Annotated in this window: 49 protein-coding genes and 2 pseudogenes (1 of these 51 only partly in view); 35 read left to right on the forward strand and 16 right to left on the reverse strand. The window is 55.4% G+C overall.

All coding sequences use genetic code 11. From position 1 onward, the window contains the following. Positions 1–448 precede the first annotated feature (448 nt). The 7 genes from IQ265_RS15225 (at position 449) to IQ265_RS15255 (ending at position 9,246) form a co-directional block, all read left to right on the forward strand. A complete protein-coding gene (locus IQ265_RS15225) occupies positions 449–775 on the forward strand; it encodes a GPW/gp25 family protein (protein ID WP_194055056.1) in 327 nt (108 codons plus the stop codon). Positions 776–797: 22 nt separating this feature from the next. After that, complete coding sequence (locus IQ265_RS15230) at positions 798–3,149, forward strand: baseplate J/gp47 family protein (RefSeq protein ID WP_228037932.1); 2,352 nt, start codon at positions 798–800, stop codon at positions 3,147–3,149. Between the two features lie 7 nt (positions 3,150–3,156). Continuing rightward, on the forward strand, positions 3,157–5,664 hold the full coding sequence (locus IQ265_RS15235) for a hypothetical protein (RefSeq protein ID WP_194055058.1): 2,508 nt from the start codon (positions 3,157–3,159) through the stop codon (positions 5,662–5,664). A gap of 45 nt (positions 5,665–5,709) precedes the next feature. After that, the gene (locus IQ265_RS15240) at positions 5,710–6,249 is read left to right on the forward strand and encodes a hypothetical protein (protein ID WP_194055060.1); all 540 of its coding nucleotides are present in this window, start codon (positions 5,710–5,712) and stop codon (positions 6,247–6,249) included. A 52-nt stretch (positions 6,250–6,301) separates the two neighbouring features. Next, positions 6,302–8,287, forward strand: coding sequence for a tail fiber domain-containing protein (locus IQ265_RS15245; protein ID WP_194055062.1), 1,986 nt, complete (start codon positions 6,302–6,304; stop codon positions 8,285–8,287). Between the two features lie 102 nt (positions 8,288–8,389). Then, entirely contained in the window at positions 8,390–8,647 is a 258-nt protein-coding gene (locus tag IQ265_RS15250) for a hypothetical protein (RefSeq protein WP_194055064.1), read from the forward strand. Next, positions 8,644–9,246, forward strand: a complete 603-nt coding sequence (locus IQ265_RS15255) for a hypothetical protein (RefSeq protein ID WP_194055066.1) — start codon at positions 8,644–8,646, stop codon at positions 9,244–9,246. Before IQ265_RS15250 ends, IQ265_RS15255 begins: the two co-directional genes overlap by 4 nt. A gap of 85 nt (positions 9,247–9,331) precedes the next feature. On the opposite strand, the gene IQ265_RS15260 is transcribed toward IQ265_RS15255, so the two are convergent. Beyond that, positions 9,332–10,543, reverse strand: a complete 1,212-nt coding sequence (locus IQ265_RS15260) for a M20 family metallopeptidase (RefSeq protein ID WP_194055068.1) — start codon at positions 10,541–10,543, stop codon at positions 9,332–9,334. A 149-nt stretch (positions 10,544–10,692) separates the two neighbouring features. Between IQ265_RS15260 and IQ265_RS15265 the strand changes: the two genes are divergently transcribed. The 4 genes from IQ265_RS15265 to IQ265_RS15280 all read left to right on the forward strand — a co-directional run bounded on the left by IQ265_RS15265 (position 10,693) and on the right by IQ265_RS15280 (position 12,710). Further along, positions 10,693–11,079, forward strand: a complete 387-nt coding sequence (locus tag IQ265_RS15265) for a DUF433 domain-containing protein (protein WP_228037934.1) — start codon at positions 10,693–10,695, stop codon at positions 11,077–11,079. A 96-nt stretch (positions 11,080–11,175) separates the two neighbouring features. After that, positions 11,176–11,433 carry a hypothetical protein gene (locus IQ265_RS15270; protein WP_194055071.1) on the forward strand — a complete coding sequence of 86 codons (258 nt, stop codon included), beginning with the start codon at positions 11,176–11,178 and terminating at the stop codon, positions 11,431–11,433. Positions 11,434–11,841: 408 nt separating this feature from the next. Beyond that, entirely contained in the window at positions 11,842–12,039 is a 198-nt protein-coding gene (locus IQ265_RS15275) for a DUF2283 domain-containing protein (protein WP_194055073.1), read from the forward strand. A gap of 5 nt (positions 12,040–12,044) precedes the next feature. After that, the gene (locus IQ265_RS15280; RefSeq protein WP_194055075.1) at positions 12,045–12,710 is read left to right on the forward strand and encodes a DUF1295 domain-containing protein; all 666 of its coding nucleotides are present in this window, start codon (positions 12,045–12,047) and stop codon (positions 12,708–12,710) included. Positions 12,711–12,716: 6 nt separating this feature from the next. Here the strand turns inward: IQ265_RS15280 and IQ265_RS15285 are convergent, their stop codons facing one another. Beyond that, entirely contained in the window at positions 12,717–13,034 is a 318-nt protein-coding gene (locus tag IQ265_RS15285) for a DUF2283 domain-containing protein (RefSeq protein WP_194055077.1), read from the reverse strand. A gap of 351 nt (positions 13,035–13,385) precedes the next feature. On the opposite strand from IQ265_RS15285, the gene IQ265_RS15295 reads away from it, so the two are divergent. After that, positions 13,386–15,317, forward strand: coding sequence for an ABC-F family ATP-binding cassette domain-containing protein (locus IQ265_RS15295; RefSeq protein ID WP_194055081.1), 1,932 nt, complete (start codon positions 13,386–13,388; stop codon positions 15,315–15,317). A gap of 172 nt (positions 15,318–15,489) precedes the next feature. On the opposite strand, the gene IQ265_RS15300 is transcribed toward IQ265_RS15295, so the two are convergent. The 5 genes and pseudogenes from IQ265_RS15300 to IQ265_RS15320 form a co-directional block, all read right to left on the reverse strand. Then, entirely contained in the window at positions 15,490–16,311 is an 822-nt protein-coding gene (locus IQ265_RS15300; RefSeq protein ID WP_194055083.1) for a hypothetical protein, read from the reverse strand. Positions 16,312–16,592: 281 nt separating this feature from the next. Beyond that, positions 16,593–17,315: a hypothetical protein gene (locus IQ265_RS15305; RefSeq protein WP_194055085.1), complete on the reverse strand. Its 723-nt coding sequence runs from the start codon at positions 17,313–17,315 to the stop codon at positions 16,593–16,595. Positions 17,316–17,420: 105 nt separating this feature from the next. Then, entirely contained in the window at positions 17,421–18,101 is a 681-nt protein-coding gene (locus IQ265_RS15310; RefSeq protein WP_194055086.1) for an actin-binding WH2 domain-containing protein, read from the reverse strand. Between the two features lie 175 nt (positions 18,102–18,276). Further along, positions 18,277–18,477, reverse strand: a pseudogene (locus tag IQ265_RS15315) (hypothetical protein); the annotation flags it as partial. A gap of 159 nt (positions 18,478–18,636) precedes the next feature. Then, complete coding sequence (locus IQ265_RS15320; protein ID WP_347404970.1) at positions 18,637–19,422, reverse strand: dienelactone hydrolase family protein; 786 nt, start codon at positions 19,420–19,422, stop codon at positions 18,637–18,639. Between the two features lie 232 nt (positions 19,423–19,654). Between IQ265_RS15320 and IQ265_RS15325 the strand changes: the two genes are divergently transcribed. After that, the gene (locus tag IQ265_RS15325) at positions 19,655–19,810 is read left to right on the forward strand and encodes a PCP reductase family protein (RefSeq protein ID WP_194055088.1); all 156 of its coding nucleotides are present in this window, start codon (positions 19,655–19,657) and stop codon (positions 19,808–19,810) included. A 58-nt stretch (positions 19,811–19,868) separates the two neighbouring features. Here IQ265_RS15325 and IQ265_RS15330 read toward each other — a convergent pair whose 3' ends face one another. The 3 genes from IQ265_RS15330 to IQ265_RS15340 are packed head-to-tail and all read right to left on the reverse strand — an operon-like array spanning position 19,869 to position 22,675. Next, on the reverse strand, positions 19,869–21,926 hold the full coding sequence (locus IQ265_RS15330; protein ID WP_194055090.1) for a prolyl oligopeptidase family serine peptidase: 2,058 nt from the start codon (positions 21,924–21,926) through the stop codon (positions 19,869–19,871). Between the two features lie 12 nt (positions 21,927–21,938). Next, a complete protein-coding gene (locus IQ265_RS15335) occupies positions 21,939–22,367 on the reverse strand; it encodes a type II toxin-antitoxin system VapC family toxin (RefSeq protein ID WP_347404971.1) in 429 nt (142 codons plus the stop codon). A 2-nt stretch (positions 22,368–22,369) separates the two neighbouring features. Continuing rightward, complete coding sequence (locus tag IQ265_RS15340; RefSeq protein ID WP_194055092.1) at positions 22,370–22,675, reverse strand: hypothetical protein; 306 nt, start codon at positions 22,673–22,675, stop codon at positions 22,370–22,372. A 139-nt stretch (positions 22,676–22,814) separates the two neighbouring features. Here IQ265_RS15340 and ligA point away from each other — a divergent pair, with 139 nt between their 5' ends. The 6 genes from ligA to IQ265_RS15370 all read left to right on the forward strand — a co-directional run bounded on the left by ligA (position 22,815) and on the right by IQ265_RS15370 (position 31,604). Continuing rightward, positions 22,815–24,899, forward strand: a complete 2,085-nt coding sequence (gene ligA / locus IQ265_RS15345; protein ID WP_194055094.1) for an NAD-dependent DNA ligase LigA — start codon at positions 22,815–22,817, stop codon at positions 24,897–24,899. 524 nt (positions 24,900–25,423) lie between these two features. After that, positions 25,424–26,686 (forward strand): EAL domain-containing protein, encoded by a 1,263-nt coding sequence (locus tag IQ265_RS15350; protein ID WP_194055096.1) that lies wholly within the window; start codon positions 25,424–25,426, stop codon positions 26,684–26,686. Between the two features lie 257 nt (positions 26,687–26,943). Further along, positions 26,944–28,851 carry a glutamine--fructose-6-phosphate transaminase (isomerizing) gene (gene glmS, locus IQ265_RS15355; protein ID WP_194055097.1) on the forward strand — a complete coding sequence of 636 codons (1,908 nt, stop codon included), beginning with the start codon at positions 26,944–26,946 and terminating at the stop codon, positions 28,849–28,851. A 740-nt stretch (positions 28,852–29,591) separates the two neighbouring features. Further along, positions 29,592–31,004: a DEAD/DEAH box helicase family protein gene (locus tag IQ265_RS15360; RefSeq protein ID WP_347404973.1), complete on the forward strand. Its 1,413-nt coding sequence runs from the start codon at positions 29,592–29,594 to the stop codon at positions 31,002–31,004. A 19-nt stretch (positions 31,005–31,023) separates the two neighbouring features. After that, on the forward strand, positions 31,024–31,200 hold the full coding sequence (locus IQ265_RS15365; protein ID WP_194055098.1) for a hypothetical protein: 177 nt from the start codon (positions 31,024–31,026) through the stop codon (positions 31,198–31,200). Continuing rightward, complete coding sequence (locus IQ265_RS15370) at positions 31,197–31,604, forward strand: ATP-binding protein (RefSeq protein ID WP_194055099.1); 408 nt, start codon at positions 31,197–31,199, stop codon at positions 31,602–31,604. The genes IQ265_RS15365 and IQ265_RS15370 overlap by 4 nt, the downstream gene beginning before the upstream one ends. A gap of 1 nt (position 31,605) precedes the next feature. On the opposite strand, the gene IQ265_RS15375 is transcribed toward IQ265_RS15370, so the two are convergent. Next, a protein-coding gene (locus tag IQ265_RS15375) for an IS1 family transposase (protein ID WP_194052070.1) occupies positions 31,606–32,308 on the reverse strand; the annotation gives its coding sequence in 2 pieces (ribosomal slippage) (positions 31,606–31,974 and positions 31,976–32,308; 702 coding nt in all). On the opposite strand from IQ265_RS15375, the gene IQ265_RS15380 reads away from it, so the two are divergent. The 6 genes from IQ265_RS15380 (at position 32,283) to IQ265_RS15405 (ending at position 37,955) form a co-directional block, all read left to right on the forward strand. Continuing rightward, positions 32,283–34,013, forward strand: coding sequence for an ATP-binding protein (locus IQ265_RS15380; RefSeq protein ID WP_194055100.1), 1,731 nt, complete (start codon positions 32,283–32,285; stop codon positions 34,011–34,013). The genes IQ265_RS15375 and IQ265_RS15380 overlap by 26 nt on opposite strands. 45 nt (positions 34,014–34,058) lie before the next feature. Beyond that, positions 34,059–34,736, forward strand: a complete 678-nt coding sequence (locus IQ265_RS15385) for a Uma2 family endonuclease (protein ID WP_228037938.1) — start codon at positions 34,059–34,061, stop codon at positions 34,734–34,736. Positions 34,737–34,833: 97 nt separating this feature from the next. Then, positions 34,834–35,283: a DNA phosphorothioation-associated protein 4 gene (locus tag IQ265_RS15390; protein ID WP_194055101.1), complete on the forward strand. Its 450-nt coding sequence runs from the start codon at positions 34,834–34,836 to the stop codon at positions 35,281–35,283. A 15-nt stretch (positions 35,284–35,298) separates the two neighbouring features. Continuing rightward, positions 35,299–35,862 carry a hypothetical protein gene (locus IQ265_RS15395; RefSeq protein ID WP_194055102.1) on the forward strand — a complete coding sequence of 188 codons (564 nt, stop codon included), beginning with the start codon at positions 35,299–35,301 and terminating at the stop codon, positions 35,860–35,862. A gap of 16 nt (positions 35,863–35,878) precedes the next feature. Continuing rightward, the gene (locus IQ265_RS15400; protein WP_194055103.1) at positions 35,879–36,832 is read left to right on the forward strand and encodes an HNH endonuclease; all 954 of its coding nucleotides are present in this window, start codon (positions 35,879–35,881) and stop codon (positions 36,830–36,832) included. A 145-nt stretch (positions 36,833–36,977) separates the two neighbouring features. Further along, positions 36,978–37,955 (forward strand): hypothetical protein, encoded by a 978-nt coding sequence (locus tag IQ265_RS15405; RefSeq protein ID WP_194055104.1) that lies wholly within the window; start codon positions 36,978–36,980, stop codon positions 37,953–37,955. 207 nt (positions 37,956–38,162) lie between these two features. On the opposite strand, the gene IQ265_RS15410 is transcribed toward IQ265_RS15405, so the two are convergent. Further along, positions 38,163–38,390, reverse strand: coding sequence for a helix-turn-helix transcriptional regulator (locus IQ265_RS15410; protein ID WP_194055106.1), 228 nt, complete (start codon positions 38,388–38,390; stop codon positions 38,163–38,165). Positions 38,391–38,497: 107 nt separating this feature from the next. Between IQ265_RS15410 and IQ265_RS15415 the strand changes: the two genes are divergently transcribed. From IQ265_RS15415 to dndE, 8 genes are all read left to right on the forward strand, one after another. After that, complete coding sequence (locus IQ265_RS15415) at positions 38,498–38,806, forward strand: hypothetical protein (RefSeq protein WP_194055108.1); 309 nt, start codon at positions 38,498–38,500, stop codon at positions 38,804–38,806. Positions 38,807–38,811: 5 nt separating this feature from the next. Then, positions 38,812–39,183: a hypothetical protein gene (locus IQ265_RS15420; RefSeq protein WP_194055110.1), complete on the forward strand. Its 372-nt coding sequence runs from the start codon at positions 38,812–38,814 to the stop codon at positions 39,181–39,183. Between the two features lie 78 nt (positions 39,184–39,261). Then, positions 39,262–39,582 carry a nucleotidyltransferase domain-containing protein gene (locus IQ265_RS15425; protein ID WP_194055112.1) on the forward strand — a complete coding sequence of 107 codons (321 nt, stop codon included), beginning with the start codon at positions 39,262–39,264 and terminating at the stop codon, positions 39,580–39,582. Continuing rightward, complete coding sequence (locus tag IQ265_RS15430; RefSeq protein ID WP_194055114.1) at positions 39,579–39,719, forward strand: hypothetical protein; 141 nt, start codon at positions 39,579–39,581, stop codon at positions 39,717–39,719. The genes IQ265_RS15425 and IQ265_RS15430 overlap by 4 nt, the downstream gene beginning before the upstream one ends. After that, positions 39,716–41,686: a DNA sulfur modification protein DndD gene (dndD, locus tag IQ265_RS15435; protein WP_194055116.1), complete on the forward strand. Its 1,971-nt coding sequence runs from the start codon at positions 39,716–39,718 to the stop codon at positions 41,684–41,686. The genes IQ265_RS15430 and dndD overlap by 4 nt, the downstream gene beginning before the upstream one ends. Further along, the gene (locus IQ265_RS15440; RefSeq protein WP_194055118.1) at positions 41,687–41,992 is read left to right on the forward strand and encodes a nucleotidyltransferase family protein; all 306 of its coding nucleotides are present in this window, start codon (positions 41,687–41,689) and stop codon (positions 41,990–41,992) included. Continuing rightward, entirely contained in the window at positions 41,976–42,314 is a 339-nt protein-coding gene (locus IQ265_RS15445) for a HepT-like ribonuclease domain-containing protein (protein ID WP_194055120.1), read from the forward strand. Before IQ265_RS15440 ends, IQ265_RS15445 begins: the two co-directional genes overlap by 17 nt. A gap of 2 nt (positions 42,315–42,316) precedes the next feature. Continuing rightward, a complete protein-coding gene (gene dndE, locus IQ265_RS15450; protein WP_194055121.1) occupies positions 42,317–42,709 on the forward strand; it encodes a DNA sulfur modification protein DndE in 393 nt (130 codons plus the stop codon). A gap of 9 nt (positions 42,710–42,718) precedes the next feature. Here the strand turns inward: dndE and IQ265_RS15455 are convergent, their stop codons facing one another. Next, positions 42,719–44,113 carry a Uma2 family endonuclease gene (locus IQ265_RS15455; RefSeq protein ID WP_194055123.1) on the reverse strand — a complete coding sequence of 465 codons (1,395 nt, stop codon included), beginning with the start codon at positions 44,111–44,113 and terminating at the stop codon, positions 42,719–42,721. Between the two features lie 10 nt (positions 44,114–44,123). Continuing rightward, on the reverse strand, positions 44,124–45,329 hold the full coding sequence (locus tag IQ265_RS15460) for a phosphoadenosine phosphosulfate reductase family protein (protein ID WP_194055125.1): 1,206 nt from the start codon (positions 45,327–45,329) through the stop codon (positions 44,124–44,126). Between the two features lie 152 nt (positions 45,330–45,481). Here IQ265_RS15460 and IQ265_RS15465 point away from each other — a divergent pair, with 152 nt between their 5' ends. Beyond that, complete coding sequence (locus IQ265_RS15465; RefSeq protein WP_228037942.1) at positions 45,482–47,506, forward strand: DNA phosphorothioation-associated putative methyltransferase; 2,025 nt, start codon at positions 45,482–45,484, stop codon at positions 47,504–47,506. 145 nt (positions 47,507–47,651) lie between these two features. On the opposite strand, the gene IQ265_RS30675 is transcribed toward IQ265_RS15465, so the two are convergent. Continuing rightward, on the reverse strand, positions 47,652–47,894 hold the full coding sequence (locus IQ265_RS30675) for a hypothetical protein (RefSeq protein ID WP_347404972.1): 243 nt from the start codon (positions 47,892–47,894) through the stop codon (positions 47,652–47,654). Between the two features lie 69 nt (positions 47,895–47,963). Here IQ265_RS30675 and IQ265_RS28805 point away from each other — a divergent pair. Beyond that, a pseudogene (locus IQ265_RS28805) lies at positions 47,964–48,500 on the forward strand (transposase family protein). 101 nt (positions 48,501–48,601) lie between these two features. Here IQ265_RS28805 and IQ265_RS15475 read toward each other — a convergent pair. After that, positions 48,602–57,671, reverse strand: partial view of a CARDB domain-containing protein gene (locus tag IQ265_RS15475; RefSeq protein WP_194055127.1) — the 3' portion only. Its footprint extends 4,262 nt past the window's final position; the window shows 9,070 of its 13,332 coding nt (coding positions 4,263–13,332); its start codon lies off the right edge, out of view; its stop codon occupies positions 48,602–48,604.

A 57,671-nucleotide genomic window follows, 5' to 3' on the forward strand; every position in this document is an offset into this window, starting at 1 on the left:
AGSTSSMGYTGCNGATSGNNYGMTGKCSCYRCCCTKMANNSYKMCWKSSCACYSCYGRTKKYTGGNGANGMTRWMGCYGNSWYKGWGGSYSMGNSRTKCASSTNYKCSWKRRYGGCMKCCWCGRWYTYRTYSSYSACGSYSAGSRCSMKKTYWYCGTCKYKGSTGRTCWGGSKGWSRSWGNSCKMKSYGKCRRTCWYGRGSCKCCYCMCSGCCNCYMGCCCKYRCYGCNMKCRMSMAYYSCYTYWCCYRGCTNAGRRSMRKCYSMYCKYSAYCSKTSTANKMSCCSACCNGMYSMYGMTNGSSRCGTYSMSRWTSCCSMCSMCMWMSSTNMTCNASCMCCWKMTCSYCSACSYYRKGSMYSYYRGYSAMSYCCASSTSASSSGYSGCCANGSSCAMCYRGCGCAGCTCCGATCGCGACTCGGTAGACCTGACCTCACCCCTAGGCCCAGTGACAGGGCGCAAAAACCTGGTGCAGGCCGTCCTCAACCGGTTGCACACCCGCCAGGGCGAACTGGCGGAGCTGGGCCATCCCGACTATGGCTCGCGGCTGCACGAGCTGATGGGCGAACTCAACAGCGATCGCACCCGCCGCCTGGCCGAACTCTACCTGCGCCAGTGCCTGGCCCAGGAGTCGCGCATTGCCGAGGTTGTAGAGGTCAGCTTTGAGCCCCCCCAGCGCGACCTGGGCCTGCAAACCACCCTGGCGGCCCAGGTGATTTTGCGCCCGGTAGATGAGCTGGCGACCATCGTTCTCAACGTCACCCTGGCTCTATGAGGCCCCTATTTGTGAGGACACCATGAGTTTTGAGCCCAAAACCTTCGACCAAATCTATGCCGAGCTGGTGCAGTCTACCGCCGCCCGCCTGCCGGGGGAGGTCGACCTGGAGGTGGGCAGCGTGGTGCGCACTCTGTACGAATCGTTTGCCTACGAGATGGCCCTGCTCTACCAGCAGATGGATCAGGTCTACCGTTCGGCGTTTATCGATACCGCCAGCGGCCTGCAGCTGGAGATGGTGGCGGCGATTCTGGGCATTCGCCGGGGGCTGCCAGATTTTGCCGAGGGGGAGGTCACCTTTGAGCGCGATGCCGGTCAAGACGACCTGGAGATTCCGCTGGGCACCCTGGTCACCACCGAAGACAGCGAAAAAGCTCCCCGCAAAGCCTACAAAACCATCGAGACCAAGCTGCTGCCCGCCACCGCCACGGCGGTTAACGTCAAGGTGCAGGCCCTAGACCCCGGTGAAGACCAGGTCGTGGCCGCCGAAACCATTGTGGTGATGCCCCTGCCCGTGGCCGGGGTCAAGGCGGTACACAACCTAAAGCCGACCCAGTTTTTAGGCAAGCGCCTGGAAACCGATGACGACCTGCGCCAGCGGGCCAAGAGTATGCTGCTGGCCTCGGGCAAGGCGTCGCTCACCGCCATCGAAACGGCCCTGCTCAGTCTGCCCGGCGTCCGCGAAGTCAAGGTGGTAGAACCCTTTGGCGATCGCTACGGCGTGCTGGATGTCTACGTGGACGATCGCGCCCTAGACGGACTGCCGCCCCTGGACTGGTTGCCCCAGGGCGCACCTGGCGGCGCTCAGGCCGCCCCAGCTGACGCCCCAGCACCAGCGCTGCCCCCGACCCAGGGCTCTATTCAGGATCGCAAGCGGCAGCAGGAGCGGGTAGCCATGCTGCGCCAGCACCTCGATCAGGTGCGGGCGGCCGGAGTATACCTGCGGCTGGGCGGCAGCGAGCCGGTGGAGGTGGATGGCCTGGTGCACATTGCCCTCGCCGCTGGGGCCGACCCAAAGGTGGTAACTGGAGAGGTGGAAGGGGCGATCGCCACCCACTTTGCCCGCCTGGGCCTGGGGCAGCCGCTGCTGTTTCCCCACCTCACCCAGGCCATGCTCGCCGTGCCGGGGGTCAACAATGTGGAAGAGTTTGCCCTGATTCCTCGCCGCCAGGGTCAGCCCCTGGAGGGGGCTCCTTTTCTCAGTCGTGCCCGGCGCATAGAGACCCATCGGGTGGCCAGCAAGTTTCGCCTGGGCCAGCTGGCTGTGGTCAGCGAGGTGCAGCCGCTGCCGGTAACGGTAGAATTTCGCACCGCCGACCTCACCGCCGAGACCTACGAGCAGGCGACCACGGCCCTGCGAGACTGGTTTCAGGGCCTGGCGGCGGGCCAGACCATCACCCGTGAGGCCATAGTGGCGCAGCTACCCGAGAGCACCCCCGCCGCGCTTGAGAGCGTGGTGCTCACGCCGCATCATCCCTCCCCGGTGACGATTCAGACTGCGGGCGAACTGCGGCCTGGCTTTGCTGAAAAGCCGGTGCTGGCCACCCCACTGCTAGCCTACAGCGCCGAGCTTGATCTGGTGGGTGCCCTCAAGGTGATTGGGCCAGAGGCGGCGACGGCGGCGGCGCGCCAAACCCTCTACGCGGCCATCGAAGCGCGGCTGCAAACCTACCTAAACCAGCTCGCCCCCGAGCAGGCCGTCAGCCTGGCCGCCCTGGCGCAGGTGGCCACAATTGAAGGCCTGACCGTGGTGCCCCCCAACCCGGCAGACTTTAGCGCCCAGCGAGACGGGGCAGAGGTCGATCGCCTCGATGCCGACACCGCAACCCTGCAAGTCGATCCCTTTGAGCGGGTGCGCCTCACCCACCTGCTGCTCAGCGATCGCCCCCAGCCTCTGGCCGTCGAGATTACCGCGCTGGAGCTGGCCCTGGGGTGGGTGGCCGACAATATTCCCAACGTCATTGTGGTGCGGGTCGATGACCGCACGGTTCGGGAGAATGTGGAGGATCCAGCTACGTCAGAACCCCCCGTGACCCCGCCGCCCACTGCCGGTGAAGCGAATGGGCCCGCGCGGGAAGCCGAGGTTGAAGCCCTCAAAACCGCGCTTCAAGACGCGATTCGCACCTTTCCGGCCCAGCCCCCAGGGCAGGATTTTGCCCTCGCGGGGCTGCGTCAGCATTTAGAAACCACCCCCGATCGCCTGAACCAGTTTCGCGGCCTCACCCTGCGGGTCACCGAGCTAACCGCCGGGGCCACAAGCGTCGATGGGCGGCAGCAGACCCGCGCCCTGGCGGATACGCGCCCCCTGCAGGTGCGATCGCTGGAGTACCTTGCGCAGCTTACCCCCCCCGCCACCATCACCGTTCGTTCCTGACGCCCCTATGCCTATGCCCCCCAGCGGTAAAACCCTCAGCCTGCTCAGTCGCCTGCCCGCCTTCTACGACGTCGGGGAACACAGCCATTTGCACCAGCTGATGGCGGTGCTGGGCGCAGCCCTGGAGGGGGCCGAGGCCGACCTGGTGCGGGTGCTGCGATCGCACTTTGTCGATACCGCCAGCAACACCGGCTCCCAGGGGTTTTTTGACCACAGCCGGGGCGACCTCGACCAGATCTTTGCCCTCTACCTGGAGAAACTGGGAGGCACCTCCCAACTGATTCAGGTCAACGCCCAGTTTCAGCCCAGCGACCTGCTCCAGGTCGAAACGCTGGTTCAAGATATTCTCTCCGCCCGCACCGACCTGGCCGGGGATCTCGACCAGAGCTTTGCCCGCGATCGGCCCGTGGCCCGCGATCGCCTGCGGGCCTACGACTGGCGGCGGGCCTACCTAACGCCCCACGACTGGCTGCACCCGGCCCAGTTCATCACCCAGCTGCTCATCGCCCAAGACCCCCTCACCGAGGCGCTGAGAAGCACCTTTAGCCCCGGCACCCAGGCCGCCCTGGCCCAGTACGACGGTAGCGATACCGTGCCTCTGCCCCTGGGCTGGAGCCTGAGCCAGGATCTCAACCGCCGTCTAGAGCAGGGCTCTCTACAGCGCGGCTTTGAGCAACGGGAGCAGCTGGTGCGGTTGGGTCACCGGCTGGGTGCCGAGGTTGACGGTCGCTCGGGCGAGGTCGTTGCTGAGGCTGAGCCGCGCTCCATCGCCCTGGCCCACGCCCTGCGCAAACGGCTGCCCCTGCCCCTGCAGCAGACCCTGTTTGGCCGTACGTTTCCGCTGCAGGCGAGCGAAACGGCTTCCCTGGTCAGCGCCTTCAAGGCGAGTCTGGGCGATGCCGAACTCTGCGCCGCTCTCCTTGCCCTGGGCCAGGGGCAGCGGCAGGGGGCCGAAGTGCCAGCCAATCTGAGCCTTGCTCCGGCGATTGTGCCGCAGATTTTGGCCGCCGCCAGCCGCGCCCTGCGCGAACTCCTGGTGGGGCCAAGGGGCCAGCTGCCGCCGCTGTCGCCGCTTCCCAGGGCAGCCCAGCTGTTGCTGGCAGGGCCGCTCAGCTCAGCCAACCGCCTGCGCCTCAACCGCCTGCTGCTGGAGGCCGCCTACCCCGGCCAGATTGAGCCCAGCCACATTCCCACCCAGGACGACGTCCAGCGCGACCTGACCGATTTGCTCAACCAGGTGGTGCTGCCCGATGCCCAGTTTTACCCCCGCAACCGCGACTTTTTTGCAGAATGCCTGCTCGACGCCGAAACCCAGCAGCTAATTCAGGGCCACCAGCGGGGCGATCGCGACCCCCTCGCCATCCAGCGGCTGAACCGTCTGCTGTTAGAGACGGCCTATCCCAGCGAGCTGCACAAAAGCTACGTGCCCTACCGGGAGCGGCTGCGAGAACTGATCCAGGTGCTGCAGCGCGGGGCCTCGACCCAGCAGGGAATTCGCGACATTGTTGCCGCCAACCTGGGCATTTTCAGCGACAGCGAGGCCGCCCAGGCGGCCCGAAAAACCATTGAAATCGAAGAATACCTGCCGGAGCTGCTGATCGGCCGAGCGATCGCCGTCCAGCCCCTCGGCGCTGGCGAGGCCGAAGGCGACCTACCCCGCCAGTTCACCCTGCACAACCCTAATGTAGAACCCACCCCGGTCACCCTGCGGCTGGTCATCGACGACCATCGCCTCAACCCGCCGTCCGATCTGGCCCCGCTTAGCCACCTAACCCTGGTCAACACCAAAACGGGGGACTATTTCACCTACGACAGTGCCCTCCAGGCCGGCAGTCGCCTAACGCTGTTAGCCAACGGCCGCCTCGAACGCAACGGCGAAGACCGGGGTTCACACTCCCTGCCCGTGCTGGTGCTGCCGGTGGGCGAGTCGGTCTGGTACTTTACGGCCCAGGTGGGCGAGCTGCCCGGTCGCCTGGGCGAGGCCCAGTTTGATTTTTCTCGCTTTGACCAACCGGCGGGGGGAGCCCAGGCCATGACCGCCGAACAGGCCAGCAACTACCGCATCAGCGTGGCCTACGACCTGGTTAAGCTCACCCCCGGCGTGTTTCTAGTCAAGGTTCCCTGGGATATCCCTGGCTTTACCGATCGGTTTGACGACTACGGCGACCATCCCCGCAGCCAAATTCCGGCCATTATCCACCGGGTGCGGGCGGCCGGGGTCGATTTTGCGATCGCCTACTCCAAAACCTTCCGTGAACGCCATTGCCATCGCGATGGGCTCACGGTCGCACCCGCCGATCGCCTGTCCCACCCCCTGTACGACGCAGTGGCCGCCCGACTCCCCGCATCGGCTCCCCACTTCGTGGAACACCATGACATGCAAGACGACTTTGATCTGCGCAGCGAGCAAAAGCCCTACGGCACCGAGGGAGTGGAGCACAGAATGGGCGATCGCCTGCTGGTTTCGGGCCTGTTTGACTACACCACCTTCGACTCGGGTAACACCTTTGCCTAGCCCAGTCACGCACCCATTGTCCACCTTCTTCAGGAGATAACCCCCGTGAAAATAACCGACGCCCTCGCCATGCAAGGCCGCCTCAGCATTCAGGTGTTTGATGCGGCTGGCCACCTCGTCACGGCCAGCCGCGCCAACAACGCCATCGTCTATACTGGGCGCGAGCTGGTGGCCAAACTGTTTGCGCGGGTAGAAGAAACCCAGTCCTTTACCCACATCGCCATCGGCACCGGCAGCAAACCCGTCGATGCCAGCGCCGACACTGGCTTAGACAACGAGGTCTTTCGCAAAGAGCTAAAACCCTTTGACCCATCTAGAGATTTAGTCGAGCTAGAGATTCCTGTCACCACCGACGACGGCAGAGAACACCTGCAAAAGAGCAGCCTGATTCGCCTCAGCGCCGACCTGGAGTTTAACGAGCCCGACCCGGCCAAAAACAACGGCCAGCCCTACGACCTGAAGGAGGCCGGACTCTTTAACGCGGCCACCGCAAAGGAAGGCACGATGTACAACCGGGTGGTCTTTCCGGGTATTAGCAAAACCAAAGACTTCAAGCTCACCCTAATTTGGGAAATCATTTTTTGAGCCCAAATCAGACTCTTTATTTAACCACTGACTTAGCTTCAGGAGATGCACGATGGCCGATAGCAAAGACAAAAACCTGTCCTTTACCTACACCGAAGCGAAAGCAGGTGATGTCATTCGCTCTGCCGATTGGAATGCTGCCAATCAAGAACTGGTGCGCCTAGAAAAGGCAAAAGTTAACCGTCAAGGGGCCGACACGCTGCAAGGCCCGCTCACCATTGAAGCAGCCCTCACGGTCAATGGTAACGTCGGCATTGGTACGCAGAATCCTGGCTTTGCTCTGCAAATCGGCGATCAAAATACTGTGGGTTCGCCCAGGCTAGGTATCGTCGGTCGGGGCGCAACGGGCAACTACCGACAGTGGACTCTTCGTACTGGCGACGGCAGCGATGCAGAAAATATCCACAAGCTCAGACTTAGAGATGAGCAGGCCAAGGCCGATCGCCTCGTTGTAGATGAAAAGGGCTACGTCGGAATTGGCACAGCTAATCCTGCTGACACCCTGGATGTGCACGGAGCCCTGAGATTTAGCGGCAACGCCCAACAAAAAGTTTACGGCGACTCGCGGGCCGGTAGACATGCTGTTGTTTTAGCCGGGCACTGGGATGAACTAGAAATAAAAGGCCGCATAATAGACTGGACTGGCGGCAATTTACACATTGGCTACGACAATGCTCATTCCAACGATAGCCTACTGATTGGCAATGGAAAATTAAAGTCGGTCAAAGTTGAGGGCAGTACAGACCTTTTGATAGACAGCGGAAAAGTTGGCATTGGCACTTCTAGCCCAGCCGAAAAACTAGAAATCAAAGGCGGAAAACTACAGCTAGACGGCAATCAGCAAATTATCTTTAAGGATGGCGATGTAACCAATAACCTGAAACTTCAGCTTTGGAGCGGATATGGATTGGGCATTAATAGCGGCACCCTCTTTTATGCCGCTGCCAGTACCCACTCGTGGCGCGACAATAATGGCACTAACGAGCGCATGAGGTTGACCACAGCCGCCAACGGTGGACTGACTGTTTTAGGAACCGGAAAATCTTCCGTTGCCGGTGATTTTGAAGTTCTTGGCAATGTTGGTATTGGCACCAGTAGCCCTACTGCAAAGCTTGAGGTTTTGGGTTCTGGTGGTGGCACTGTAGATTTTATCGTCAACGGAAGATTGCGCTCTAACAACAATGACGGTGGACTGTGGGTTGCTTCTGATCGATTTGTAGGTGGTCACACAATCAATAAAATTGGCTTTTGGAACAACAACGCCTGGCGATTAACCGTGGCCGAAAATGGGAATGTGGGAATTGGCACCACAGCACCCGATAGAGGTAAAGTTCAAATTGAAGGATCTGTTAATTACCAGCACCCAAACGGTTATCGGTATTTTGTCAATCGGACAGACTCAAATAGTACGACAACAGGCCATAACTCTCCTTACTCGCTATATGCAAGCAGTTTCATTGGTGCCGCTGAGTTCAACGCTTTTTCTGACCTACGGATAAAAGATGTTGAAGGCATTAGCAACGGTGCCTCTGACCTACAAACGCTGCGGCAGCTAGCCATCGTTGACTATACCTACAGGGACAAGGATAGAAATGGCTCAAAGCAATGCAAGAAAGTGATTGGCCAGCAAGTCGCCCAGGTGTTTCCCCAGGCTGTTGATACTCATACTGATATTGTTCCTGACATTTTTCGAGCAGCAGCATCTAGCAACGGCTGGATAGATTTAGTTGATCATGAACTACAGACTGGAGAAAGGGTTCGAATCTTCCCAGAAAACTCCGAAGGCGAAACCTACATTGTGGAAGATGTCACGTTAAATCGGTTCAAAGTTTCTCTTGACTATGCAGGAATGGTATTTGTTTACGGTAGAGAAGTGGACGATTTTCATGTTGTTGACTACGATGCCTTAGCTATGCTGAATGTTTCCGCTACTCAGGAGCTTTGTAGAATAATTGATAGTTTGCAAACGGAAGTCAATGACTTAAAGAGCCAAATCAGTGCTGCGAAAGCAGCTTCATTGCCAGTAGCTGCCTTATAGAGGCGAGGCAAACAAAATCCCATAATTCATCTATGGACTTTAATCGCAACTTTTGCAGCAACTTCTACCTGCTCACCAAACCTTAGATTTTGAAAAAATACCATGCGAGAAAGACTTCAACAGCGCCTTCAATCCCTCAAAGCCGAGCACGAGTCAGGTCAGAAGGTGCTGGCTGAACTCGAAGCTAAGCAGGCCAACGTTCGCGATACACTGCTGCGAATTAGTGGGGCCATTCAGGTGTTGGAGGAAATGCTGACCCAGGGGGAAGCTGCGGTATCTGGACAGGCCAGTGAAGCGACTGGATCGACCCCGACAGCGGTCCTTGGCCATGCGAGTTCCCCTGGGGAGGGTGGTCTTTGATTCATACACTGCTGGAATTGGGTTTGCGGCAGCTCCAGGGCGACCTTGGGGATGTGGTGACGTCGTTGTCTTGGGGGTTGGGGCCGATCGCAGAAAACACCCCCCCGCCCTGGGTGGTGCTCTCTGGTGGAGCAATTGCCCTGGCCCCTGCACCCAAAAGCCTCGACCCGTCCGTTACCACCAGCGACTTTCAGCAGGAGCTTTGGATCGAAATCGCTAGCCCCACGGCCCAGACCCTAGAGCAGCTCACCTCGCTGACTGTGGCCAGCTTAACGCTGCGCCAGACGGCCCTGGTGGAGAGCTTCAACCAGGCTTCAGCGCCAGGACGCTACACCTACAGCGCTGCCCAGGTGGCCACCCGCCATCGGTTGCGCCAGATTCAGTTTTTGGGTGCAACGCCGACCCACGATAGGGGTAAGCTGCGATCGCAGCTTCAGTTCCGCGCGATCGGTCAGCTAGAGATGGTGCTGTTGACCCCCGATCGCGGTACCGTACTGCGCACCGTGATCGCCACTGGAGGCCTCAGCCAGACCGACGATACGTGGACAACAACAATTGATGCCGGTGTTGCCAGAGATAGCTCTGCCAACCGTGACTAGTGCAGCATTAAGCGTGATGTTTTTGAGCTTTGTAGTAGGGCGTTGCGTTGCGCATGCATCACCGAGAGACCCTACTTACAGTGCCCTAGGGCTTAAAGTAGGTCTCCACGCAGCGCACAAACATTTCCACCCCAAGCCCCAGAGCCGTTTCATCGAAGTCAAAGCGGGGGTGGTGGTGAGGGTAGGCCAGCGCCCTGTCGGCATTGGCCGAGCCTAAAAAGAAATAGCATCCCGGCACTTCCTGTAGAAAAAAGGCCATATCCTCGCCGCCCATAGTGTGGCAGTTGGGCACCACTCCGGCGGGGGTCTCGACCACCGCCAAAGCCACCGATCGCACCAAATCTGCCATCCCCGCATCGTTGATGACCGGCGGGTACAGCGCCCGGTAGTCAAAGCTGTAGCTAGCCCCGTGGGCCTGACAAATGCCCGCAATAATCTGCTCCATGCGGGGGGCAAAGTAGTCGGCGTAGGCGGGGTCGAAGTAGCGCACGGTGCCGCCCAAGGTAGCGGTGTCGGCAATCACGTTCTGGGCCTTACCGGCGTGAAACTGGCCTACGGTGACTACCGCCGACTTGGTGGGGTCGATGTTGCGGGCAACAATAGTTTGCAAGGCGTTGACAATCTGCGCCCCCACCACAATAGAATCGACCGTTTGGTGCGGCAGCGCCCCGTGACCGCCCTTGCCCTGCACCGTGCAGGTAAAAAATTCGGATGCTGCCATCAGCGCCCCGGTGCGCACGCCCACCGTGCCCAGAGGCAGATTATTCCACAGGTGGAGGCCAATCATGGCCTCCACATCGGGGTTCTTCAGCACCCCGGCCTCGATCATGGGTTTGGCCCCCCCCGGCCCCTCTTCGGCGGGCTGAAAGATCACTTTGATGGTGCCCGCAAAGTCACGGTGGGTGGACAGGTAGTAGGCCGTGCCGAGGGCGATCGCTACGTGGCCGTCGTGACCGCAGGCGTGCATCACCCCGTCATGCTGCGATCGGTAGGGCACGGTGTTTTCTTCTTGAATGGGCAGGGCATCCATATCGGCGCGAATGCCCAGCACCGGGCCGGGGCGGGTACCCTCAATTACCGCTGCCACCCCGGTTTGAGCGATATTGCGCTGATACGCAATGCCCCACTGGTCGAGCTGGGCGCAGATAAAGTCGGCGGTCAGCCGTTCTTTAAACCCCAACTCGGGCTTTTGGTGCAGGCCGCGCCGCCAGGTGACCAACTGGTCTTGCAGCGCTTGGATAGCTGGGCGAATGCGATCGCGGTTGACGGGCAGCGGGGGGGCGGTGGTGGCAAACATGGCGCGATAACGAAGAAATGGGGTGCAGCAGACAGTCTCGATCATAAACCAGTTGCCCCTGGCCCCTGGCGTAGATGAGCGCAGGCAAGACCCGGCTCAGCATTTGCAGTTTAATAGAAGTAGTCAATCAGTAGATATCGCTCAGGTTTATGACGCTCCAGGAACTACAAGCTCAGGCGCTGCAACTCTCCGTTGAGGCCCGCTGGCAACTCGTGAATACGGTTTTGGCCTCGCTGCAAAAAGAGACGCACTGCGCCCTAATGGAACCCGACCCTGCCTTTCCCGACATTGCCTTTCGCTCCGATGCCGAAAATAGCTGGGTGCCCGTGGTGCACGGTACCAGCATTCATGTGCGAACCGTGGTGATGGCGGCAACCGAGTGGGAGTGGTCGGTGGAGCAAATTGCCGAGGAGTACGGCCTCTCCGAAGCGCAGGTAGAAGCGGCGCTGGTGTTCTACAAAGCCCACGGCGATGAGGTGGCGGTGACTCTCCCTGTGCAAGCACCAGCGGCTGCGATCGAATCGGCCACAGTATAGAGGCACTCTACCTCTCCCTACAGACAACTCAAAAATGAGTAAGCGTTAGACTGTCAACAACACAGTCACAAATGTTTACACATGCTTCCCGATCTAATGGGTGCCACCCGAGACTACTGGCGCAAGCTAGATGCCGTTGAGGCCGCCTACCAGCGCGACGAGCTAACCATAGAAGAGGTGAATGCCGAAGTTAAGGCGCTGATGGCAGAACTAGGCCAAACTCGGCGACAGCTGCTGAGGGACTTGTGGGCGATCGCGCAAACTTTTGTCAACCAGCAGGGCGAGGCACTGGCGGGCGTGGCTGCTCTGGGTGTGCTGGCCTACGTGTGGCTGGTGGCCAACGGCCAAGCTTAATCAGCTCTATTGGTGTTCAGTATTTCAGTATTGAGGCTGCTTTTTTAACTGAGTGCTAAGGCAATTGCGATCGCAACGGTAAGTTTTTGGCAGGTTTAGCCAATGCAAGTTTGGGCTAGACTGATGCTAGCGAGTCGGCGTCAGCAATATGGATTTCTCCCTAACTCCTCATGCTGAGCAAGAATTAGAACGCCGAGAGATTCCGAGAGATTTTCTGAATTGTGTGCTTCAAAACCCTCAACAAATTGTGAATGAATGAGACGGCAGACGTGCTTACCAATCGCAACTTGAATTCGCTAACGGCAAGGTTTACCTGGTAAGAGCTATTGTTGATGAGGAAGTTGAACCTTGCCTGGTGATTACGATCTACAGAACCAGTCGCATTTCAAAGTATTGGAGAGCTTAGCCATGAAGGTGGTGTACGACGCTGAGGTCGATGTCTTACGCATTCTATTCAGCGATGCAGTTATAGAAGAAAGCGATGAAGATAAACCCGGCACCATATTGGACTATGACGAGGCTGGAAACATTGTAGGGCTTGAGATTTTAGACGCCTCGAAACGCATAACCAATCCGCGATCGATTGAGCATGTAGTAACGGGTTAAATACGATGAAAGTAAAGCATGTGATCAACCTCCACAAAGGCGCTACCGCTTTTTTCATCGTGGCTCTGATGGTGGCCTACCAAAACTTTGGCCTGGGGCCGTGGGTCTATCTAGCGCTCCACGGCACCTACGGCATGCTGTGGCTGCTGAAAGATCGCCTGTACCCCGACAAGCAGTGGGAGCAAACCATTAATCTAGGGGCCGGAGCTTTCACCTTTGGCTTTCTGGGTCTCTATTGGGTGGCTCCCTTTTTGCTGATTAGCCGAGGGGTAGAGCCGCCGTTGCCGCTGGTATCGGCGGCGATCGCCATCAACATTCTGGGCGTATTTCTGCACTACGCCAGCGATGCCCAAAAATACTTCACCCTCAAGTATCAGCCGGGGTTAATTACGGAGGGGCTTTTTGCCCGCTGCCGCAACACCAACTACCTGGGCGAGATCTTAATCTATCTCTCCTTTGCCCTGCTGGCGATGCACTGGCTGCCCTTTGCTATTTTGGGGCTGGTTGCGGCCCTGGTATTTGTGCCCAACATGCGCAAAAAGGACGAGTCCCTATCGCGCTATCCAGAATTTGCGGACTACAAAGCGCGATCGGGGATTCTGCTGCCGCAGCTGTTTGGAGGTACTGGTGCTCAGGTAGCTTCCTCTGTGCAACCGCAGCTGGAGGATTAACTGACCTTAAGCGCTTTGCAGCAAAGCTTGCTGGTTTTGCAAGATTTGTCTGGCGAAGGCGAGCTTGGCTTGCAGGTCGGCATCGGCGATCGCCTCCAAAAAGCGCATAAATTCCACCTGCTGCTCCAGGTTTCGAAATGGGAAAGCTTTAATGGCAAGCTCGGGTAGATTAGCGCTTACCCTTAGCAACTCAACCCCAACCACCCGCTCATCGGCATCATAGTCGTATATCACATCGGGTTCTATCGAATCAGACTCTATAATTTCACCCTCAGCCAGGCGTAGGTAAAGAGCATCAACGTCGGGATCGTATTCAATATTCATAGCCTGCCACGTATGCGCCTGTCGAAGTGGATCGTCACTATATGCCAGGGATTGGTAGCCCTATTGTAAACAACCTTCAAGATACGCCCGTCGGCCTCTGGTATTGCCCGATAAGCACACTGGCAGGTGGGGTCTCCTGGATGGGGCTCAGTCAGGGCTGGCTCTGCAAGCGTAAGAGTAACCCAAGCCCACTCGATTTTGCGCTCAGCTAGTCTCAGCTCGGCATGGCGACTCAAGCTGTAGGGGATTTTGTCATTAGCCATTGGGGCTAGGTAGGAATGCACAACCGCCGACTTCCCCCGCCAGCATACCCTAGGGTCTATGATCTAAGGGTTCATGACCCGGCCCCCCATGACTTTATTCACTCTGCGCTCTGCCACCAAAGACTTTGGCATCAAGGAAATTCTCCGCGATGCCAGCTTTAGCCTGGATGAGGGCGACAAGGTGGGCCTGATTGGCACCAACGGCTCGGGTAAATCGACGCTGCTGAAGATGATTGCGGGGCTGGAGCCCTTCGACGGCGGCGAGTTTTGGGTCAACCCCGGGGCTAAGATTGTCTATCTGCCCCAGCAGCCCGACTTTGAGGCCGATCGCACTGTTCTAGAGCAGGTCTTTGCCGACGCGGGCGAACAGATGGCGCTGATTCGCGAGTACGAAGATATCTCCCACCACATGGCCCAGGGTACGGGCGACGCCGACGCTCTGATGGCCAAACTCTCAGCGGTATCGGAAAAAATTGCCGCCGCTGACGCCTGGGATTTAGAGACCAACGCCAAGGCCATTCTCAGCCGCCTGGGCATTGACGACTTTGATGCCAGAGTGGGCGATCTGTCGGGGGGGTATAGGAAAAGGGTCGCGATCGCCGCTGCCCTGCTCTCCGACCCCGACGCCCTGCTGATGGATGAGCCCACCAACCACCTCGATGCCGAATCGGTGGAGTGGCTGCAGAGCTATCTGGGCGGCTTTCGCGGTGCGCTGCTGTTGATCACCCACGATCGCTACTTTCTCGACCAGGTTACCAACCGCATTCTTGAGATTGACCGGGGTGACCTCTACAGCTACGCGGGCAACTACGCCTACTACCTGGAGAAAAAAGCCCTAGCCGAAGCTGCCGACCAGAGTACCCAGAAGAAGCACGCCGGGGTGCTGCGCCGCGAGCTGGAATGGCTCAAGCGCGGCCCCAAGGCCCGCAGCACCAAGCAAAAGGCCCGCATCGATCGCATCGGCGACATGCAAAACCGCGAGTTTAAAGAATCCCTTGGCAAGGTGGACATTTCCACCGTCGGTCGCCGCATTGGCAAGAAGGTGATCGAGCTAGAGAATGTCTCTAAAAGCTACGAAGACCGGCTGCTGTTTAAAGACTTCACCTACGCCTTTGCTCCCGACGATCGCATCGGCATCATCGGCCCCAACGGCGTCGGCAAATCGACCCTGATGAACGTGATCACCGGGCGGCTAGAGCCCGACAGCGGCACCGTCGATATTGGCACCACCATCCATGTCGGCTACTTTGACCAGCATTCTGAAGACCTGTTTGCCAACCCCAGCCAGCGGGTAATCGAGTACCTCAAAGAAACCGCTGAACTGGTCACCACCAACGACGGCAGCGTAATCACCGCCTCCCAAATGCTGGAAAGGTTTTTGTTCACCTCCAACCAGCAGTACGCCCCGCTCGAAAAGCTGTCCGGTGGCGAGCGGCGGCGACTATTTTTGCTGCGGGTGCTGCTCTCGGCCCCGAACCTGCTGATTCTCGACGAGCCCACCAACGACCTCGACGTGCAGACCCTCGGCGTGCTCGAAGAATACCTAGAGGAGTTCAACGGCTGCGTAATTGTGGTCTCCCACGATCGCTACTTTCTCGATCGCACCGTCAACACTATCTTTGCCTTTGAGGGCAACGGCGTGCTGCGCAACTATCCCGGCAACTACTCGGTCTATTTAGACTACAAAAAAGCGGCCTCAGACACTCAAAAAGAGAACGACAAACAAGCCGCTGCTAGCAAAACTCAGGCTGGCTCTGCTCAAACAATAGCTAAGGCGGAGCCAACTCCCGATGCCAAAGCCAAAAAGCTTTCTTACAAAGAAAAGCGAGAATATGAGCAGCTTGAAGCCCAAATTCCCGCTATGGAAGCTGAAAAAGAAGCGCTAGAAAAACAGCTCTATGGTAACCCGCCCAGCGACTACGCCGAGGTGACAAAGCTCTCAGAGCGTCTGGGCGAACTCACTACCACCATCGACACTTCTACCGAACGCTGGATGGAGCTAGCGGAGCGGATGGAGTAGCCCACCGGAGGTCTCCAGTCGTTCCGCTAGCTCGACGCAGTGTAGGGCAGCTCCTGTCGGCGGCAAGGTACCGCCGACAGGAGCTGCAAAGGGATAGTCCATTCTGCGTCAGTGGCAGGCGATCGCGCCCTAATCAAGGCCTCAACGGAGGCCTCAATTCAGGAGAGTGCGATTACTGGCCAGGGGTGGCGCGGTTGTTGGGGCTTTGGGAGTTAGGGGCCACAACACCAGGAAGGTTTGAATCCTGGTTTTGTGTACCTGTGGTGGGCCGCTGCTGCTGGTTAGGGCTGGTGCTCTGACCGGGGGTGGTGCGGTTGTTGGGGCTTTGATCGTTGGGCGACACAACACCGGGACGGTTTGTATCCTGGTTCATATCCATCATCGGCCGCTGCTGTTGGTTAGGGCTGGTGCTCTGACCAGGGGTGGTGCGGTTGTTGGGGCTTTGGTCGTTGGGCGACACAACACCGGGACGGCTTGTATCCTGGTTTTGCGTACCCGTAGCAGGCCGCTGCTGCTGGTTAGGAGTGGTTCCCTGGCCGGGGACAGCGCGGTTGTTAGGGCTCATATCGTTGGGGGCCACAACACCGGGAACGGCGTTGGTATCTTGGTTACGCATATCCATCGAGGGCTCTTCCCGGTTAGGGCTGGTGCTCTGACCAGGGGTAGCGCGGTTGTTGGGGCTTTGGGAGTTAGGTGCTACAACACCGGGAACGGCGTTCGTGTTTTGACGCTGGTTGTTGCGATCGCTGGAACCGTAGTTGTTCGCGTCGTAGGCATCAAAATCAGCCGAATTGGCCATCGGAACAGCGCGGTTGTTAGGCCCAATATCGCTAGGAGAGAGCACGCCTCGGGTCAGGCTGTTGCCTCGGTATTCAAATCGGCTCATGACGCCATCTCTGGCACCTGCGGCGCTAAGAGTATCTTGAGCTTGGGCAGTTGCTCCTACGGCCAGGGCCATAGTGGCAGACAAAGAACATAGAATAAAGCGTTTCATTGCGTCTCCTTTTGTGGTCGTCTCACTTAAGTGCTGAGCAGCAAATCTAGAGTTGTTTTAGATTTAAACGAGAGTCAGTATCGAAGCAGTAAATGCCTGCTGAAATTGCCCGTTAAAATCAGGTTGAAACTAGCTTTGCTGCATCACCTTAAACTAACGATAATTTGGAAGGCATCAATCGACTAATAGTTGTAGATTTGCCGTCCTAAAGACGCTTCTGTAGAAGGAGAGAAAGATTATACCAATCGCGGGAACATAGTCTTGAGGAAATGCGTAGCTGTCTATCCTGTATTAGAATTAGCGCTTATCTCTCGCTGCACAGCTAGACCAATGCTGAGAGCTTCTTGCAAAAATTGTCGATACTCACTAGCCTGATGGTTGCTGTGCAGGGTTTGCAGCGTTGTCAAATTAATTTCAATAGTGGCAAACAATTCCTGCTGGCGCTGCACGATCGCCCGATGGCGACGCAGAATAGTTTCGGTTCTGAGGGCAGAGATCAGGCTGTCGCGGGTGGCCTGGAGGGCAGCCAGCACCTCCGTGCGATCGCAGAGTTCGGCGTCGACCATCCGTACCGCTTCGAGTTCATCCATGATGTGCAGCGCCTGGATGATGTCGTTGTGGCGATCGCACTCGTCAAGCAGGCGGGCCAGGGAGACGAAGGCCTTGGCGCGATGCCACTGGTAGAAATGCCAGGCTACTGCCCCCAGCGCGATCGCCGTCGCTACCCCCAGCACCAGCTTGCCAAACTGGTCGAAGCCTGCCCGATGGCGCACCAGCACGAGCCCTAGCCCCAGGCAAACGATAAACGCTGTCCCCAGCACTAGGCTTTCTGTGAGTAGCAGCGATAGAATTTTGCGGCGCGGTAGTCTCCAGGGGCCAGTCTTTGACCGTCGCCACACCGAGGGGCGGATCATACCGCCCATAAAAACCGAGCTAATGTCTAACCCGGTCAGCTGGTCGAGTTCGCTCTGAGTAATGCGCAGCGCCTGCAAATCAGATCTCATTAAGTTTGAGTTGGGAGAAAACAGTTTGTCAGTCGTCCTTACTAACTATTCTGCTGGCTTACCAAGCCCCCCATACGGGGCTCTCAGCCAGCCCAATTTCCAGGTTTAGCCACCGGACAACAGCGTAAAAATGCTGTTGATTACCTGGGCGTAAAAATTGCCTTCTACCTCCCGAAATAGCTCAAACGGCTGACCCGGTGAGCCAAAGAATGGCCTTAGGGTCCAGCCCAACTGACTGCCCACCAAACCATACAGCACCAGCCAAAACAGCAGCAGTCGATTGCGAATTTTGGGCGTGTCGGCGGTGAAGTCCATAACAGAGCGAATGCCTGAGTAAAACAGCCGCACGCCGATGAAACCCGTCAGGCCAAAGATCGCTACATTGAGCAGCAAGAAGAAGTGGTAGCTGCGAATGGAGACTAAGAAGAACAGGGTAACTGGAGCAAAACTAAACAGCAGAACGCTAATTACCGCAATGGTAGTGAGGCTCAGCACCGCATACTGTCGAAAATCGGCCTTAGAGCCAAACAAGATGTCGAAAAAATAGAGCGTTGGCAAACAAATTAACAGCGTCAACAGGTAGAGGGCCGGCAGCTTGACCATCGACACTAGCAGCTGTTGCCAGCCGCTTGACGAGCCAACAATCGCCCCGTACACAGCAAAAAATAGCGAGCTGACACCCAGTAGCGAGAGAATTTTAGACTCAATCTTCTTGCCCTGGCGCACCTCTTCTAAAAAGGTAGGGCGATCGCGCAACAGTAAAAGCAGGGTTGAAAAATGTTCCATAAATCTGACCCCAAGAGACAGCGGTTAAAGCTCACTCAGAGCATAGCCATCCCCTGGGGCAGATTAAGTCGGATAAAGTCGGCATTGAAGATAGCCCTGACGTGACCATCGCCCATGCTGGAAGCACAGGGGTCGGCCTGGGCACCAGGTAGCTTTAGCCCAGGGCTGAGCAGCCCTAGCGGAGCGAACCGGCTGGGTCAGCAATGTAATCAAAATTAGGTTCGAAGTTCCAGGGGCCGCGCTCGTCTTTGCCGCTGTCATCGGTAGAGGGATTGTAGTAAAGCTCTACGGTTTCATCCCAGTTGTTACCCTGGCTGTCGAGAAAGTGAGGCCCTATACCGCGCACGGCAAAGAGGGTGCTGTTATAGGCCTCGGTTTAAAGCTGAGCATGGCGATGAGACATGGCGATGAAAAATTAAGCTTCTGCCTAAAGAACAAGAGCTTCTAGTCCAGATGGCCCCACCCTTACCCCTCCCGGTTGGGACAGTCAAACATTTTCCAGTCGTTGTGTCTTAACGGTTTGGCGATGGCTGTATCAGCCCAAGACTTCGCTCAAAAAGGTCATTAGGGCACGCCACGAACGGCGATCGGCCATAGCGTCGTAGCGATTGGCATCGCTCCACACCGTAAAGGCGTGGTCGACGCCGCCGTAGATTTCCATATCGAAGTCAGCTTCGGCGGCGTCTAGCTCGGCGGCGAGTTGGACGACATCGGCCATGGGGGCCGCGGAGTCGTCAGAGCCGTGAAGCACCAGAATGCGGCCTGGCGTTTGGCTGTAGTCTTGGCCCTCGGGGGTATCAAAGCTGCCGTGGAACGATACAAACCCGTCCACATCCATGCCTGCGCGAGCCATTTCGAGCACGGCTGCCCCGCCAAAGCAGTAGCCAATTGCCACCACCTGGCTGCCATCGACCCCTGGCTGAGCCTGAGCCTGAGCCAGACCGGCCATCAGCCGCGATCGCATAGTGCTGCGATCGGCATAAAGCATGCCGCTTTGAGCCCGCGACTCATCAGGGTTGGTAGGCCGCACTCCCTGACCATAGAGATCGACGGCAAAGGTTGCATAGCCTTGCTCGGCTAGCATCTGAGCCCGGCGTTTTTCGTAGTCGCCCAGGCCGTCCCAGTCGTGCACCAGCAGCACCACGGGCTGGCTGTCGCCAAAGCCCTCATTGATGGCAAAGTAGCCCTCAAAGGGTTGCCCATTGATGCTGTACACCACTGGCTCAGCCACAATATCAGCCTTTACCGCCGGGGCTAGGCCCATTGCAAACAGGGTGGTTACTACGGCGGCCAGCGCCACCAGCCAAAATTTTCGTATCACTGCAATCTCCTTAGCGTTGACAAACCCAGGTAATTAAAAGGCCCTCAGCGACAGTTTTCTTTTTTGAAAGAAAAATAGGGCCTGAGGTTGACTGTTTAAGCTAGCTGCAGGCTCTGGGGCATGAGGCCGCGATCGGCATTTCTCAAAACCTGACACAAACAAGCTAGCGCTGCCTCCAGTCCCTGATATCGTAAAGAAGTTTGAAGCTCAACGCAAAATTGCGCCTCTACCTATGGAATGGACTGCTGACGCTGAAGCCCGACTTAAGGAGATTCCCTTCTTCGTGCGCCCCGCCGCCCGCAAGAAGATTGAAAAGTTTGCCCAAGACCAGGGCCTGGGGCAAATCACCGCTGAGGTTTACGAGGCCGCCAAAAAGCAGTTTGGCTGAGGCGGCCCTGTACCTCAGTATTTGGCAAATGGCGTTCGCCCTTCCAAATAAGGGATAACTACATCCCCAAATTCGCGGCCAAAAACGCCCACTTATCCGACACCTCTTCGATCACCTTGGCCGTCGGCTTACCCGCCCCGTGCCCCGCCTTCGTCTCAATGCGAATGAGCACCGGAGCCTCGCCCCCATGGGCCGCCTGCAGCGCCGCCGCAAACTTAAAACTGTGGGCCGGCACCACCCGGTCATCGTGATCTGCCGTGGTGATCAGCGTCGCTGGGTAGGCCGTCCCCGGCTTCAGGTTGTGCAGCGGCGAATAGCCGTAGAGTACCTTAAACTCATCCTCGTTTTGGGGCGAGCCGTAGTCTGACTCCCAGGCCCAGCCAATGGTGAACTGGTTAAACCGCAGCATGTCCATCACCCCGACCGCAGGCAGCGCCGCCGCAAAGAGATCCGGGCGCTGGGTCATGCAGGCTCCCACCAGCAGGCCACCGTTGCTGCCACCCGCGATCGCCAGCTTTGCCGCCGATGTATAGCCCTCAGCGATCAGCCACTCCGCCGCCGCAATAAAGTCGTCAAACACGTTCTGCTTATTTAGCTTCGTGCCCGCCAGGTGCCACTCTTCGCCATACTCGCCACCGCCGCGCAGGTTCGGCATGGCGTACACGCCGCCCATCTCCATCCACACCAGGTTGCTGACCGAAAACGACGGCGTCAGCGAAATGCTGAAGCCGCCGTAGCCGTAGAGCAGCGTCGGGTTCTGCCCATTCAGCTCAATTCCGGTTTTGTGGGTAATAAACATCGGCACACGGGTGCCGTCTTTGCTGGTGTAAAACACCTGGGTGGTGGTGTAGGCACTGGGGTCAAAATCCACTTTCGGCTGGCGGTAGAGGGTGCTTTTGCCAGTCACCATGTCGTAGTGGTAGATCGTGGGCGGCACCGTAAAGCTGGTAAAGCTGTAGAAGGTTTCGGTATCTTCGCGCTTGCCGTCAAAGCCCCCCGCCGAGCCAATGCCGGGCAGTTCTACCTCTCGCACCAGTTCTCCAGTCAGCGAAAAAATGCGAATCGTGGTGTAGGCATCCTTGAGATAATCGGCCACAAACTGGTGGTTGAGAATGCCCACCCCCTCCAGGGTGTCGTCGCTCTCGGGGATTATCTCCTGCCAGTGGGTGCGATTGGGCTGGGCAATATCGATCGCAATCAGCCGCCCCTTCGGTGCATCTAGATCCGTCGTAAACCAGAATAGCGCCCCCTCGTTATCGACAAAGCTGTAGCTGGCCTCAAACTCCGAAATCAGCTCTACCACCGGGTTTTCTGGGTCGCTCAGGTCTTTGTAAAACACCAGGTTGTTGGGGTCAGTCCCCTTCCATACCGAAACGATCAAATAGCGCCCGTCTTCGGTGACGCCGCCACCAAAGCCCCACTCCTTTTGATCGGGGCGATCGTACACCAGCACATCCTCACTTTGAGGCGTACCCAGGCGATGGTAGTAAAGCTTTTGGTAGTAGTTCACCGCCTCCAGCTTGCTTGCCTCATCGGGCTCGTCGTAGCGGCTGTAGAAAAAGCCCTGGTGGTCGTGGCTCCACGACGCTCCCGAAAACTTCACCCACTTCAGCAGGTCGTCGGTATCCTCCCCGGTTTCAATGTCGCGCACGCGCCACTCCACCCAGTCAGACCCCGCGCTCGATAGGCCATAAGCCATGTAGGCCCCGTTCTCACTCACCTCCATGCCGCTGAGCGACACCGTGCCATCCTCCGACAGGGTGTTGGGGTCGAGCAGCATGCGGGGTTCGGCATCCAGGCTGGGCAGGGTGTAGAGCACGCTCTGGTTTTGCAGCCCGTCGTTTTTGAAGTAGAAGTATCGCCCGCCCCGCTTAAAGGGGGTGCTGTAGCGCTCGTAGTTCCAGATCTGGGTGAGGCGATCGTTGATTTCCCTTCGCTTCGATAGCGTTTGCAGATAGCCATCGGTGACTGTGTTCTGCGCGGCAATCCACTCCTGACTGGCGGGCGATTGTGGGTCTTCAAGCCAGCGGTAGGGGTCGGGCACCATCACGCCGTGGTAGGTATCAACCTGGTCGTGCTGAGGGCTGGGGGGGTAGGCAAAAGTAGAGGAAGTCATCATTTCTAATCGCTAAGACCAATTTTCAATAGCTACGATATTTGAATGCGCAGGGCTAACCGCATTAACGAGTTTGCTGTCGCCAGTTACAAACAGGCACTGATGACGCAGGGAAAGTGCTACATATAGCGAGTCATACACGGTTCTTTGGTATTCTCTTGCAAAGTGGTAGGCATCATTGAGTAACAAGGAGGATGGCGTAACTGAAAAGGTAATCAACTGAAACGTTTTTAAAATATCTTTTGCATGCTGTTCGGATAGCTCCTGAAACCTATTTAGTTTCCAGACAATATTTCCAATCTCTGCATAGATTAGATCTGGAACAAGTAAATCGAGTTCTCCTTCTTGATAGGCGCTCAGAATTTGGCGAGATTTGTCAGAATGCTTCTGAGGAATAAACCACTTGATGGCGACACTGCTATCAACAACAATTTTTGCCACAGCTATCTTGCTCGATCTTCACAAATCAGTTCGGTGCTGTCAGAAAAGTTGCCATGCTCCTTGAACAATTTGGCGCGTAGATCGTCAATTTGAAGGACAACTGTGTGACGAATCCGATCTGGGTGATCATTTGCGCTGGTTGCTTCAAGCGCTGGACCAGATATCTGCTCTGCGGAGACAGCTGCGATCGCGGCTCCATTCCCCAATGTTTGATACAGGCGGTTGAGGGTTTCCAGTAGAGCAGTTTGCTCTTCCATGGGCAAAGCTCGAACTACTTCAATAATAGAGTTGACTAGCTGAGTATTCATAGCTGCCTCAGATTTCCGTGTCTCTAGTGTACGCAATTGACTTCGGACGGCGGGGGATATGGTTGCTGAAGGGTATGGCGCTGCACTGAGCCCACAGCAGCGCTACACTAGCCACCGGGCGATTTTAGAGAACTGAGCCATGAACCAGGCCGCAGACAACACCACCACAGCCAGGGTGCAGTCCCTCAGGGCGCAGCTGCAGGCCGCCAGCTACGCCTACTACGTACTCGACGCCCCCGACCTGCCCGACGAAGTCTACGATCGCCTCTACCGCGAGCTGCAGGACCTAGAAGCCGCCCACCCCGAACTCGTCACCCCCGACAGCCCCACCCAGCGCGTCGGCGAAAAGCCCGCCACCCAGTTCACCTCCGTTCGCCACAACATCCCCCTCTACAGCCTGGAGAACGCCTTTGATTTGGCCGAGTTTCGCGCCTGGGAGGAGCGCTGGCGCAGGCAGGCCCCCGATGCTGGCGAGGTTGAGTATGTGGCGGAACTAAAAATTGACGGCAATGCCCTGGCCCTCACCTACGAAAATGGTCTGCTGGTGCGCGGCGTTACCCGAGGCGATGGCATCGCTGGCGAAGACATTACCCCCAACGTGCGCACCATCCGCTCCATACCTCTGCGGCTAAACACCGACAACCCGCCCCCGGTGGTCGAAGTGCGCGGCGAAGCCTTCCTGCCGCTGGATGTGTTTGAGCAGATTAACGTCGAACGGGCCGAGCGGGGCGAAGCCCTGTTCGCCAACCCCCGCAACGCCGCCGCCGGTACCCTGCGCCAGCTCGACTCCCGCATTGTCGCCGCCCGTAAATTAGATTTTTTCGCCTACACCGTGTATTCAGGAGCGGGCAATTGGGAGAGCGAGGGAGAGCGTGAGGAAGATCCAAAATCCAAAACCCAAAATCTAAAATCGCCCACTTCCCAATGGGAGGCGTTGGAGTTTCTTAAATCCCTCGGCTTTCGGGTCAACCCCAACCGCCAGCTCTGCCAATCCGCTGACGATGTGCAGGCCTATTACGATAACTGGGCCACCCGGCGACTTCAGCTTTCGTACCTCACCGACGGTGTGGTGGTGAAGCTCAACGACTTTGCTCTGCAGCAGCAGCTGGGCTTTACCCAAAAGTTTCCCCGCTGGGCGGTGGCACTGAAATATCCCGCTGAGGAGGTGCCCACTATCCTCGAAGCCGTCAGCTTTCAGGTGGGTCGCACCGGGGCGGTGACCCCCGTAGCCGAGCTGCGCCCGGTGCAGCTGGCGGGCACCACCGTTGCCCGCGCCACTCTGCACAATGCCGATCGCCTCGCCGAACTCGACATTCACCAGGGCGACACCGTGATCGTGCGCAAAGCTGGGGAAATTATCCCTGAAGTGGTGCGGGTGCTGGCCGAGCTGCGTTCCGACGATGCCGTGAAGGCCGCCATGCCTACCTGCTGCCCCCAGTGCAACAGTGCCCTGGTTAAGCCCGACGACGAGGCCGTGACCCGCTGTATCAATATCTCCTGCCCCGCGATCGTGCAGGGGGCGATTATCCACTGGGCGCGGCGCGATGCCCTCGATATTGAGGGCCTGGGCGAAAAGTGGGTGAAGCAGCTGGTGGAGCAGGGCCTGGTTCACTCCGTCGCCGACCTCTACAGCCTGACCGAAGAAGACTTAGCCCCCCTCGATCGCATGGGTAAGCGGCTGGCCGAGAAGCTGCTGGGGGCGATCGCCGCCTCCAAAACCCGCCCCTGGGCCTCGGTGCTCTACGCCCTGGGCATTCGCCACGTGGGGGCCGTCAACGCCAAAACCCTGGCCCAGCATTTTCCCAGCGCCGCCGCCCTGGCCGCCGCTAGCCCCCACGAGGTCGAAACCGTTCACAGCATTGGTCCCGAAATTGCCCAGGCCGTCAGCCAGTGGTTCCAGGTGCCCGCCAACCAAACCCTGATCGATCGCCTGCGCCAGTCCGGGTTGCAGCTAGCCGCTGATGAAGATCAAACCCAGGCCGCCGAGGCTGGTGCTCTAGTCGGTAAAACCTTCGTGCTCACTGGCACCCTGCCCACCCTCACTCGCCCTGAGGCCACAGAGCTAATCGAAGCCGCCGGGGGCAAAGTGACCAGCAGCGTCAGCAAGGCCACCGATTACCTGGTGGCGGGCGAAAAAGCCGGGTCAAAGCTGGTCAAAGCTGAGGGGTTGGGCATTGCGGTTCTTAGTGAGGCCGATCTGCTGGCGCTGATTGGGCAAGATTAGACTAATTTCGGTCAGCTTTGGATCATTACAGCCCCGGCCATCAGCAGAATCTTCAGGCTGACCACGGCTGGAAACCTGTTGCGGCCAACCGCGAAATTAGGTCGAGTTATTGTCAGCTTCTTCAGTAAAGCTACAGATTGAGAATCATCCCAGGGCGAACTAGTATTGGGCAACCATCGCTTTATTGATGACAATCGGTTTCGATTTAGGTGCTTTTAGCCTTTTTCAGCATGTATTTCCTCCTTCTGTTTGAATTGAGCAGCATAAAATTGCCCATAATGTATAGGAGACAAATGGCCGTGAGTAGTGCTTTCTTGCTGCCATCGGGCTCAAAATCGTCGCTCTAAGTAATAAAGCTTACTGGTTGTGGTGTTGACGAAAGTAACCCGTATTGGTAGGCACTGGCTCGACAGCGCTGCTGATTTGAGTTCAACCAGGGGGCAGCGCCTAGACCTCCCTGCATTTGAAATCGTTTGCAATACTGCGGTGGAGTACTGGTTAGAGTACTGGTGGAGTACTGCTCAATGGACGAAAAATCGATTTTTGACTCGACGGCAACACCTAGCAATCTAAGTCTCATCCCCTATCTTTTTTTATCGGCATCTAGTTCGGGGAATGGGTCGATCGATGAGGTGGTCATTGACGCGCTGTGCGCCATTCGCCTGCACTTCGATATGGAGGTGGCGTTTGTAGCGGAATTTGTCGAAGGCAGACGCCGATTTCGCTACATCGATTCATCCCTAGAGAATACGCCCATTGCCGTAGGAGACTCAGACCCGCTGGAGGAGAGCTACTGCCAGCGCGTTGTCGACGGTCGGCTGCCCCAGCTAATTCACGATGCCACCAAACTTCCCGCCGCCCTGGAGTTAGAGGCCACTACTGCCCTGCCTGTAGGCGCTCACCTCAGCATTCCCCTGCGGTTGAGCAACGGGCAGGTCTACGGCACCTTTTGCTGCTTTAGCACCCAGCCCAACCCTTCCCTAGGCGATCGCGATCTGTCGATTATGCAGCTGTTTGCCGACTTTACCGCCCGGCAGATCGGGCGCGAGCTAGACGCCGCCCAGGCACACCAGGAAATGGCTCAGCGAGTGACAACCGTGCTCGAGTCCAGCGCGTTTACCCTTGTCTACCAGCCCATCGTTCGCCTGGCCGACCGCAAGATTATTGGCTTTGAGGCCCTGACCCGGTTTTGGTCGCGGCCCATTCGCAGCCCCCACATCTGGTTTGCCGAGGCCTCCGAGGTAGGCCGCAGCGAACAGCTCGAAATGGCGGCGATCGCCAAAGCCCTAGAGGGTCTGAGCACCATTCCTGACGATGTTTACCTCTCGGTCAATGTATCGCCTGACAACATTCTTAGCGGTGCCGTCAACCGCGTGCTTCAGGATGTGCCCCTGCACCGCATCGTGCTAGAAGTGACCGAGCATGTCGCCATTCCTGACTACTCGCAGTTTGGTGAACGGCTGGCCCCCCTGCGCGATCGCGGCGTGCGCCTGGCCGTAGACGATGCTGGGGCCGGCTACGCTAGTTTCCTCCATATTCTTCAGCTCAATCCAGACATTATTAAGCTCGACATCAGCCTCATTCGCAACATCGACACCGACCACACCCGCCGAGCGCTGACCGCCGCCCTGGTCGGGTTTGCCCAACAAACCAACAGCTACATTGTCGCCGAAGGCGTCGAAACGCCCTCCGAACTAACCGCCCTGCAGCAGCTCCAGGTCAACATCGTCCAGGGCTATCTGCTGGGGTACCCGCTTCCTCTGGGTGAAGTCGCCGCGCTGTTTTAGTGACGTAGGCGCGTAGCCCGCCGAGCCAGGGGTGAGTCAGTATGGGTTTCGGGTTTCGGGTCTACGGCAGTCCTTGCCCCGTTCACCTGAAACCCTAAACCTTTAGCGCAGCACAGCACTGGGCAAGGGCATCTAGAGCCGCCAGTCGCCCATTCGGTAGCTTGTGCGATCGCACCGACCGGGCCACCGTGTATCCTATAAAGTCAGCTTGATCACAGCACTTGCCCAGCCCCACCCAACCCCAAGGAGACAGCGCTATGTGTGGAATTGTGGGATACATCGGCACCCGGCCCGCCACCGATATTTTGATGGACGGCCTGCGTAAGCTCGAATATCGTGGTTACGACTCCGCAGGCCTCGCCACCGTGCTCGAAGGCGAGTTGCACTGCGTGCGCGCCAAGGGCAAACTGCAAAACCTGCAAGACAAGCTCGACGGCGAAGAGAACCCCGCCCGTCTGGGCATTGGCCACACCCGCTGGGCCACCCACGGCAAGCCCGAGGAATATAACGCCCACCCCCACCGCGATGGCTCCGGTCGCCTGGCCGTGGTGCAGAACGGCATCGTCGAAAACTACCGCGAGCTGCGCGAAACCCTCAAGGCGCTGGGCCACGAGTTCACCTCCGATACCGACACCGAGGTCGTGCCCCACCTGATTGAGTCGCACCTGAGCCAGCTCAGCCCCGACGACACCCAGGGCCGATCGCTCCTGCTAGAGGCTACCCGCCGCGCCTGTCAGCAGCTGCACGGAGCCTTTGCTCTGGCGATCGTTTCCGCCGACTATCCCGACGAGCTGGTGGTGGTACGCCAGCAGGCCCCCCTGGTGATTGGCTTTGGCCAGGGCGAATTTTTCTGCGCCAGCGATACCCCGGCGATCGTGCCCCACACCCGCGCCGTGCTGCCAATGGAAAACGGCGAGCTGGCCAGCCTGACGCCCCTGGGGGTAGAGGTGTACAACTTTGCGGGCGATCGCCAGCGCAAGCACCCCATCACCCTGAACTGGAACCCCATCATGGTGGAGAAGCAGGGCTTCAAGCACTTCATGCTCAAGGAGATCTACGAGCAGCCCGGCGTGGTGCGCACCGCCCTCGAAACCTACATCAGCAGCGCCTGGACGGCGGACAGCGGCAGCGCTCCCCTTTCTCCCGTTGCCCTGGGCCTGCCCGACGCCCTGCTCGACGGCCTAGAGCACCTGCAAGTGGTGGCCTGCGGCACCAGCTGGCACGCCGCCCTGGTGGGCAAATACCTGATCGAAGAGTTAGCTAACCTGCCCGTCATGGTGCAGTACGCCTCCGAGTTTCGCTACTCGCCTACTCCCCTCATCCCCAACACTCTCACCGTGGGCGTCACCCAGTCGGGCGAAACCGCCGACACCCTGGCCGCTCTGGAGATGGAGCAAAATCGCCGCGCCGCCCACCCCGACCCCCGCTTTGCCCCCCGCATGGTGGGCATCACCAACCGGCCCGAAAGCTCGCTGTCGCGGCTGGTGCCCCACATTATCGACACCCACGCGGGCATTGAGATTGGCGTCGCCGCCACCAAAACCTTCACCGCCCAGGTGATGGCCTTTTACTTCTTGGCGATCGACCTGGCCTACCGCCGCCAGACCCTGACGGGCGATCGCATCGAGGCCATTCTCAACGGGCTGCACCAGCTGCCCGCCTACATCGAGCAGGTGCTCGAAAGCCAGGAGCGCTACATCGAGGAGCTGGCCCACGAGTTCAACGAAACCCAAGATTTTATCTTTTTAGGCCGGAGCATCAACTTTCCCATCGCCCTTGAAGGCGCGCTAAAGCTCAAGGAAATCAGCTACATCCACGCTGAGGGCTACCCGGCGGGCGAAATGAAGCACGGCCCGATCGCGCTGCTCGATGCCAAGGTGCCCGTGGTGGCGATCGCCATGCCCGGCAGCGTCTACGACAAGGTGCTCTCTAATGCCCAGGAGGCTAAGGCCCGCGACGCCCAGCTAATCGGCGTGGTGCCCATGAACGATGCCGATGCCGCCGACACCTTCGACCGCCTGCTGCCTGTGCCCGTGGTGGATGAGCTACTGTCGCCAATTGTGGCGGTGATACCGCTGCAGCTGCTGGCCTACCACATCGCCGCCCGGCGTGGTCTAGACGTTGACCAGCCCCGCAACCTCGCCAAGAGCGTGACAGTAGAATAGTTGAAATAAGCCCTAGGTTGAGAGCCCTCTGCGTGTCCCTGCATGGCCTGTCTTTTCGCAACCAGTACCGCAGCAATCGCCAGAATTTGCTGAAGGATTTTTATGTACCTTGCCTAAAGCGGTCAGTCACCTACGACAGGGCGGTAGGGTTTTTCTCCAGTAGCTCACTGTCTTTAGCAGCTCAGGGGCTTACTGAGTTTGTTCACGGCAATGGTCGAATGCGGCTAGTCGCTTCCCCCCACCTATCGCCAGAGGATATTGACGCTATTCAGTCGGGGCTGCGAGAGAGAGAAGAGGTTATTACCACAGCCCTAACGAGCGAGCTAAGCCAAGATTTTGAGGGCGTTGTGGGTAACCGCATCGCTTGTCTGTCTTGGCTTTTAACCTATGGTCTGCTTGAGATCAAAATTGCTGTGGTCAAGAATCTCCAAAACTATGGCATTTATCACGAAAAGCTGGGGATCTTTACGGATGCTGAGGGTAGCCAGGTCGCTTTTGCTGGCTCAGCTAATGAGAGTGCTAGGGCCTATGAATGTAACTTTGAATGTATTGATGTCTTTCGGTCTTGGCAGCCTGGAGATGACGATCGCATTGCTGAGAAGCTAGAGAACTTTGAGGAGCTGTGGCAAAACCGCACCCCTGAGCTGGAGGTGCTGGAGTTTCCTGAAGCGGCTCGACGAAAACTACTGGAAAAGTGTCCGGATCATCCGCCTGATTTTGCCCAGGAAGTTGAGGGCTCTATTAAAGCGGCTAATCCGACTGAGCAATACCACATTATTCCTGGCGTGCCGATCGCACCCCCTTCGCTAGTGCTGAGAGATTATCAGCAACAGGCGATCGCCAACTGGCTTGCCAATAAAGGGTGCGGCACGCTGAAGATGGCGACGGGCAGTGGCAAGACGATTACGGCGCTTGCGATCGCAGCAGCACTCTACCAAAAGTGCCAAGCTCAGGATAAACCTCTAAAAGTTTTACTGATTGTCTGTCCCTATCGCCATCTAGTGACCCAATGGGCAGAGGAATGCCGCAAATTTAATCTGGCCCCCGTTCTGGCTTTTGATCGAGCGCAGACTTGGCAAAGCGAACTCCAAGCCCAGCTTTTAGCAGTGCTGGGCGAACGGCAGCCCTTCGTTACCATCATCACCACTAACGCGACCTTGCGCCAAGCTTCCTTGCAATCGCAGCTGACGTTTCTGCCCCAGTTGGCGATGATAATTGGTGACGAGGCCCACAATCTGGGCGCAGAGAACCTCGCTAGCGCTCTACCCGAGGCGGTTAAGCTGCGGCTGGCCCTGTCAGCGACCCCAGAGCGTCAATTTGATGAAGTTGGTACAGAGCGCATCTTTGATTATTTTGGGCCAGTGCTAGAGCCCGAGTTTACCCTACGAGATGCGATTCAGGCGGGGGCACTGGTGCAGTACACCTACACCCCAATTTTGATCGAGCTAACCCCCGAGGAGGTTGAGCGGTACGCCGAGCTGACGGTAGCTATTGGGCGGGCCATGGGCATTGGCGGCAGAGATGACAACACGGCCCTAGAACGACTGCTGTTTGAGCGGGCTAGGCTAATTTGCACCGCCGAGAACAAGCTCACCCAGTTGAGAGCACTGATGGCTAATCGACTCAACACCGACCACACTCTGTTTTACTGTGGCGATGGCTCGGTAGAAGACGAAACTACCGATGAAAGCCGACGCCAGCTGGAGGCGGTAACAGAGCTGTTAAAGTACCGTCTGGGCTACGAGGTTGAGCCCTACATTGCTGAGACCACTCTGGGCGAACGGGATGACCTGCGCTATGCCTTTGAAAAAGGGCATCTCAAGGGGCTGGTGGCGATTCGCTGTCTAGACGAAGGGGTGGATATTCCGGCTATTCGCACCGCCGTGATTTTGGCCAGCAGCAGCAACCCGCGCCAGTTCATTCAGCGGCGGGGGCGCATTTTGCGGCGATCGCCAGGCAAAGACCAGGCCGAGCTGTTTGACATGCTGGTGGTGCCTCCCGATCTGGGCGGGGAATATTGGCAGATAGAGCGACGGGTGCTGCGCGGCGAGCTGACCCGATTTGTGGAATTTGCCGATCTGGCGCTGAACGCTGGGGAAGCGCGTAAAATTCTGTATCCCCTGCAAGCACGATATGACTTGTTAGATTTGTGATCCACCCCACTACCCCACCATGCCTTCTCCCACTAACCCCAGCCAGGAAGACATCGAAGAACCAATTACCACGGCTCCCCCGGAGGTGGAGCGCATCATTCGGGAGGTGATTCGGCTGGAGAAAGCTAATTTGTCGAGCGATCGCCCCCGCATTCGAGCCGACGTGCTCAAGATCATTAAGGACACGATCAAATGAAGCTGCTATCGCTGAAGCTGTTTAACTTTCGGCAGTTCTGGGGCGAGGTAACGCTAGAGCTGGCTCATAGAAGCGATCGCAGCGTTACCGTCGTCCACGGCAACAACGGGGCGGGCAAAACCACTTTGCTGAATGGGTTTACCTGGGTGCTCTACGACCAGCGCAGCCCCGCCTTTGCCCCTGGCCCGCTGGTCAACAACCGCGCTTTGGGAGAGGTGCCCGTGGGCAGCCTGGTGGAGTGCTGGGCCGAGGTGCTGTTTGAGCACAACGGCAAGGAATATCAGGCTCGGCGCTCCTGTGTGGCCCAAAAAGACTCCACTGGCCAAATTCTGGAAGAGCCCAGCGTCTTGCAGCTCAAAATCAACGGCAAGCTGGTTCCAGAAAAAGATGATAGGCGTTGCTGAATCAAGAGATGAACCTTGACGGGACTGGCACATCGCCGAACTTGAGGTAGTGAAGTAACAAGCGAACAGAGTGAGCCAGCATTTCTACGGTCTTGGAGTAGCAGAGCGTTTTGCGGTGCAGACGGGCTAGATAGTGCCGTAATCGAGTGTTCTCTCCTTCAACCCGAGTCATATAGGTTTTGCTGACAATCTGATCGCCTGCTGGAATAAAGCTGGGATACACCGTCCATCCATCGGTGACATAGAAGTAACACTGCCAGCTGCCAACCAGGGTCCAAAGCGGTTGAAACGTTTCGGCACTATGGTCGCCTAAGACCCAACCCAAGATTCCTTTTTTGAAGTGGTCAACGGCTGTCCACAGCCAAATCTTGTTTTTTTGAGCCTACAAAGGTTTCCAACTCGTCGAGTTCGCCGACCTCTGGCGTCGTTTCAGGGGCGTAAGCATCGGGGAGGCGTTCGCCCACTTGCTTCACCCAAGTAATGACCGTCGTATGGTGCACCCCTTTGACTCGCTCTATCGCTCGAAACCCAGCGCCGTTAACGTACATCTTGAGGCATTCGCGTCTGACCTCATCCGAGTACCCTCGGTGAGGCTCATAGGCCTCAATAAACTGACGACCGCAGGCTACACAGATGTGGTTTTGTTTACCTTTCCGCTTGCCATTCTTACGGATGTGAGTGGCTCCACATTCTGGACATTGCATCGCAGATCACCCTAACTCATCTCTCAATTATGCAACGCCAAAAGATGATATTGATGACGCCATCGGCAGCGTACTGCCCAGTAGCCTGCACCGTTACTTCTTCTTTGATGGGGAGCGGATTGAGCAGATTGTCAAAACCGAAAACCGGGCCGATATGGCCACCGCCATTAAAACCCTCTTGAGTGTGGAAATGCTGGAGCGGGGCATCAACCACCTCGACTATGCCCGCAAACAGCTCGAAAAAGAGCTGAGGGATATTGGCGACACCGAAACCAAGCGGTTGGTGTCTGAAAAAACCGGACTAGAAGAGGAAAAGGCCCAAAAAGAAACCCGCCGCGAGGCGATCGTGCAGGATCTGCTCAACCAGGAAGATCTGAAGCAGCGCTACAGCGCCCAACTGCGCGACCTGGACAAGGTGAAAGAAATTCAGCAGCGGCGCGACACCTTACAAAGCCAGATGGAAGACCTGGAGCAGCAACTCGCCCGCAGCGAAGATCGCCTGCGACGCACCATTTCGTCGCGGGGCTATATGGTGTTTTTGGGCGACACCATTACTCAATTTAAGGAGCTAGCGGCTGACCTGCGGCGCAAGGGCGAGCTGCCAGCGGGCATCAAGCGCCAGTTTGTGCAGGATCTACTCGACCAAGAAGCCTGTATTTGCGGTGCTCAGCTTACCTCTGGTACCCCCAATCGCCGGGAGGTGGAGACTTGGCTGGGGAAAGGGGGCTTACAGGATGTGGAAGAGGCCGTGATCAAAATGAGCGGCGAGGTAGAAAGCCTGGAGCGGCAGATTCCTGAGTTTTGGGCCGAAATTGACCAGGAGCAAGCCAGCATTGAAAACCTGCGCCAGCGCATTGCCCGCCTGCAAGACCAAATCAGCGGCATCCGCGACCAGCTTAAGGGCAATGAAGATGTGAATGTGCAGGGCATTGAGCGGCGGCTGGAGGAAACCGAGCAGGCTATTACCGCCCGCCACCGGGAAGATGCGGTGCTGAAGGATGAGATTAAGCGGCTAGAGGATGCGATCGCCGAGGTCGATAAGCAGATCAAGGCCCACAAGGCCAAAGATAAAGAACAGGCTCGCGTGAAGCGGCAAATCGAAGCGGCCCAGGATGCAGTGGCTCGGCTGAATAAGGTAAAGCATCGGGTCGATCTCAAGTTTCGAGCGGTGCTGGAGCTGAAGGTGCGGGAGATTTTTCGCAAGATTTCGTTTACGCCCTACTTGCCGAAGCTGACGGAGAACTATGAGCTGCGGCTGATCGACCCCAACCTGGATGGCGAGGCAACGGTGGCGGTTTCGACGGGGCAAAATCAAATTCTCAGTCTGGCTTTTATTGGCAGTGTGATTGAGCGGGTGCGCTACTGGAGCAAGAAGCACTCGACGATTGGGCTAGATGGGGGCGGCTTTCCGATTGTGATGGATTCGCCTTTTGGCAGTTTGGACTCGGGGAACCGTAGCAACATTGCCGAGGCGATTACGACCCTGGCGGATCAGCTGGTGGTGCTGGTGAGCAAGACCCAGTGGCTGAATGAGGTGGAGCGGGAGATGGAGCCTGCGGTGGGGGCAGAGTATGTGCTGGTCTACTACACGGCGAAGGAGGATGCGGAGTTGGAGGAGATGGAGCGCTACGGGCGCAGCTACCCGCTGGTGAAGCGCAGCCCGAATGAGTTTACTTGGACGGAGGTGGTGAAGGTGGAGAGGTAATGGGGTGGATGGGGTAAGTACAATGGGGAAAAACCGCTGATGACAATGGGGAACGCTATGGTTGGCACAGCCTCGGTACCACAACCCATCGTTAGCAATGAATGGGTAGCCGCCTCGTGGACAGAGTATGTGGCGCTGTTAGAGTCTGGGGTGCCACAGGATGCCCGCTGCTATTTTGATACTGATTGGATGAGGGTAGAAATGTCGCCCCTGGGTGCACTACACGGACGGGAAAACTCGATTGTTTCTACGCTAGTGGTGCTGTATGCCACGCTGAAGGGCTTGCGTATGGTGGAGCTGACCAACACCACGTTTCGCAAAACTGGCTTGCAAGATGCCCAGCCCGATATTGCCTTTTATGTAGGTCAGGGGTTTGACCTGCCACCGCGCGACAATCAACCGATTGATGTGTTGACGCACGGTGCGCCTCAGCTGGTGATAGAAATTGCCTCGACCACGCTAAATGACGATCTGGGCAAGAAGCGGCTGCTGTATGAGCGGCTAGGCAGCACCGAATATTGGGTGGTGGATGTGCAGGCAGCCCAGGTGATTGCCTTTGAGATTGCCGATCGCCGCAGTGGGCAAGTCGATGAGTCTCGGGTGTTGCCAGGATTGGCGATGTCGACGCTGGAAATGGCACTGGAGCGATCGCAGCATGAGGATGATGCAACCATCACTCGTTGGCTGCTGGAGCTGTTTAGCCATAACACCGAGGAAGGCTAGATGGTCTTGACGTTAATGACGGCTAATTTGTAAAGGGCGGCGTGGTGTTGGTGCTGCTCCGTTGCTTGCTTAGACTCTATTATTTACTTCTAAAAAAATGGCAGATATACGAATTAAGGTGGCGAAGGATAAGGCGAAGCTGGTGAAGGCGCTGAGGGCTGGAGAGGGATCGACCGGGCCGTTTCAGACTTATGCAGATGTTGTAACTTTTGCAGCAGCTTTTGGATTTAGCAAAAAAAATCGTGTGCCATTTGAGCAAGCATCAAGGCGTGATCCAGATCCAATACCAGGTGATCAATTTAAGAATCGTGGCCTTATGGATCTGATTGCTATTGCAGAAACCCAAAACCCAAATATTCTCAGTAGTGACGAAGAGCAAATCCAGGCAAAGGCAAAAATCTTTAAAGAATACGCCAATGGCGGATTTGAGATCCTTGAGAATCAATTTAGCGGAGTCGCTGATATTTCAAAACAGATTTTATTGTTTGTGCAATCAATTAATAAGGATTTTGGCTCTGAAGACTTAGACCTATTGTCCTTTCTATAAATCGCTTTTCAACGGGTGCCTGTTCCAAATTTAGAAGCACTTACCTACTACGCCAAGAAGTTTCAGCGATTGCGGGTTGATCGCGCCCATGGTACGGCTCCCCACAAGCCAATTTTGCTGCTGGCGGTGATAGAGCGCTTTGAGCGGGGCGAAATGTCAGAGAACCGTATTGACCTGTCGCCAGAACTCAACCACACCTTTCTGAAATACTGGAGCTATCTGGGTTCAGCCGATCACCACCCCGATATTTCTCGCCCATACTTTCACATGAAGAGTGGAAAGTTTTGGCATTTGGTGATGAATCGAGGGTTTGAGCCGATTTTGGCCGCAAAGATTAAGCTCAAGACGCTTTACGAGGTGAAGCAAGCGGTTAGCCATGCCTACGTTGACGAAGACCTGTTTGATTTTTTGCAGGATGCCCCCTGCCGAGAGAGTCTGCAAGCTGTATTGGTGGGCCGCTGGTTTCCGGGGCGGCTGGCTGAAATTCAAGAAATTGCGAGAACTGATGATTTTCAAGACCCGCCGGGGTACTTTATGGATGCCTACGCTATGTATATAGACAGGCTGAAGGAAGCCTGATGCAGGGTCGAGCATTTTGACCAAAGGTTTGACCTACTACGCTAAGAAGTTTGCCAACCTTCGGGTTGACAAGGCCCGTGGCACTGCGCCCCACAAGCCAATCTTGCTGCTGACTGTGCTGGATCTGTGTGAGAAGGGGCTGATTAGCCGCAATGAGGTTTACCTGTCGCCGGAGTTGACGGCAAATTTTCTCAAGTTTTGGCATCAGTTTGTCTCTAGCGACCACCACTCGAATATTGCTCTACCGTTTTTTCACCTGACGGGGGATAAGTTTTGGCACCTGATGCCGAACCCTGGCTTTGAGGCGGCTATCCAGGCGAAGGTGAAGATTCGCACGCTGCCTGCGCTGCGCTCGGCGGTGAAGTATGCCTACCTGGATGGGGAACTGTTTGCGCTGCTGCAAAACCCCCAGAGCCGCACGGAGCTGACAACTATCCTGATTCAGGCCTGGTTCCCTGAAAAGGGTAATGAGATTGCGGAGTCGTTTAAGTACGACGAGTTTGAATCGGTGCAGCAAAGTCTGTTTGACTCGGGTGGAGCCACCTACAAGGTTGAAGATCTGCGGGATGAAGACCGAATTTTTGTGCGGAATGCGGCGTTTCGGCGGAATGTGGTGAAGCTGTATGACCAGCGCTGCGCCTTTTGTAAAACGCGAGTGGTAAGTTGGGATGGGCTAAATATTGTAGACGGGGCACACATCCAACCATTCTCTGAGTTTCGGGATGATCGCTTTGTGAACGGCCTAGCCCTCTGCAAAAACCACCACTGGGCCTTTGACCACGGCTGGTTTGGTGTAGATGACGACTACCGAATTGTGATTCCGCAGGAACGTTTTATGGAGGAGGCTCCGGTACAGAGTCGGGGAATAATGGGGTTCAAGGAGGAGCAAATTGAGTTGCCAAAGGACAGAAGATTTATGCCGAGTATGGAGGGGTTGAAATGGCATAGAGAGAAATGGGGATTGATCTAATCCGAGAAATTCGCAGAAGGAAAATCATGATTATTCTAGTAGATTAAGCGAAAATTTATAGCTTTTGTGGGCTAAGAGATATTGCTTCCAAAATAGCTATATTGCTCAAAACTTTTGATTTAGCAGTAACCAATATAAACGAAGAATGAATCTTTTTAATGGCAAGAAGCCTAACACTCCAAAACAAGATCGAGCTCACAACCCACAGAATGGGAATGACGCTGAAAAGTTAGCTTCCTCAATGTTAGTTCTGGCATGTCAAGCTGAGATAAGGTGGGGTTTCCGCGAAGAGGACGGGGATAAAATTGACTTATTCCTCTCGTGTGAGCACCCTTGGTATTTAGGAGAACGTCTCATAATTCTTGTCCAGATTAAGTCGGGAAAAAGTTATGGGGAACAAAAAAAAGATGGTTTTCTTCTTAAGAAAAATGCCAAAATAGCTGCTCAAAGAACGAGTCATCCAATTTGTATCGTCTGGGTAAATAGAGAAAGTACAGCTTGCTTCTGGGCTTACGTTCACCCAAATTCTAATGATTTATCACAGGAATATGGCTTGCATCACTCCATAACGCCAGCAATGCTTTTCGACCTAGCTAGATGTTCAGGTAAATATACATTGAAGTCTAGAGGGGGAGGAGGAATTATTGTACGCAAGCGAACTACACATCTAACACAGCGGCGGAAGAATGTGAAATCTAGCTACAGGCAGATAGCTCAGGAAGGCATTTTATCTCCTGTCTTGGGAAATATAGAACTAACAAGACTAGGTTGGAGACATATGCTTAGAAAGTCAAGAGCTTCTAAGCATAAGGAAGCAAGCCTAAATACTATCCCGTATTTAAAAAGATTCTTAGAACAATTGCCCTCATCCCATGCAATCCTATCAGTTAATTATCTTCGAGAAGATGGATTTGTATACCGCTCGGTAGAGCATCTATTAAAGTACGAAAAAGCAAAGATAAATGTCGGAAGTAATAATAATAATTCGGTTCCAAGAACTTTTCTATTTAAAATTTTAGAAACAGTCAGATATCCAGAAGCCTGGACATCCGAAGCACATCTAAGCCAAAAAGTGGAGCGTAGAGTGGTGCTTAAAAACGCTTATTATAAAGAACAGCATTAATTTGAGGAAATTTTGAGGGAGATGACGCCAGTAATTGCGTCCTTGGTCTGCCTAATTATTAGTTAGGCACTAATCAAAGTTAGCCAGGTAGCTTACTGGGCCGGAAGGCACTCGACATCCCCCGCTGATAATATAGCATCATTGGCATTGCTTGAGTAAGCATGACTCCATAGATCAATACATCGAAAGCTTTCCCCTTCTTGTAGATTAAACCTCATTTCCTACGTAGAGATTTACAAAAGCTTTCGCTGCTTCAGGCTTGAGAGTTTTTAACGCTCTAACAATTTCAATAACTGTTTCAGCCGTTGGATCGCGTTTTTCGTTGACCCAGCGGTAGACGTTATTGCGCTCTACATCCATAGCCACCGCCAGCGCAAACTGGCTGATGCTGTAATCCTCTAGAACCTGCTTGAGCGCTTTGCCTGCTTTTCCCATCCGTTCATGGTTTCAGAGTTTCTGCCATCCAGACACATCCTAGTGGTTGACAGTCAACCTTTGGGCAGGGTAAATTGCCTTTCAACGTCCTAGTGGTTGACAAGACTATGCAAGACCAATCCCCCACCGCCCGCTACAGTGCCCGCATCCTCAACCCCGATGCCACCGGCCCAGTCCACCTCGAACTCACCCTCAAACTCCACAGCTACCCCCACCCCGACCGCGAACCTGTCAAAATCCTCGTTATCGGCAGCAAACAGTCTGTCAGTTCCATCGTCGTTGCCCTCCACCAGCTCGGCTTTGCCGAAATCTTGGAGTGGACAGACTTTCTCAGTGCCCCCAACGCCGACAGGCCGTTGCAGTTCCAGCCCCATGAGGTTATGAAGGCGTTGGTGAAGTACCTGCCCAGAGAATAGCGGCAGTGATTGACCACGAAATCACCGGCCAAAAACTCCACGATTCCCGCCCCAGCGCCGACACCACCACCCTCGGCCCCGACGAGTGGGCCATACTCGCCACCCTCTGCGACGACGACCCCATGTATCTCGAACTCGTCGCCAAACTCCTCGACACCGAGCGCAAATACCAAACTATGAGCCGCCGCACCGGCATCTACAAGGCCCTACAAGCCTGCTTTGAAACCAGCGCCCTCGCCAAAGCCCCCGCCATCCAGCGAGCCGAAACCATCCGCGACCTCAAAATCGCTGAAGAAACCGGCGACGTCGAAACCTTTCAAACCGCCTGGGCTACCCTCAAATTTGGCCAGGTACCGCCTTCAACCGAAGGGAAATAGGGGCGGTAAAGGTGGTAGGGTTCCCCAGGTACAATTGAGTCATTCCAAAAGGCTGTGGGCTAATCTCTACACCGCATCATGCTGTCAGCACACGATCAGAAAATTTTGACAGAATTTGCCAGCAAAATTCGTGGCCAATTTCCCCAGGCCAGCATTTGGGCTTTTGGCTCACGGGCCAAGGGCAGCGCCCAGCCCGATTCAGACTTTGATATTTGTGTCGTTGTAGACAAATTAGACCGCACCATCTGGAAAGCCGTTAGCGACATTGCCTGGGAAGTTGGCTTTTACCATGACGTGGTTATTACCACAGTCAAATATTCTCACCAGCAGTTTGAGGCTAGCCCTTATACCGCCAGCCCTCTCGTTCACAACATTCTCTCAGAGGGTATAGCTGCATGAGCCAGTCAGACGATATTGCTGCTCTGGTTAAGGCGCGACTTCAGCAGGCCCAAAATGCTCTAGAAGCATCCAATGAATGCTACGTACAGGCTGAGAATTTCGTACGCCAGGTGAGAGAGTACTTACAAACCCTATGATCTTCCTCGATCTCACCCTAGAAAACTTTGGCCCCTACTACGGGCAGCACAGCCTCAACCTGCGCCTCGAAGCCGGTCGCCCCATCATTCTCATCGGCGGGCTGAATGGCGGCGGCAAAACCACCCTGATGGATGCCATTCGCCTAGCCCTGTATGGTCAACGTGCTCAAATCGACCGCCGCCGCAGTTTGGCCTATGTCAACTTTCTGACCCAGTGCGTCAACAATCAAGCCGCCTCCGAAGAGAGTGCCGCAGTCGAACTCACCTTTGAGCACGTGATCTACATTAGCGGCATCGAAAAGCTGGGCCAGGTAAAGGTGCGGCGCACCTGGCAGCGGGGCCGCAAAGATACCCTTACCGTCGAGCTAGACGGCTGGCCCAACGAATACCTCACCCAAAACTGGGATGAACAAGTCGAAGACTGGCTACCCCTGGGGCTCTCTAACCTATTTTTGTTCGACGGTGAACAGGTCAAAGCCCTAGCTGAACAAGACACCCCGCCTCCCAGCGTGGTCAGCGCCATTCGCGCCGTTTTGGGGCTAGAACTGGCCGATCGCCTCGCCAACGACCTGGCAGTTTTGGTTAGCCGCAAACAGGCCGAACTAGGGGATGACGCCGCCCAGCAGCAGGTAGAAACCCTGCGCCACCAGCTCACCCAGGCCGATCGCGATTTATCTACCGAAGCCGCCACCATTGAGCAACGCGAGGCCGATCTTGCCGCTGCCGAAACCGCCCCGCAAGAAGCCGAAGACCGCTTTTTTGCCGGGGGCGGGCACATCACCGAACAGGCCGAACCCCTCCAGCAGCAGGTGAAAACCTGGCGCACCGAAATCAAAATTCAAACCCAGGCGCTCCACGACCTAGCAGCCTCGGTGCTGCCCCTAGCCATGATTCAGGGTTTGCTCATTGATGGAGCCGCCCAGGGACAACGAGAGCAAGACCAGCAAAAAGCTGCGATCGCCCGCGAAGCCCTAGTCAACCACGACCAGCGCCTGCTTGACCTGCTCAGCCAGCTCAAGCTCAAGCCCATCCAGAAAGAGCAAATTGAGGCGTTTATGCAGCAAGAGAGCCAAAGCTTAATCACCACCGCCACAGGCGTCGCCTGGCTTGAGGCCTCAGACGATAGCCTGGCTCAGCTCACCCACATCCTTCAGCACCAGTTGGCCAACGAGCAACAGCTAACCCAAACCCACCTCAGCGCCCTGCAACAGCTCAACGACGACATTGATGCCCTAGAGGGCAAACCGGCCAAAGCCGCCTCTGCCGAAGATTACGAAACCCTCAAGTCAGCCCGCAACGCGGCTCAAACCGATCTAAAAGAATGCCAGATGGCCTTGGAAATCCACCGTTGCCGCTACGGCGAGCTAGAACGGCAGCGGCAAACCTTGCAGAAAGCCCTCAGCAGCTATGGCAAGGATGCGATCGCCGACAGCCAAGCCAACATTCTGCTAGACACCGCCCCTAGGGTGCAGGCAACCTTAGCGGCCTTTAGAGAAAAATTGACCGAGAAAAAGCTTAGCGCCCTTGAGACTCAGGTAACCCAGTACCTTAAACTGCTACTGCACAAAGCTAGCCTGGTGAGCCAGGTAATGATCGACCCAGCCACCTTTCGCCTTGACCTCTACGATACCGAAGGCGCACCCTTACCCATTCAAAGCCTCTCTGCCGGTGAAAAGCAGCTACTCGCCATTTCATTCCTTTGGGGTCTAGCCAATAGCTCTGGTCGGCAGCTCCCCGTTGCGATCGATACTCCCCTAGGGCGACTCGACTCAGAACACCGCAACCACCTGGTCGATAGCTACTTTCCCCAAGCCAGCCACCAAGTCATACTGCTCTCCACCGACACCGAAATTCGCGCCGAAGAGGTAGATCGGCTGCGGGGGGCAGGGGCGATTTCCCGTGAATATATGCTGGAGTACGATCCAAAACAGCGACAGACAGCAGTGGTATCGGGTTACTTTTGGTAGATGGTTATGCAAATTGAACTTCCTCAGGCTGCGCTTAAACAGTTTTGCCAACGCCACCACATTAAAAAGCTATCGGTATTTGGCTCTGTGCTGAGGCCAGACTTTAGCGCTGAGAGTGATGTCGATTTCTTGGTCGAATTTGAGGCCGATCATATTCCCGGACTCATTCGTCTAGCGGGTTTAGAACTAGAGCTATCTAACCTAATTCACCGCGAGGTCGATTTGAGAACTCCCAAGGATCTAAGCCGTTATTTTCGAGACGACGTTCTAAGCACTGCGGTAGTTCAGTATGACAGCGCTCAATGACGATATTCGATTGAGGCATATGCTAGATGCCGCTAATCAGGCGATCGCATTCATGGAAGGCAGAAGCAAACTTTCCCTCGATGCCGATGCCATGTTGTTGCTAGCCGTGGTCAAAGCTATTGAGATTGTTGGTGAAGCCGCCGCCAAAATCACTAAAGAACGGCAAGCTGAGATTCCGCAAATTCCCTGGTCCCAGATCATCAGCATGCAAAACCGCTTGACTCATGCCTACTTTGATATTGATACTGATGTCCTTTGGCAAACCATTGTCGAAGATCTGCCTGAGCTGATTCGTGAGCTTGAAACACAAATAGACCAATAGCTATGCAACCTCCTACCGATCGCATTAAACTTTCGCAAGCCGCCAAAGATCAATTGATCAAGCTCAAGCGCGTAACCAAAATCTCTACATGGAATGTGCTTTGTCGTTGGGCCTTATGTCGCTCCCTGGCAGAACCGTCTATACCCTCGCCCGTACCCATCCCCGCCGACAGCAACTTAGAAATGACCTGGCAGGTCTTCGGTGGCCCTGTTGCCGACCAGTTGCTTATCGCCCTTAAGCAGCGCTGCCACCAAGATGGGCTAGGGACAGACGCAGAAACCCTCACCACCCAGCTCCGCCTGCACCTGCACCGGGGCATCGGCTACCTAGCGGGTGATCTCAATTTGAAATCGATTGAAAACTTTTGCCAACTCGCTTTGCCCGAACGGACTTGACCAAAATAATCACAGCTCTACTAAATGACGCTCAATTTGCCAGAGCTGATCTGCCGTCAACCACCCTTCATCGACCCACAGCAGATTAATGCGCAAGTTTGAATCAAGGTCACGCAGCAGGTCGTAGGCTTGCCAAGCGTTATCTAGTTCATCCCAATGCACCAGCGTGATGTCTGACCAGTAGTTCAGCGGTTGAGCCATGGCCAGTTCGCCAATTACCCCCAGCCGCTCTACCGAAAAATGACTTCTAAGCCGTTCTGCGGCCTGTCGAGCTGTTGTCCACCATTCAGCTTTGCGCTCTGCATCCCGCTGCTCTGCCTCAATCCGCTGCCGTAAGCCCTGAATCCAGCACTGGGGAGGCAGCAGCTTGACGGTGCTGATCAGCCCAAACGTCATCATCAGCATGGCTAACACGTTGCGCGTACCTGGGGTCGAGCCAATCAGCGGCTTACCGTCGATGAACTCAAACTTGGCCCGGGGGCTCCAGCTAATGTATTCCTCAAAGCAAAGGGGCACGGGCTCGGCTTGAATGTTGGGGATAAATAGGGCCGCCCCCCACTGTGGCCCGGCCTCGTAATGGCGCTGATAGCCCCCTGATGCCTGCTCAACCACAAAAGCATCGGGTTCTAACGGCGTTTGATCGGTCTCCTCTTGCCAAAGGGCACTGGGCCTGAAGGCCAACCCCGGAGCACTGCTAGGGCGGTAGTAGCCATCGGTCTCTGGCAGCTGGGGTTGATACTGCCCATCATCCAGTCGGTAAAACTCTATTTGCTGCGCCGCTGGGTCAATCAGCCAATACTCAAGAACACCTGCGGCCTGGTAGTAATTACTCTTGGTAGTGCGATCGCAGTCTTCATGCCCTGGCATCACAATTTCGATCACCAGCTCCGCAGGGCCGCTCAAAAACGCCTCATAGAGCTGGTTCAACCCCTGGTTTTTAAAGAACACTAGGTCTGGCGTAAAGCCGTTATTGCCTAGCCGCATGACAAAATCGCGTCCGAGGGAATGCCCGCCCACCTGCCCATCGAGCCGAAACAGATCCATGATCAGCTTTTGCCGCAGACGGTGGTGGGGCCAGGTAACCTGAACACTGCCCGCCGATAGGACCTCTGGGGTAAATGCGATCGCACTAGCGGCAGACTCCAACTCATTGAGCTGGGCATTGATAGAACCTGTCTGCGGCAGCGGCAGACTATAGCCAGCAACCAGGGCCTGGAACCAGGTTTCGATTGGGGCCAGTGCGATCGCGGCCTCGGCCCCCCAGCCCTGCAAAATCTGCCTCAGCAGCAACCGACTCCCCATGAGAGAATTGCCCACAATCAGCTGCCCCTCAATCAGCTCCAGATTGCCCTCTGGTTTGCTGTTGAGCCAGTTGTCAAACAGCTCAGTCTTGGGGGGGTGCATAGATAATCGTCTACCACTCACTAAAAATTAGCGGTTGCACACTCCCATCCGACAAGATTTCCGGCAGCCATTCGTCACCGCGATGCTCGGTGCCATCCCACTTTTCGGGCCAAGTCTCGGCAGCAATCAGCTCTCGAATGCGGGCCAGCTCCTCAGCGCTAATCAGGCAAATATCCGGCTGTCCCATCTGGGCCGCCCCGGCATTCACCTCTGCTTCAATGCGAAGAATTTCCCCCAGCATCCACTCCCTCGCCTCCAGGGTCAGCGGCCCCAAGCGGCCCTGCTTCTTCGCCAACGAACCATCCTTCTTCACTTCCCCATGCTTCCGCAAACGGTACTGAGGCTTCTTGACTTCCCAATACAGCGGGCGCAGCTGCCGCAGCGGGGCCAAGTAAGTCCACTTCGCGTTCGCCAGCACCCGCTCTAGAGCTGCATCTTCTTGCACCAGCGGGCAGCCAATGCAGCCTGTGCGGGCGTTGATCGACTCGGTTTCGCCCAGGTCATCCTGGGGGTCGTGGCCGTAGACCTCGGCAATGTCGAAGGTGGGGTAGCCTAGCTCCACATCGGCCTGCACTAGCCAGTCCCACACGTGGCAGACTCGCCAGTGCAGCAGCGGGGCCAACGTATCGGCCACCGCACTAGAGGTGGTCTGCTGAAACCAGCCCTGACCGCACTCGCCACCGTCGCGGCTACAGCTCATGGCAACTCGCTGGTCACGCGCCGCAGATTCGCCCACCCGCACCCCCGTCAGCATGAAAAACTTTTCGCCCCGCTCCTGCCGCAGGGTTTCTAGCTCCCGCTCCATACTCATCACCTTGAGCTTGGGCGTACACCAGCGAAAAGTGTTGCTCGGCGGCGGCACCCCTCGCCCTAGCATATAGACGAAGTAGCGGTGGTCAAGCTTGGGCAGCACGACCCGGGTATCAAAACCTTTTTCCCTCAGCTTGGCCAGCAGAGCCATGGCCGCATTGTGCAGCGGCGGCAGCTCCTGGCGGGTATCGGCGTAGAGAACTGTAACGCTCTCAGGCCGAGGCACCAGACCCTTATCAATTAAATCGGCAACTAATGTAACGGTGGCTGAAGAATCTTTGCCGCCCGAGAACGCGATCGCCCAATGCTTATACAAAGAACCATAGTGGCGCAACGACTCCGCCGATAGCTCAGTGCTGCGGTCAAGGGAGAGGCGATCGCTTTCAAATAGGCTGAGCGTTCTCATTCAAGCCAAGCATTACAGCGGCAATAAACGTTGAGTAGCGTCATTCTAACGGCAAAGGGATACCGGGGCGCTAGATGTAGGAGTTTCTTTTTGAATTAGGTGGTTTGGGGCCAGAGAATGCCTGTTAGAGGTGTCATACAAGTGTACTGAATATGACTCAGAGTGTTGATGTTCTGTCGCAACCCGCTACAAGCTTGCCCCACGCCGAGCTGGTCAAGCACTGTCAGGGCAGCACAATCGGCAAATGCTTGCCCAATGCGTTCTACATTCATAAATCCGCCCTGCCATCTATAGATAGCACCCTGCGACATCAAGAACAGTGCGCCCGCAACCTGCTAACAAAGCAGTTGCCCTTTACCCTGGTCAAGTTCCACTTCGACCAGCCCAAACTCTCCTACCTCTACTACCCCGAGTTCGACGCCGAACCCCACCCCCTGCTCCGCACTAGCACCATTGTGGACTGGGCCACCGGCACCGTCGAAACTCGCGACTACAGCGATGCCCCCAACCCGCCGCTGCTCCACCGCAAAGAAACCTTCATTACCGCTGACTACCCCCACTACAGCCGCTTTGCCCATTTGACCCAGCAGCAGGTCGCTATGGGTCTGCTCGACAACTCTCGCGAAATTGGCACCCAGCTCAACTGGGAACGCCGCCTCGCTCAGCAGGGCATCGAAATCCACAACCACGCCCTGGCTTGCCCGATCAAGTCGGCTCAACAGGCCAAGCCCAAGATTCAGAGGCACAAAGCGGCGATCGCCCGCGTCACTGCATCTAAACCCGTCCGCCTCGCTGTGGAAGCTGAACTCTTTCCGCCCGACACCACCTACTTCGACTACGGCTGCGGCCATGGAGCCGATATTGAGTACATCCACCGCCTGGGCCTCACCAGCTCCGGCTGGGATCCTCACTTTCGCCTCGATATTCCCCACACCCCCGCCGATGTGGTCAACCTGGGCTACGTGATCAACGTCATCGAAGACACCGCCGAGCGCAGGGAAGCCCTGATTAACGCTTGGGGTCTGGCCCAGAAGGTGCTCATTGTCGCCGCCCAGGTGCTGATCGACGATCGCACCCGAGGCGTCATTGCCTACGGCGACGGCATCATCACCAGCCGCAACACCTTCCAGAAATACTACGAGCAAGAAGAACTCAAAGCCTACATCGACCAGGTGCTCGGCGTAGACGCCATCCCCATCGCTCTGGGGATTTACTTTGTCTTTCGCGACGAGGCCCAGGCCGAAGCCTTCCGCGCCTCCCGCTATCGCTCCCATGCTACGGCACCGCGCATTCGCCTCAAGGTCAGCAAGTTTGAGGAATACCGCGATCGCCTCCAACCGCTGATGGACTTCTACACCGATCGCGGTCGCCTGCCCACCGTTGAAGAGGTAGGGGCACAGCATGCTGTGCCCCTACAGGAGACCTTTGGCAGCATCAAGCGAGCCTTCACCGTCGTTCTGCAAGCGACCGATGTGGGGGAGTGGGATGCGATCGCTGACAAGCGCCGCAACGATCTACTCGTCTACCTGGCCCTCAGCCACTTCGGTAATCGCCCCAAATTCAAAGACCTCTCCCCCTCAGTACAGGCCGATATCAAAGCCCTCTTCGGCAGCTACCAGCAGGCCTGCACCGCCGCCGATCTGATGCTCATGACCCTGGGCCGCACGGAGATGATCGAACAGCGCTGTCGACAGAGTGCGATCGGCCAGCAGCGACCCAATTCCCTGTGGGTGCATGTCTCTGCTCTAGATCAGCTCGACCCGCTGCTACGCCTTTACGAAGGGTGTGCATCCCGCACTATTGGCCGCCCCGAGGAAGCCACAGTAGTGAAGTTCCATGTTCAGAAGCCACAAATCACCTACCTGGCATTTCCCAATTTCGACAAAGAGCCGCACCCGGCGTTGAGGACCAGCATGGCGATCGCCCTTCAAGATCTCTACGTGCGCTGCCGCGACTACGACCCCGACAACTCTCCCCTGCTCCACCAAAAAGATCAGACTATTGCCCCCGACTATCCTAACTATGCCAAGTTCGCCAAACTCAGCCAGCAAGAGCAAAAGTGGGGCCTGCTCGACGATGTGAAGGCGATTTTTGATCAGCGCGGCTGGGAGCAGTGTTTGGCTGACCACAGTGTAGAACTACGGGGACACCGGCTGGTGCGGCGCAAAGCTCAATAATAGGACGAATCACCGATGAATCTATTAGACCTGTTGTGAAATAGATGGAAATTAGCTACACCAATACAGGTGTTGAGACGGTAGCCCGATGCTGGATCTAGAGCGCGTCAAACGGGATGACCGATTGCTGCGGGCGTTGACAGGTCTAAATCACAAAGCCCTCGCGGCGCTCCAACCCTCGTTTGCTCAAGCCCTTGCCGAAGCGCCCATCCCCCGTCGTAGCCAGCAGCCGAGAGAGCGGTCGGTGGGCGGGGGGCGTAAGCCTCGACTTGCGAGCGTCGAAGACAAACTCATCTACATCCTGTTTTACGTCAAGTGCTATCCCACGTTTGACCTCGCCGGTCCGCTGTTTGACCTCGACCGGTCGTAGGCCAACCGCTGGATGCATCGCCTACAGCCCTTACTCGAAGCCGCATTAGGCCAAAAACTCGTATTACCGAAACGGAAGCTGAGCAGCATGAGTGAGTTTGTCGAAGCCTTCCCACAGGTCAAGCGGGTGATCATTGACGCCACTGAGCGGCCCGTGCAACGGGCCAAAGATAAGGACAAGCAACGGGACGACTACTTAGGCAAGAAGACGCGACATACCCGCTCACATCTGGCCCTGGTAGAACCGAACCGGAAGATACTAACTTTCAGTCATGCCTATGCGGGCCGACACAATGACAAAGGCATCTTAAACCAGGAAGGCTGAGCAAAGTGGATACCTGATGAGGTGTCGATACAGGGTGACCTGGGCTTTTTCGGACTGCAGAATGAGGTGGTCAATGTCGAGTTGCCCCACAAAAAGCTGCGCGGGGGACAACTCAGCGACGAGCAGAAAGCAGACAATCGAGCGTTAGCCAGCGAGCGAGTGGTGTGTGAACATTCGTTTGCGGGCCTCAAGCGCTACGGAATTGCGCATCAGGTCTATCGCAACCGGATTGAAGGCTTTGATGACCGCTCGATGGTCACGGCTGCCGGGCTGTGGAACTTCTGTTTGGAGGCGGCATAGGGTGAGGACACAAAATCACTAACCCCGACAACAACTGATCAATGGCTCACTGTTTCACAACAACTCTATTGGTTTCATTCCCTTTCCTCTCATTCCCACTGTCAAGGTGCAAGATCTGAGTAGATGAAGTTGCTAGTAGTAATGCTGCTTGATTGAGTCCACATAAGAGAGGCTAATTGCTCTCCACTGGTTATACCAATTAAGGTGCTGCTACCAGATTGTACGATCGTTAAATCATTGAGGGTTAAACCTGCGCCTAACTTGAAGCGGGTAGAACCGGATGGGAAGTTGTAAATCGTATCCAACCCATTACCTTTTGCTAGCACAACGACATCTTGCCCCCCACCTAGCCAAAGGGTGTCATTGCCCAAACCACCGTCTATGAAATCATCCCCTGCGGCACTGTAAATGACATCATCGCCCTCACCACCCAGGAGAATGTCATTACCGTCATTGCCATAGAGGATGTCATTTCCTGCCAAACCTCGAATGGAGTTAGCAGCCGATGAACTGTATAAACTATCATTCCTCCCTGTCCTAGTCACTGGATTAGTGGGAGTGACCGTAATGTTGAGTATGTCTGTATCAACCTTGGCTTCTCCACCTCCAGTGCTGCCTAAGTCATCTGTGGTGACAGTGAGAGTTACGGCTCCAGCAATCACAGCCAAAGGATCCGGGGTAAAGCGTAGGCCGTTGAGCGCAGTGTTAAGAGCAGAGAGAGTTCCTTGCACCTTCAAGCTATTCGTGTTGTTGCCCTCAACCAGCGTAAGCCCATCAACACTGCCGAGAGCAAGGGCACCCTCTGTAACGGATAGGATGACTTGTTCGATACCACTACCAGCATCAATATCGCTGATTGAGATACGATTGCCAGTAGCGCTAGAGAAGACAAGCGATGCACCTTGCTTAATGCTTTGAAGCTTTGCTGGTAGTTGGTTGACAGGGGCATCGTTGACAGGATTAACGGTAATGTTAATGACATCGCTGTCACTCCTTGCCCCGCCATTACCGCTGTTGCCTAAATCATTGGTAGTGATAGTCAGCTTAGCGGTGCCGTTGAAGTTGACGGTCGGCGTGAGCTTCAAGCCATTGAGCGCAACACTTAAGTCGGCCAGTGTTCCCGTTGCTGTAATTTTTGTAGTGCCATTACCGGTGACATTGGCTAGCCCGTCCAAACTTTCTAGTTGCAGTTTTCCATTGGTAGCGCTCAGGGTGAGTTGAACCGGCGCAGTGCCTGCATCAACATCACTTAGGCTGATTGAGTTACCCGTAGCAGTGGGGAAGGCCAGCACGGTGTCTTCGTCCATCGATTGAGCACCTGGAGCCGAGGTGACGGGAGCGTCGTTAACAGGGTTAATGGTTAGGTTAGAGGTTGCGATCGCACTGCTGAAAGCAGTACCACCACCATTACTGCTGGTATCTGCCTGACTTCCCAGGCTGCCAATTGTCTGATCCCAAGCCCGATAGCTCAAGTTAATGGTGCCATTGAAGTTGAGGTCGGGGCTAAAGCGTATGCGGTTATTGAAGGCGAGTAAGAGGGCACCCGTTTCGCTGACGGTTGGGAAGCTGAACCAAGTGCTACCGCCATCGGTGGAGTATTGCCAAATGCCTGAACCAGAAGTATTGGTAACGGCAATGCCACGCAGAGCTCCTGCGTCCAAATCAGTAACGGCAGTGCCAAGCAGGGTGGAGACAAGCGTGCCAGCATTAATTGTCGGGTCTTCGTTAATGGTTGTGAGGTTTTTAACACCAGTGGGGTTTAGAACAGGTGCATCATTGACCGCTGTAATTGTTACTGTGCTGTTGACGATAAGGCTATTCGACTTACTGTCATTAATCACAAACTGAATCACGCGCGGGGTTGTCTTGGGGCTGTCGCTGCTGTTGCTGTACGTCACTGAGCGCAGGACACTTTGATAGTCCTCCAAGGAAGCCGTTCCAGTGAGGGTCAGAACACCTGCGCTAAAGCTTCCGGTAATTGCTCCAACAGGTATGAAGCTGAGGTTGTCTTGATTAGAGACAAAGTTAGTGATGCGCACGGTTGCTTTTTGCAGGGTTGTATTGTCTGCATCACTAAGGGTAAGACCACCATCAACAATTACACTGGAACCGTTTTCAGCATAGGTAGCAGACGTCCCTGTCAAGGCAACTAAGGGTCGGTCATTCACAGAAACAACTTTGACCGTAGCGGTAGTCATCTTGCTGTTGGCGGTGCCATCGCTCACGACGAAGTCTATGAGACGAGAGGTTGTGGTTGGGCTTTGAGAGGTGTTGTTGTAGGCAAGGCTGCGCAGAACTTGCTGATAGTTGGCAACCGTATCTATGCCCTGCAGGGTCAGTACGCCTGTGCCAGCATCATAGCTAGCCGTAATGCTGGTGCCGGTTGTATTAGCAGCCAGGAACTCCTGACCCAAATCGCTCAGGTTGCGAATGCTGACAGCCGCGCCATTGATGCTGGGGCTATCTACATCACTCAGGTTGAGACTGCTGACGATGGGGGTGAAGCCTGCATCTTCTGTGAAGGTGCTGCTGGCGTTAAGCCCTGTAGCAGCACCGTTGAGATCGAGTACGGGGGCATCATTGACCGGAACAATGGTCACGGTGGAGGTGACAAGGGCACTTGGGGCCGTCCCATCATTGACGACAAGGGTGATGATGCGAGGAGTAGGATCTGGATTTTGAGAGGTGTTGTTGTAGCGGACGGTGCGTAAAACCTGCTGATACTGGATCAGGGTTGCTGGACCTGTGAGGTGAAGCGTACCGGTTGCAGCATCGTAGGCAGCAGTCATGTACCCGAAGGTGTTGGGTACAGAGAGGGATTCAGCAGCACCGTCTACTAGGTTGGTAATGGTGATCGTGGCTGAAGTAACGGTGGTATTGTCTGTGTCGATCAGGGTAAGACTACTACTTACTGTTGCGATCGCACCCCGATCCTCTGTAAAAGTCGTGGCAAAATCGGCTCCTGCTGTGCTTCCGTTCAGGTCGAGAACGGGTGGAACGTTGAGGATGGTTAGGTCGAATGCATCACTGACAGATGCGCCTTCCATATCCGTTGCAGTGACTATGATACTGAGCTGACTACCGGTATTGGCTGGCGGTGTGCCACTGAAGGTGCGAGTGGTTGGGTTAAAGCTTAACCAGGTTGGTAACGGATCACCATTGTTCAAGGTGACAGCGTAATTTAGCGTATCGCCTGCATCTACATCATTGAAGGTATCGATTGGAAGTGTGAAGTTGAAAGGCGAGCCTTTTGCAACGATTTGATCCGAAATCGCGTTGCTCGCGATCGGCGCATCATTGGTGTTTGTCACTGTCAGCGTGAAGGTCTCACTGCTGCTGCTGCCTGTGTTATTTGTCGCAGTTACCTGGATATTGAGAGTTCCCACCTGCTCGTTTGTAGGCGTGCCATTGAAACTGCGAGTGGTCGGATCGAAACTTAACCAGGTTGGTAAGGAAGCTCCGTTACTGAGAGTGGCGCTGTAGCTGAGATTAACGGTGGAGTCTGCGTTGAAGGTATTGTCAGGAATCGTGAAGATGAAGGACGTATCTTCTGCGGTACTCAGGTCGGGCAGGGAATTAACAACAGTCAGCGAATCATCACTGACGATCGTGAGCGTTGCAGTGTTCTGTGTGCCGATCGCAGCTCCTCCAGTCGGAGTACTTAACGTTAAAGCGATCGTTTCATTCGTCTCATACAATCCATCATTGGAGATCGGGATAACAACCGTCTTTGTTGTCTCTCCATTAGCGAAGTTAACGGGGATAGAGGCATTGTTGTAGTCAGTCGGAGCAGTGGCAGTACCATTAGCCAGGGCGATCGTGGCGCTAGTTGCTCCAGAACTGCCGTTTGTGCGGGTGACGGTGATGGCAATGATGGGAGTGCCATCTTCGTTGACGCTAAACTCAGTCGCACTGAAAGCGAGAGTTCCAATGTCAACCGCAGTGCCGGGAACGCTGATTTGTGCGTCTGGAGTCGTGGGGGTGGCTTCAAGGTTGCCTGCGTTATCACGGGCAACGCTGTAGAAGATGTAGGTGTGACCGGGTTTGCCGATGTAAGTTGCTTCGGTGAGTTTGGTGTTTTCTAGCCAGGGGGTAAAGGGTGCGCCGTTGTCTGAGACGTAAATGGTGAAGTTTGCTAGGGCGGAGCCATTGGTACCGTCGTTACCAGACCAACTGACCAGGAATTCTTCGCCTGTGGCAGTGGTAGGCAGTGCAGCGATGGAACTGGTGGGTTTGCCAGCATCGATCGTATTAAAGATAGGTGGAGTATCGATCGGTTCTTCAGTATCGAAGACGATCGTGGCTTTAGCGTCAATGACTGCACCCGTTGTAACATCTCGTTTGGCTTTGACGGTGTAGTTGACGAAGCCATCTCCTAAACCGCCATCAGGATTTTCGGTGGTGGGATTATCGGGAGGTAGGAAGCCAATTAAGGGATTGACGGGAATTTCACCCGTTGCGGGATCGATGGTGGTGAGAGTCCAGAAGGCTTCCCCTTTGGCAATGTCAATCCCTGCAACCACATCAATAAAGAAGCCAAGCTTATCTTTCAGGTCTAAGCGTTGATTGTAGAAGGCGGTATTGGCGGGAACCTCAAACATGAGATCGCCCCAGCCAAAGTTGCCTAGACGGAAGGTGCGCCAGTCGAGGTCAGGATCGAGGGGGTGGGTAATGGTAACCTGTTGGGCGGGTGCAGTAGCGGTAGGACGGTTTTCAAAGCGAATAGTGTAGGGCAAAAGAGCAGATGAGGAAATCCATTTCTCTTCACCGAAACCTGCTGGGCCTACAATATCATTAGGATCTGAGGGGCGAACAATAGGAGTGCTGCCATTAGCACTTGGAATTCCAGGTGGTACGGGTATTGCTGGTGCTGCTTGAGCCTCTGGAAATAACAATGAAGAAGCTCTATCTGCTAAATTTTGGGGTTTGGGGGTGGGAGTAGGTTTTGGTTGTCTTCTAGGAAGGTTTATTACGGCTGCTCCCCCTGAAAGTCCCAACGGATCTATTTGTTGGAGAGGATTATTTATGACGTAGGTGTAGAAGTTTACATCTCCTCCTTGTAGTCCTAGTGGATCTTCACTTAAAAATCTTCCAAAACTTGGGCTGTAAAACCTTGCTCGCATAAAATCGAGCCCATTGCCCTCATCCATCACGCCCCATTGCCCAACATATTCAAATGGGTTAGCAACGGCTTCAATAGTGGTAAAGTTCTCCCCAAACGGCAAGTAGCTATAACGGTTGAGGTAATCACCATTCGCACCTGTTAGACCAACCGTTGAACCAATAGCATCCGAGTCGTAGTAAGTTGCTGAATTAGTTGCATCAATCCGGCTTGTAAGTCCTATACCGTGTGTATAGTGTGCAACCAGGTTTCCACTACTATCGTATTCAGCGACAACATCTACTAAACCAGTAGGGTCAAGGAGATAGTCAGTTCGTTGACCATTCTGAATGGTGGCAATACGGTTGCCTAAAGCATCATACTGGTATGTCCAGGCACCGTTGGGGGCAGTAACGCCAATCAGACGATTTTCATCATCGTACTGATAAGTCCAGACGTTGCTACCTTCAGTCTTAGAAATCAGGTTGCCGTCTGCATCATAGGTATAAGTGGTATTGCCAACAGTGGTGTACTGATTTAGACCATTTGTGCTGTAGGAGGTTGCAACGCCACTGTCGGTCACAGAAATCCGGTTGCCTGCCGCATCATAGCGGTACTGGATGGTACGACCACCGGGAAGGGTGATACCCGTTAACTGATCGGTTGCATCATACTCATACTGCCAGGAGCCTTCGAGCGTTGTCATGCTAGTGCGTCGTCCTAGCGCATCGTAGCCGTAGTCGAATTGAGAGTTTACAGTTCCATCATTGTCGTGGTTAATAATTTGGAGCAGTTGACCTGCCGCATCATAAGCATAGGTAGTATACGTACCGTTCCCATTGGTTTCAAGAGCCAAACGACCCACTGCATCGTAGGTATAGCTCGTAATTAATTCACCCGTGGTATTCGTCAAACTTGCCAATCGTCCGTTCGGATCATAGGCATAGTTCACGACAAAGCCATCCTGATCGACCATGCGAGTGCGGCGACCACCCGCATCGTAGGTGAAATCTAGAGAGCGACCAGAGGGGTAAACGATACGGGTCAGCCGATCTACCGCATCATAGGTCATAGGGGTGGTGCCACTAGCATCGGTAGCAGAGATCAAATTGCTACGAGCGTCATAGCCATAACTGACAAATGATCCATCTGCATACTCTTTACGAATCAGCAACCCGTCTTTGTTGTAGGTATAGTCAATGTCTTTGCCACGACGGTTAATCGATCTGGTCAAATTGCCAGTTGAGTCATAGCTAAACCGCTCACTGCTGCCATCTGCATAGGTAATCCCTTGCAAATTACCCTGGCTATCGTAATTGTAGGTGCCGATATTCCCCTTCGCATCTCGAACGCTAAGGAGTCGATTGAAAGTTGGATCATAAGTGAACTCAATTTTGCGCCCTAACGGATCAACCTGGCTAATGACATTACCCCGTGCATCGTACTCGTAGGAGTAAGAATTACCGCCCGGTAGAGTTAGCGAAATCGGATTTTGATTGGCATCGTAATTGAACTGAGTAGTCTGACCCAGAGCATCACGGACTTGACCCAGTTTAGAATCGAAATTAGCTGAGTTAGAGCTATTCAGTAAGAGCTTTGTGGTGTTTCCTACTGCATCAGTGACATAAATACCGCCAGCGGTGTCATAGCTGTAAGAAATGGATTCCGCACCGCCATCTCCAAACTCGCGTGTTAGGCGACCTTGACTGTCGTAATTGAAATAGCGATGAGTGCTATCAGGATTGGTAATCGATAGCAGCGTATGTTCTCGTGCTGCGCTATGCCCCGTGTCGTAAGTGTAGGACGTGGTTCCTTCTACTCCAGTAACCGATAACAGATGCTCGCCAACAGCATCGTAGGTATAGGTCGTGGTGCGACCTGTGGAATCAGTCACTTGCCCAATTCGACCTTGAGGATTGTAGGCAATTGCTAAAATATCCCCATTGGAGTGAGCCAAGCTCGTAAGACGACCGCTAGTATACCCTGCTGTGATGCGGTTGCCATTGGTATCCTGCACATAATCCAGCTTGCCGTCCGAACGGAAGACAGAAATTGCTCCATCTAGTTCACGAAGTCGATAAACACCTTGATCAACTGTCAGGCTAGCGAAATCACCCGTCGCACCCACGTATGTCCCATCCGCTTGACGGGTAAATACACGTTGCCCACTGGCGGTTTGGATGGTGACATTACTATCAGCATCTGCGGTTAAAGAAGTATCCCACTGGTGAGTCCAACCCCGTCCCAGAGAGCTAAGGGTGTAACGTTCTACTAAAGATTGCTGGAACACTCGACCAAATGCGAGTGCGATTCCGGGTGCTTCATCGACAAGGTCGATCGCAGAGGTTAAAGCAACACCAGTCAACGTATTTCCAGCTTGCTGCAACTCAAACCCTAATAGCTGAGAAACGTTAGCTGTATATTCACCCAGTTGACTCAGATGCGTTGCATTGTCCGCTAGAGCAGTCAGATAATCACCAACTGTTTGTCCCACTCCTGCCGTGAAATTACTCCAAATCGCTTCCCAAGCCTCTAGCGAAACATCGCTGGGACGAGCACTCTCTTTAACCGTTGACCAGTCGATCGTTTCACTGCTAGGCGAAAGTTGACTGACTGAGAAGTTAACACTTCCTTCATCAACTGTAGGCTTAAACATGAAAGAGAACTGCCCTGTAGCACCTGGAGCAAGAATTCCGGCTGGACCATTCGTATTAATGGCAAGCAACTGAACTTCAGAATCGGTGTAACTGCTTTGATTTGGCATCCGCAAATCAGCATTAGCAGCCACAATTTCCAATAGAGGCGCAATGAAGTCAGTTTCGCCTGTATTGGTGTAAGCAACCGTAACAATGCCCTGCTGATCTGGGCGCAAAGCACTAGGGGTGCTGAGTCCAATTTCAACTTTGCCAACGGGTCCTGCCGTAACTGTAAAACGGTCTTCAAGGGTTGCCGTCTTTCCTTTATCATCAACCCGAACGTCATATTCCCCAATAGCCAACCCTCGTAGATCAAACGTTGCCCATAGGGTAGAATCGTCCTTCCACAGAACTCGACTGGCAGTGCGCTCCGTTCCATCGGCTGCAATTAGGCGAACAACCCCATCGGTTGATAGTTTCACACCTGATAGGGTGATTGTGGTTTGCCCCAAATTGCTACCACGGCTTGTACCAATGTCTAGCAGTGAGAAGTCAAGGGTCTCAGCCTTAATGGTGTATGGAGCTGAAGGTCCGGCATTCTCGTAAGCCAAGACATAGTAAGTTCCAGCCCGTGTCGTAGGAATAACGACTTCCTGATCAGCGACAAAGAGTTCAGAGAAACCGACATCAAATTGGCTGCGGGTTGGCATCTCCCCATAGCGGATGTAAAGCTCATTGATCGCATTCGACTGGCTATCCAGCTTCACTTGCAAGGTTTCGCCTGCTGCGACATCAATCCGGTAGTAAACAGCCTGCCCCTGAGCTAAAGTTCCTGTTGCTTGAACATCCAGATCTAACCGCTCTGCATCTAAAGCAATGCGATCGACCGAAGCCTGGGTATTGTTTGCCTCATTAACTTCTGGAATTTGATTGCGAATGTCACTACGAACGATGATGTTGTAATTACCTGGAACTGCACCAGGCAGAGGTGCCTCCAGTGTTTCCGTGTAACTTGCACCACCTGCAACACCACCTAAGTGATAGACCTGTCCAATTAACGTATCCCCGATATCCCACTGGCTGTCTTTAGACAAGTAGACAGAATCCCACCAGCCCCCTTCAGCTGCATTTGTGCCCTGGTTCGTCACTGTGTAGGTGATGGTCGTGTTCTTGCCAGAAACACCCGTCGCAGGAACCGTAATTGAACTGATGCTTAGCTCTGCCGGTGCAGGCAGATTCACCTGTATTGAGTTACCGTTATATCCAATATTGTTCTGCTCCCCAGTGCGTTCGTAAATGTCCTCACCACTATCTGCAACAGCGAAGACGTAGTAAGAACCAGATAGCCCACGCGGAATTTGGAAGGATTGAGTTTGTGTATAAGATTCTCCTCCTTCCAAACCCTCAGCCTGATCTTGATAGCCCAGGAAGATG

Origin of the sequence: Nodosilinea sp. LEGE 06152, from assembly GCF_015207525.1 — a bacterium.
Taxonomy (GTDB): domain Bacteria; phylum Cyanobacteriota; class Cyanobacteriia; order Phormidesmidales; family Phormidesmidaceae; genus Nodosilinea.

Coding starts and splice junctions, on each gene's coding strand:
- IQ265_RS15275 (WP_194055073.1), top strand. CDS start 11,842: ATGAAGGTGGTGTACGACGCTGAGGTCGATGTCTTACGCATTCTATTC.
- IQ265_RS15280 (WP_194055075.1), top strand. CDS start 12,045: ATGAAAGTAAAGCATGTGATCAACCTCCACAAAGGCGCTACCGCTTTT.
- IQ265_RS15385 (WP_228037938.1), top strand. CDS start 34,059: ATGGGGAACGCTATGGTTGGCACAGCCTCGGTACCACAACCCATCGTT.
- ligA (WP_194055094.1), top strand. CDS start 22,815: ATGAACCAGGCCGCAGACAACACCACCACAGCCAGGGTGCAGTCCCTC.
- IQ265_RS15295 (WP_194055081.1), top strand. CDS start 13,386: ATGACTTTATTCACTCTGCGCTCTGCCACCAAAGACTTTGGCATCAAG.
- IQ265_RS15425 (WP_194055112.1), top strand. CDS start 39,262: ATGCTGTCAGCACACGATCAGAAAATTTTGACAGAATTTGCCAGCAAA.
- IQ265_RS15460 (WP_194055125.1), bottom strand. CDS start 45,329: ATGAGAACGCTCAGCCTATTTGAAAGCGATCGCCTCTCCCTTGACCGC.
- IQ265_RS15330 (WP_194055090.1), bottom strand. CDS start 21,926: ATGACTTCCTCTACTTTTGCCTACCCCCCCAGCCCTCAGCACGACCAG.
- dndE (WP_194055121.1), top strand. CDS start 42,317: ATGCAACCTCCTACCGATCGCATTAAACTTTCGCAAGCCGCCAAAGAT.
- IQ265_RS15230 (WP_228037932.1), top strand. CDS start 798: ATGAGTTTTGAGCCCAAAACCTTCGACCAAATCTATGCCGAGCTGGTG.
- IQ265_RS15260 (WP_194055068.1), bottom strand. CDS start 10,543: ATGTTTGCCACCACCGCCCCCCCGCTGCCCGTCAACCGCGATCGCATT.
- IQ265_RS15325 (WP_194055088.1), top strand. CDS start 19,655: ATGGAATGGACTGCTGACGCTGAAGCCCGACTTAAGGAGATTCCCTTC.
- IQ265_RS15235 (WP_194055058.1), top strand. CDS start 3,157: ATGCCTATGCCCCCCAGCGGTAAAACCCTCAGCCTGCTCAGTCGCCTG.
- IQ265_RS15300 (WP_194055083.1), bottom strand. CDS start 16,311: ATGAAACGCTTTATTCTATGTTCTTTGTCTGCCACTATGGCCCTGGCC.
- IQ265_RS15270 (WP_194055071.1), top strand. CDS start 11,176: ATGGGTGCCACCCGAGACTACTGGCGCAAGCTAGATGCCGTTGAGGCC.
- IQ265_RS15245 (WP_194055062.1), top strand. CDS start 6,302: ATGGCCGATAGCAAAGACAAAAACCTGTCCTTTACCTACACCGAAGCG.
- IQ265_RS15445 (WP_194055120.1), top strand. CDS start 41,976: ATGACAGCGCTCAATGACGATATTCGATTGAGGCATATGCTAGATGCC.
- IQ265_RS15370 (WP_194055099.1), top strand. CDS start 31,197: ATGAAGCTGCTATCGCTGAAGCTGTTTAACTTTCGGCAGTTCTGGGGC.
- IQ265_RS15455 (WP_194055123.1), bottom strand. CDS start 44,113: ATGCACCCCCCCAAGACTGAGCTGTTTGACAACTGGCTCAACAGCAAA.
- IQ265_RS15390 (WP_194055101.1), top strand. CDS start 34,834: ATGGCAGATATACGAATTAAGGTGGCGAAGGATAAGGCGAAGCTGGTG.
- IQ265_RS15410 (WP_194055106.1), bottom strand. CDS start 38,390: ATGGGAAAAGCAGGCAAAGCGCTCAAGCAGGTTCTAGAGGATTACAGC.
- IQ265_RS30675 (WP_347404972.1), bottom strand. CDS start 47,894: ATGCATCCAGCGGTTGGCCTACGACCGGTCGAGGTCAAACAGCGGACC.
- IQ265_RS15285 (WP_194055077.1), bottom strand. CDS start 13,034: ATGAATATTGAATACGATCCCGACGTTGATGCTCTTTACCTACGCCTG.
- glmS (WP_194055097.1), top strand. CDS start 26,944: ATGTGTGGAATTGTGGGATACATCGGCACCCGGCCCGCCACCGATATT.
- IQ265_RS15365 (WP_194055098.1), top strand. CDS start 31,024: ATGCCTTCTCCCACTAACCCCAGCCAGGAAGACATCGAAGAACCAATT.
- IQ265_RS15310 (WP_194055086.1), bottom strand. CDS start 18,101: ATGGAACATTTTTCAACCCTGCTTTTACTGTTGCGCGATCGCCCTACC.
- IQ265_RS15305 (WP_194055085.1), bottom strand. CDS start 17,315: ATGAGATCTGATTTGCAGGCGCTGCGCATTACTCAGAGCGAACTCGAC.
- IQ265_RS15415 (WP_194055108.1), top strand. CDS start 38,498: ATGCAAGACCAATCCCCCACCGCCCGCTACAGTGCCCGCATCCTCAAC.
- IQ265_RS15350 (WP_194055096.1), top strand. CDS start 25,424: ATGGACGAAAAATCGATTTTTGACTCGACGGCAACACCTAGCAATCTA.
- IQ265_RS15250 (WP_194055064.1), top strand. CDS start 8,390: ATGCGAGAAAGACTTCAACAGCGCCTTCAATCCCTCAAAGCCGAGCAC.
- IQ265_RS15340 (WP_194055092.1), bottom strand. CDS start 22,675: ATGAATACTCAGCTAGTCAACTCTATTATTGAAGTAGTTCGAGCTTTG.
- IQ265_RS15465 (WP_228037942.1), top strand. CDS start 45,482: ATGACTCAGAGTGTTGATGTTCTGTCGCAACCCGCTACAAGCTTGCCC.
- dndD (WP_194055116.1), top strand. CDS start 39,716: ATGATCTTCCTCGATCTCACCCTAGAAAACTTTGGCCCCTACTACGGG.
- IQ265_RS15440 (WP_194055118.1), top strand. CDS start 41,687: ATGGTTATGCAAATTGAACTTCCTCAGGCTGCGCTTAAACAGTTTTGC.
- IQ265_RS15265 (WP_228037934.1), top strand. CDS start 10,693: ATGACGCTCCAGGAACTACAAGCTCAGGCGCTGCAACTCTCCGTTGAG.
- IQ265_RS15430 (WP_194055114.1), top strand. CDS start 39,579: ATGAGCCAGTCAGACGATATTGCTGCTCTGGTTAAGGCGCGACTTCAG.
- IQ265_RS15405 (WP_194055104.1), top strand. CDS start 36,978: ATGAATCTTTTTAATGGCAAGAAGCCTAACACTCCAAAACAAGATCGA.